Source organism: Cryobacterium sp. Y11 (assembly GCF_002929535.1).
GTDB lineage: Bacteria > Actinomycetota > Actinomycetes > Actinomycetales > Microbacteriaceae > Cryobacterium.
Genome location: NZ_PJJO01000051.1, coordinates 56,866 through 114,008 on the forward strand (window position 1 = coordinate 56,866; position 57,143 = coordinate 114,008).

General features: G+C 63.8%; 54 protein-coding genes, 1 tRNA gene and 1 riboswitch (2 of these 56 only partly in view). Of the genes, 35 read left to right on the forward strand and 20 right to left on the reverse strand.

The window, feature by feature from the left end; genetic code table 11:
* A protein-coding gene (locus tag CXY75_RS05355; RefSeq protein ID WP_104081800.1) for an ABC transporter substrate-binding protein crosses the window boundary here: on the reverse strand, positions 1-1,167 show its 5' portion. 492 nt of this gene lie to the left of the window's left edge; only the first 1,167 of its 1,659 coding nucleotides appear in the window; the start codon lies at positions 1,165-1,167; its stop codon lies beyond the left edge, outside the window.
* A 127-nt stretch (positions 1,168-1,294) separates the two neighbouring features.
* On the opposite strand from CXY75_RS05355, the gene CXY75_RS05360 reads away from it, so the two are divergent.
* The 5 genes from CXY75_RS05360 (at position 1,295) to ndk (ending at position 7,793) form a co-directional block, all read left to right on the forward strand.
* On the forward strand, positions 1,295-1,912 hold the full coding sequence (locus CXY75_RS05360) for a TetR family transcriptional regulator (protein WP_233201744.1): 618 nt from the start codon (positions 1,295-1,297) through the stop codon (positions 1,910-1,912).
* Positions 1,913-2,145: 233 nt separating this feature from the next.
* Positions 2,146-5,544, forward strand: coding sequence for an isoleucine--tRNA ligase (ileS, locus tag CXY75_RS05365; protein ID WP_104081878.1), 3,399 nt, complete (start codon positions 2,146-2,148; stop codon positions 5,542-5,544).
* Positions 5,545-5,629: 85 nt separating this feature from the next.
* Complete coding sequence (locus tag CXY75_RS05370) at positions 5,630-7,000, forward strand: folylpolyglutamate synthase/dihydrofolate synthase family protein (RefSeq protein WP_233201756.1); 1,371 nt, start codon at positions 5,630-5,632, stop codon at positions 6,998-7,000.
* Complete coding sequence (locus CXY75_RS05375) at positions 7,000-7,374, forward strand: DUF4233 domain-containing protein (protein ID WP_104081803.1); 375 nt, start codon at positions 7,000-7,002, stop codon at positions 7,372-7,374. Before CXY75_RS05370 ends, CXY75_RS05375 begins: the two co-directional genes overlap by 1 nt.
* Positions 7,371-7,793: a nucleoside-diphosphate kinase gene (ndk, locus tag CXY75_RS05380; RefSeq protein WP_104081804.1), complete on the forward strand. Its 423-nt coding sequence runs from the start codon at positions 7,371-7,373 to the stop codon at positions 7,791-7,793. Before CXY75_RS05375 ends, ndk begins: the two co-directional genes overlap by 4 nt.
* Positions 7,794-7,906: 113 nt before the next feature.
* Here ndk and CXY75_RS05385 read toward each other — a convergent pair whose 3' ends face one another.
* Entirely contained in the window at positions 7,907-8,506 is a 600-nt protein-coding gene (locus CXY75_RS05385) for a vitamin K epoxide reductase family protein (RefSeq protein WP_233201745.1), read from the reverse strand.
* A 317-nt stretch (positions 8,507-8,823) separates the two neighbouring features.
* Between CXY75_RS05385 and CXY75_RS05390 the strand changes: the two genes are divergently transcribed.
* The 4 genes from CXY75_RS05390 (at position 8,824) to CXY75_RS05405 (ending at position 14,881) form a co-directional block, all read left to right on the forward strand.
* Positions 8,824-11,562, forward strand: coding sequence for an Rne/Rng family ribonuclease (locus CXY75_RS05390; RefSeq protein ID WP_104081805.1), 2,739 nt, complete (start codon positions 8,824-8,826; stop codon positions 11,560-11,562).
* 20 nt (positions 11,563-11,582) lie between these two features.
* Positions 11,583-12,629 (forward strand): permease, encoded by a 1,047-nt coding sequence (locus tag CXY75_RS05395; protein WP_104081806.1) that lies wholly within the window; start codon positions 11,583-11,585, stop codon positions 12,627-12,629.
* Between the two features lie 64 nt (positions 12,630-12,693).
* Entirely contained in the window at positions 12,694-13,386 is a 693-nt protein-coding gene (locus CXY75_RS05400) for a TIGR03943 family protein (RefSeq protein ID WP_233201746.1), read from the forward strand.
* A complete protein-coding gene (locus CXY75_RS05405; protein WP_104081808.1) occupies positions 13,376-14,881 on the forward strand; it encodes a hypothetical protein in 1,506 nt (501 codons plus the stop codon). Before CXY75_RS05400 ends, CXY75_RS05405 begins: the two co-directional genes overlap by 11 nt.
* A 43-nt stretch (positions 14,882-14,924) precedes the next feature.
* Here the strand turns inward: CXY75_RS05405 and CXY75_RS05410 are convergent, their stop codons facing one another.
* Positions 14,925-15,197: a DUF4031 domain-containing protein gene (locus CXY75_RS05410; protein WP_104081809.1), complete on the reverse strand. Its 273-nt coding sequence runs from the start codon at positions 15,195-15,197 to the stop codon at positions 14,925-14,927.
* Between the two features lie 251 nt (positions 15,198-15,448).
* Here CXY75_RS05410 and rplU point away from each other — a divergent pair, with 251 nt between their 5' ends.
* The 19 genes from rplU to CXY75_RS05510 all read left to right on the forward strand — a co-directional run bounded on the left by rplU (position 15,449) and on the right by CXY75_RS05510 (position 33,057).
* Positions 15,449-15,757 carry a 50S ribosomal protein L21 gene (rplU, locus tag CXY75_RS05415; RefSeq protein ID WP_104081810.1) on the forward strand — a complete coding sequence of 103 codons (309 nt, stop codon included), beginning with the start codon at positions 15,449-15,451 and terminating at the stop codon, positions 15,755-15,757.
* 18 nt (positions 15,758-15,775) lie between these two features.
* Positions 15,776-16,033: a 50S ribosomal protein L27 gene (gene rpmA, locus CXY75_RS05420; RefSeq protein WP_104081811.1), complete on the forward strand. Its 258-nt coding sequence runs from the start codon at positions 15,776-15,778 to the stop codon at positions 16,031-16,033.
* Positions 16,034-16,221: 188 nt separating this feature from the next.
* The gene (gene obgE / locus CXY75_RS05425) at positions 16,222-17,910 is read left to right on the forward strand and encodes a GTPase ObgE (protein WP_104081812.1); all 1,689 of its coding nucleotides are present in this window, start codon (positions 16,222-16,224) and stop codon (positions 17,908-17,910) included.
* Positions 17,907-18,713: a glutamate 5-kinase gene (proB, locus tag CXY75_RS05430; protein WP_104081813.1), complete on the forward strand. Its 807-nt coding sequence runs from the start codon at positions 17,907-17,909 to the stop codon at positions 18,711-18,713. Before obgE ends, proB (CXY75_RS05430) begins: the two co-directional genes overlap by 4 nt.
* A gap of 128 nt (positions 18,714-18,841) precedes the next feature.
* Entirely contained in the window at positions 18,842-19,648 is an 807-nt protein-coding gene (gene proB, locus CXY75_RS05435) for a glutamate 5-kinase (protein ID WP_104081814.1), read from the forward strand.
* A gap of 47 nt (positions 19,649-19,695) precedes the next feature.
* The gene (locus CXY75_RS05440) at positions 19,696-20,964 is read left to right on the forward strand and encodes a glutamate-5-semialdehyde dehydrogenase (protein ID WP_104081815.1); all 1,269 of its coding nucleotides are present in this window, start codon (positions 19,696-19,698) and stop codon (positions 20,962-20,964) included.
* Positions 20,965-21,118: 154 nt separating this feature from the next.
* Positions 21,119-21,328, forward strand: a complete 210-nt coding sequence (locus CXY75_RS05445; protein ID WP_104081880.1) for a hypothetical protein — start codon at positions 21,119-21,121, stop codon at positions 21,326-21,328.
* Positions 21,329-21,343: 15 nt separating this feature from the next.
* The gene (gene nadD, locus CXY75_RS05450) at positions 21,344-21,937 is read left to right on the forward strand and encodes a nicotinate-nucleotide adenylyltransferase (protein WP_104081816.1); all 594 of its coding nucleotides are present in this window, start codon (positions 21,344-21,346) and stop codon (positions 21,935-21,937) included.
* Positions 21,934-23,106, forward strand: coding sequence for a hypothetical protein (locus tag CXY75_RS19755; protein WP_158251132.1), 1,173 nt, complete (start codon positions 21,934-21,936; stop codon positions 23,104-23,106). Before nadD ends, CXY75_RS19755 begins: the two co-directional genes overlap by 4 nt.
* 139 nt (positions 23,107-23,245) lie before the next feature.
* Positions 23,246-23,647 (forward strand): ribosome silencing factor, encoded by a 402-nt coding sequence (rsfS, locus tag CXY75_RS05465; protein WP_104081819.1) that lies wholly within the window; start codon positions 23,246-23,248, stop codon positions 23,645-23,647.
* A gap of 73 nt (positions 23,648-23,720) precedes the next feature.
* A tRNA-Ala gene (locus CXY75_RS05470) sits at positions 23,721-23,793 on the forward strand.
* 200 nt (positions 23,794-23,993) lie between these two features.
* Positions 23,994-24,437, forward strand: coding sequence for an Lsr2 family protein (locus CXY75_RS05475; RefSeq protein ID WP_233201747.1), 444 nt, complete (start codon positions 23,994-23,996; stop codon positions 24,435-24,437).
* Positions 24,438-24,449: 12 nt separating this feature from the next.
* Positions 24,450-24,842: a YchJ family protein gene (locus CXY75_RS05480; protein WP_104081820.1), complete on the forward strand. Its 393-nt coding sequence runs from the start codon at positions 24,450-24,452 to the stop codon at positions 24,840-24,842.
* Between the two features lie 44 nt (positions 24,843-24,886).
* Complete coding sequence (locus CXY75_RS05485) at positions 24,887-25,228, forward strand: TIGR02611 family protein (protein ID WP_104081821.1); 342 nt, start codon at positions 24,887-24,889, stop codon at positions 25,226-25,228.
* 185 nt (positions 25,229-25,413) lie between these two features.
* Entirely contained in the window at positions 25,414-27,597 is a 2,184-nt protein-coding gene (gene glgX / locus CXY75_RS05490) for a glycogen debranching protein GlgX (protein WP_104081822.1), read from the forward strand.
* 10 nt (positions 27,598-27,607) lie between these two features.
* Positions 27,608-29,971: a malto-oligosyltrehalose synthase gene (treY, locus tag CXY75_RS05495; protein WP_104081823.1), complete on the forward strand. Its 2,364-nt coding sequence runs from the start codon at positions 27,608-27,610 to the stop codon at positions 29,969-29,971.
* Positions 29,968-31,716 (forward strand): malto-oligosyltrehalose trehalohydrolase, encoded by a 1,749-nt coding sequence (gene treZ, locus CXY75_RS05500; RefSeq protein ID WP_104081824.1) that lies wholly within the window; start codon positions 29,968-29,970, stop codon positions 31,714-31,716. Before treY ends, treZ begins: the two co-directional genes overlap by 4 nt.
* An 80-nt stretch (positions 31,717-31,796) precedes the next feature.
* Entirely contained in the window at positions 31,797-32,342 is a 546-nt protein-coding gene (locus CXY75_RS05505; protein WP_104081825.1) for a hypothetical protein, read from the forward strand.
* A complete protein-coding gene (locus CXY75_RS05510; protein ID WP_104081826.1) occupies positions 32,320-33,057 on the forward strand; it encodes an enoyl-CoA hydratase/isomerase family protein in 738 nt (245 codons plus the stop codon). The genes CXY75_RS05505 and CXY75_RS05510 overlap by 23 nt, the downstream gene beginning before the upstream one ends.
* Before the next feature lie 548 nt (positions 33,058-33,605).
* Here CXY75_RS05510 and CXY75_RS05515 read toward each other — a convergent pair.
* Together CXY75_RS05515 and CXY75_RS05520 are read right to left on the reverse strand one after the other, a co-directional pair.
* On the reverse strand, positions 33,606-34,448 hold the full coding sequence (locus tag CXY75_RS05515; RefSeq protein ID WP_104081827.1) for an HNH endonuclease signature motif containing protein: 843 nt from the start codon (positions 34,446-34,448) through the stop codon (positions 33,606-33,608).
* Positions 34,399-34,764: a hypothetical protein gene (locus CXY75_RS05520; protein WP_104081828.1), complete on the reverse strand. Its 366-nt coding sequence runs from the start codon at positions 34,762-34,764 to the stop codon at positions 34,399-34,401. The genes CXY75_RS05515 and CXY75_RS05520 overlap by 50 nt, the downstream gene beginning before the upstream one ends.
* A gap of 397 nt (positions 34,765-35,161) precedes the next feature.
* On the opposite strand from CXY75_RS05520, the gene CXY75_RS05525 reads away from it, so the two are divergent.
* Positions 35,162-35,914 (forward strand): hypothetical protein, encoded by a 753-nt coding sequence (locus CXY75_RS05525; protein ID WP_104081829.1) that lies wholly within the window; start codon positions 35,162-35,164, stop codon positions 35,912-35,914.
* Between the two features lie 12 nt (positions 35,915-35,926).
* Here the strand turns inward: CXY75_RS05525 and CXY75_RS05530 are convergent, their stop codons facing one another.
* The gene (locus tag CXY75_RS05530) at positions 35,927-37,318 is read right to left on the reverse strand and encodes a DUF2079 domain-containing protein (RefSeq protein WP_104081830.1); all 1,392 of its coding nucleotides are present in this window, start codon (positions 37,316-37,318) and stop codon (positions 35,927-35,929) included.
* Positions 37,319-37,621: 303 nt separating this feature from the next.
* On the opposite strand from CXY75_RS05530, the gene CXY75_RS05535 reads away from it, so the two are divergent.
* A complete protein-coding gene (locus CXY75_RS05535) occupies positions 37,622-37,912 on the forward strand; it encodes a DUF2316 family protein (protein WP_104081831.1) in 291 nt (96 codons plus the stop codon).
* Between the two features lie 6 nt (positions 37,913-37,918).
* Here the strand turns inward: CXY75_RS05535 and moeB are convergent, their stop codons facing one another.
* From moeB to thiO, 4 genes are read right to left on the reverse strand one after another with little or no spacing between them, the layout of a single operon-like run.
* Positions 37,919-39,091, reverse strand: coding sequence for a molybdopterin-synthase adenylyltransferase MoeB (moeB, locus tag CXY75_RS05540; RefSeq protein ID WP_233201748.1), 1,173 nt, complete (start codon positions 39,089-39,091; stop codon positions 37,919-37,921).
* Positions 39,088-39,882: a thiazole synthase gene (locus CXY75_RS05545; RefSeq protein WP_304481708.1), complete on the reverse strand. Its 795-nt coding sequence runs from the start codon at positions 39,880-39,882 to the stop codon at positions 39,088-39,090. Before CXY75_RS05545 ends, moeB begins: the two co-directional genes overlap by 4 nt.
* Positions 39,875-40,144, reverse strand: coding sequence for a sulfur carrier protein ThiS (thiS, locus tag CXY75_RS05550; protein WP_104081833.1), 270 nt, complete (start codon positions 40,142-40,144; stop codon positions 39,875-39,877). Before thiS ends, CXY75_RS05545 begins: the two co-directional genes overlap by 8 nt.
* On the reverse strand, positions 40,141-41,394 hold the full coding sequence (gene thiO / locus CXY75_RS05555) for a glycine oxidase ThiO (protein ID WP_104081834.1): 1,254 nt from the start codon (positions 41,392-41,394) through the stop codon (positions 40,141-40,143). Before thiO ends, thiS begins: the two co-directional genes overlap by 4 nt.
* A 55-nt stretch (positions 41,395-41,449) precedes the next feature.
* Between thiO and thiE the strand changes: the two genes are divergently transcribed.
* Complete coding sequence (gene thiE, locus CXY75_RS05560; RefSeq protein ID WP_104081835.1) at positions 41,450-42,085, forward strand: thiamine phosphate synthase; 636 nt, start codon at positions 41,450-41,452, stop codon at positions 42,083-42,085.
* 43 nt (positions 42,086-42,128) lie between these two features.
* Here thiE and CXY75_RS05565 read toward each other — a convergent pair whose 3' ends face one another.
* The 6 genes from CXY75_RS05565 to CXY75_RS05590 all read right to left on the reverse strand — a co-directional run bounded on the left by CXY75_RS05565 (position 42,129) and on the right by CXY75_RS05590 (position 48,916).
* Positions 42,129-43,661, reverse strand: coding sequence for a bifunctional hydroxymethylpyrimidine kinase/phosphomethylpyrimidine kinase (locus CXY75_RS05565; RefSeq protein ID WP_158251133.1), 1,533 nt, complete (start codon positions 43,659-43,661; stop codon positions 42,129-42,131).
* Positions 43,644-43,743, reverse strand: a riboswitch (TPP riboswitch). Its footprint overlaps the gene before it by 18 nt.
* A gap of 52 nt (positions 43,744-43,795) precedes the next feature.
* Positions 43,796-45,325, reverse strand: coding sequence for a dihydrolipoamide acetyltransferase family protein (locus tag CXY75_RS05570; protein ID WP_104081836.1), 1,530 nt, complete (start codon positions 45,323-45,325; stop codon positions 43,796-43,798).
* Positions 45,325-46,344: an alpha-ketoacid dehydrogenase subunit beta gene (locus tag CXY75_RS05575; protein ID WP_104081837.1), complete on the reverse strand. Its 1,020-nt coding sequence runs from the start codon at positions 46,342-46,344 to the stop codon at positions 45,325-45,327. Before CXY75_RS05575 ends, CXY75_RS05570 begins: the two co-directional genes overlap by 1 nt.
* Positions 46,341-47,483 carry a pyruvate dehydrogenase (acetyl-transferring) E1 component subunit alpha gene (gene pdhA, locus CXY75_RS05580; protein WP_104081838.1) on the reverse strand — a complete coding sequence of 381 codons (1,143 nt, stop codon included), beginning with the start codon at positions 47,481-47,483 and terminating at the stop codon, positions 46,341-46,343. The genes CXY75_RS05575 and pdhA overlap by 4 nt, the downstream gene beginning before the upstream one ends.
* 109 nt (positions 47,484-47,592) lie before the next feature.
* Entirely contained in the window at positions 47,593-48,081 is a 489-nt protein-coding gene (locus CXY75_RS05585; RefSeq protein ID WP_104081839.1) for an Lrp/AsnC family transcriptional regulator, read from the reverse strand.
* A gap of 7 nt (positions 48,082-48,088) precedes the next feature.
* Positions 48,089-48,916, reverse strand: coding sequence for an oxygenase MpaB family protein (locus tag CXY75_RS05590; RefSeq protein WP_233201749.1), 828 nt, complete (start codon positions 48,914-48,916; stop codon positions 48,089-48,091).
* A gap of 196 nt (positions 48,917-49,112) precedes the next feature.
* On the opposite strand from CXY75_RS05590, the gene CXY75_RS05595 reads away from it, so the two are divergent.
* On the forward strand, positions 49,113-49,667 hold the full coding sequence (locus CXY75_RS05595; RefSeq protein ID WP_104081841.1) for a YceI family protein: 555 nt from the start codon (positions 49,113-49,115) through the stop codon (positions 49,665-49,667).
* Between the two features lie 357 nt (positions 49,668-50,024).
* On the forward strand, positions 50,025-51,062 hold the full coding sequence (locus tag CXY75_RS05600; RefSeq protein ID WP_104081842.1) for a nitronate monooxygenase: 1,038 nt from the start codon (positions 50,025-50,027) through the stop codon (positions 51,060-51,062).
* Here the strand turns inward: CXY75_RS05600 and CXY75_RS05605 are convergent.
* Positions 51,059-52,000, reverse strand: a complete 942-nt coding sequence (locus CXY75_RS05605) for an FUSC family protein (protein ID WP_369826679.1) — start codon at positions 51,998-52,000, stop codon at positions 51,059-51,061. The two genes, CXY75_RS05600 and CXY75_RS05605, sit on opposite strands and share 4 nt — an antisense overlap.
* A 282-nt stretch (positions 52,001-52,282) precedes the next feature.
* Entirely contained in the window at positions 52,283-53,254 is a 972-nt protein-coding gene (locus CXY75_RS05610; protein WP_255411761.1) for a LysR family transcriptional regulator, read from the reverse strand.
* A gap of 151 nt (positions 53,255-53,405) precedes the next feature.
* On the opposite strand from CXY75_RS05610, the gene CXY75_RS05615 reads away from it, so the two are divergent.
* A complete protein-coding gene (locus CXY75_RS05615; RefSeq protein WP_104081844.1) occupies positions 53,406-54,854 on the forward strand; it encodes an amino acid ABC transporter substrate-binding protein/permease in 1,449 nt (482 codons plus the stop codon).
* Complete coding sequence (locus tag CXY75_RS05620; RefSeq protein ID WP_104081845.1) at positions 54,851-55,579, forward strand: amino acid ABC transporter ATP-binding protein; 729 nt, start codon at positions 54,851-54,853, stop codon at positions 55,577-55,579. The genes CXY75_RS05615 and CXY75_RS05620 overlap by 4 nt, the downstream gene beginning before the upstream one ends.
* Before the next feature lie 64 nt (positions 55,580-55,643).
* On the opposite strand, the gene CXY75_RS05625 is transcribed toward CXY75_RS05620, so the two are convergent.
* Both CXY75_RS05625 and CXY75_RS05630 read right to left on the reverse strand, forming a co-directional pair.
* Positions 55,644-56,687 carry an aromatic acid exporter family protein gene (locus CXY75_RS05625; RefSeq protein WP_104081846.1) on the reverse strand — a complete coding sequence of 348 codons (1,044 nt, stop codon included), beginning with the start codon at positions 56,685-56,687 and terminating at the stop codon, positions 55,644-55,646.
* 59 nt (positions 56,688-56,746) lie between these two features.
* Positions 56,747-57,143: the 3' end of a tripartite tricarboxylate transporter permease gene (locus CXY75_RS05630; protein ID WP_104081847.1), read on the reverse strand. It continues 1,253 nt past the right edge of the window; only the last 397 of its 1,650 coding nucleotides appear in the window; its start codon lies off the right edge, out of view; the stop codon is at positions 56,747-56,749.

A 57,143-nucleotide genomic window follows, 5' to 3' on the forward strand; every position in this document is an offset into this window, starting at 1 on the left:
CACCGAGAGCCGCACGCCATCCTTGACGCGGTAGCCGTCGGCATCCGTTTCACCCCAGCCGGCCGCATCGAGCAGCTCTGCGGCGGCTGACGGATCGTAGCCGAACAGTGTGGGGTCTGAGACGGCGGTTGACTCAACGCTCGACAGCGCCGAGTACGACCGGGTTGCGGTGCCCTGGAACAGGCTCGACACGGCGTCGTCGACGTTCGCCGAGCGGATGAACGCTTCGCGTACGCGTACGTCGTTGAAGGGTGCCTTGCCCGAGTTCAGTTCAATTCGGTTCGAGGATCCGGGGCGGGGCGAGTCGAGGTGTTCGATGGAATCGCTCTGTGTGGCCTGCACGATGGTGTCGGGCTGGGCGTTGTCGATCACGTCGACCTGGCCGGCCTGCAGCGCTGCGTAGCGGGAGGCTGAATCGGGAATGAAGCGCCAGATGACCTGGTCGAGGTAGGCGGGGCCCGAGTGGTCGGCATCCGCTGGTGGGGAGACATAGTCGTCATTGCGCACGAGCGTGATCGCGCTCTGCTTGACCCAGCTGTCCACAATGAATGGGCCGGTACCCACCGGGGCGACGCAGTTCTCGTCCTGGCTGCGTTCGAGTGCGGCGGGGGATTCCATAGCCAGCCACACCTGCGACAGTGACTCCAACAGAGCGCTGTCCGGTTCGGTCATGATGAAGCGCACCACAGTGGGGGAGACAACTTCGGTGCTCGCGACCTTGCCGAGGGCTAGGTATCCGGTGGATGACAGCGTGGTCGGGTTCCGCAAATGGGCAATATTGGCCTGCACGGCCGCGGCGTCAAAGACGGTGCCGTCGGTAAATGAGACGTCTCCCCGTAGCGTGAAGTCCCAGGTCAGACCGTCGGGGCTTGGTGTCCAAGATTCGGCGAGCCACGGAATGATTTGGCCGGCAGAATTGCGGGAGACCAACGATTCCAGGTACTGCGCGGCGATCATGCCCTGCGGAAAGTTACCACCGACGTGCGGGTCGAGGCAGCTCGGTTCGGCGTCGCCAGATGCGTAGGTGAGGGTGCCGCCGGATACCGGGTCGCCGGTGTCGGCAATATTGGAGGTGTCATTGGCGGTGCAGCCGGTGAGGAAGAGGCCCGCGAGGGCCAGACCGGTGACGGCGCGAACGGCGCGGTGCGGATTAGACCAGGTGTGCATGCTGTGTGTCTCTTTTCCCGACGTGTAACCGACGAGTATGCAATTATTGGACTCGATCCAATAATGAATTGGACCAAAATCAATACTAGGTCCGATTTGCAACACTTTGACTCAACACGGGGGCACCTTGACCAATCAACCGACGACTCGGGCCGGCCGTCCGCGCGGATCCTCGCGAGCAATGCTGGAGGAAGCGGCGGCCGAGTTGTTTCTGGAACAGACCTACGCGGGTACGACGATCGAAGAGATCACTCGCCGGGCCGGAGTGAGCCGCAACACCTTCTTCAACTATTTCCCGGCCAAGAGCGATCTGCTCTGGGTTGATATCGATGCCGGGCTGGCCGGGCTGCCGCGGGCGCTGGACGCGTGCTCGCCCGACCTGCCAGTGACGGATGCCGTGCGCTCGGCCCTACTGAGCGTCGCGGCCGGGTTTGGACCCCGTAACGTGCCCTGGGCGCTCACTCAGGACGAGCTGATGGGCACGACGGGCGAGCTCGCAGCATCCGCTCTCTCGCGATTCATGGTCTACTCGGGCAAACTGGCGGACTTCGTCGGGAAGCGGGCGGAATTACCGAAAGACGCAGTACTTTGCCAGGGATTTACTTCGGCGGTCCTTGCCTCAGCAGCCGCAGCGGCCGGCGTCTGGGCGCGGGCCGGCGTGTCGCGCGGAATTTTGGCGCCCTTCGTGGATGCCACCATCACTCCCGTATGTGAGGGATATCGCACGGCACTGTGCTCGGGGTAGAATTGTCCTGAATGACAGTGACCCGGCCATCACCGGGAAGTCTTCGGAAGAACGGATGCTCACCCTCGGGTGAGTTTCTCAGTAGAACCGAACGAATCGGGCCCGTTACAGCCTGTGAATAAGCGGTCGCTCGGTGGTTACGGGCGGCAAGCGAGGTGGTACCGCGGCGATTTCTACAGAATCGTTCGTCCTCGTGGAGCAGGGCCCCAGCGACCCGTCCCGGTAGGAGAAGCATTTTGTACCCCAAGAATCGCAACACGACGCCCGGCGAGGCTATTGTTCCCTCCCCGAACTTTCCGGCGCTCGAAAACGAGGTGCTCGCCTTCTGGAAGGCTGACGACACCTTTCAAGCGTCCATCGACCAGCGGGACGGGGCCGAGGAATGGACCTTCTATGACGGCCCGCCCTTCGCCAACGGCTTGCCGCATTACGGCCACCTGCTCACCGGCTATGCCAAAGACCTGTTCCCCCGGTTTCAGACCATGCGCGGCAAGCAGGTGCACCGCCGCTTCGGCTGGGACACCCACGGCCTGCCAGCCGAGCTGGAAGCCGAGCGCAAGCTCGGCATCACCGACAAGAGCCAGATCGAAGAGATGGGCCTGGCCGCATTCAACGCGGTCGCCCGCGAGTCGGTGCTTGAGTACACCAAGGACTGGGAAGAATACGTCACCCGGCAGGCCCGCTGGGTCGACTTCGAGAACGATTATAAGACCCTCGACATCACCTTTATGGAGTCGGTGATCTGGGCCTTCAAACAGCTGCACACCAAGGGCCTCGCCTACGAGGGCTACCGGGTGCTGCCGTACTGCTGGCGCGACCAGACCCCGCTCTCCAACCACGAACTGCGCATGGACGACGACGTCTACAAGATGCGTCAGGATCAGACCGTCACGGTCACCTTTCCGCTCATCGGCGCCAAGGCTGAAGCACTCGGTCTCACCGCGGTGCGTGCACTCGCCTGGACCACGACCCCGTGGACGCTGCCGACGAACTTCGCGCTCGCCGTTGGCCCCGAGATCGTCTACGCGGTCGTTCCGGCCGGCCCGAACGGCACGCCAGACGCCGAGGTGCTGCGCGAAGGCGCTGGCTCGGCCGCGACAGTTTTCGGCGCCGAATACCTCATTGCGATCAACCTGGTCGGCAACTACGCGAAGGACCTCGGCTACGAAACCGCAGCCGAGGCATCCGCTGCCGTATCGCGCACCGTGCTGGGTCGCGACCTTGAGGGGATCAGCTACGACCGTCTGTTTGATTATTACGCCGACGAATCCATCTGGGGAACCCAGAACGCGTGGCGTATCCTCGTCGCCGACTACGTCACCACGAGCGACGGTACCGGCATCGTGCACCAGGCTCCCGCCTACGGCGAGGAAGACCAGAAAATCGGTGAGGCCGCCGGCATCCCCGTCATTCTCTCGCTCGATGACGGGGGAAAGTTTCTCAGCGACGTTCCCGAGGTCGCCGGCCAGCTCTGGAGCGACGCCAACAAGCCACTCACCGCGCTGCTCAAGGCCAACGGCCGGCTGATCCGCCAGGCCAGCTACGAACACTCCTACCCACACTGCTGGCGCTGCCGCAACCCGCTCATCTATAAGGCCGTCTCAAGCTGGTTCGTGCGCGTCACCGACTTTCGTCCACGCATGGTCGAGCTGAACCAGGAGGTGAACTGGGTTCCCGAGAACGTGAAAGACGGCCAGTTCGGCAAGTGGATCGGTAACGCCCGCGACTGGTCGATCAGCCGCAATCGATACTGGGGTTCGCCCATCCCGGTCTGGAAGAGCGACAACCCCGATTACCCCCGAACGGATGTCTACGGCTCGCTCGACGAGCTCGAAGCCGACTTCGGCGTGCGCCCCACCGACCTGCACCGTCCCTACATCGACGAACTCACCCGGCCGAACCCCGACGACCCCACCGGGCAGTCGACGATGCGTCGCATCACTGACGTGCTCGACGTCTGGTTTGACTCCGGCTCGATGCCGTTCGCCCAGGTGCACTACCCCTTCGAGAACCGGGAATGGTTTGAAGCGCACAACCCGGCCGACTTCATCGTGGAATATATTGGGCAGACCCGCGGCTGGTTCTACCTGCTGCACGTTCTCTCCACCGCCCTGTTCGACCGACCGGCATTCAAAAACGTGGTCAGCCACGGCATCGTGCTCGGCAACGACGGCCAGAAGATGAGCAAGTCGCTGCGCAACTACCCGGACGTCAACGAGGTCTTCGACCGCGACGGCGCCGACGCCATGCGCTGGTTCCTGATGAGCTCCCCGGTACTGCGCGGCGGCAACCTCGTCGTGACAGAGGAAGGCATTCGAGAAGGCACCCGCCAGGTCATGCTTCCACTCTGGAGCACGTACTACTTCTTCTCCCTGTACGCCAACGCGTCGGCTTCCACGAACGGCGCCTCTGGCTATGATGCCGTGTGGCGCACCGATTCCACCGACGTACTCGACCGCTACCTGCTCGCCAAGACGCGCGACCTCATCGTCGGCGTCACGAGCGACCTCGAAGCGCTCGACAGCACGATCGCCGCCGCCCGACTGCGCGACTTTGCCGACGTGCTCACCAACTGGTACGTTCGCCGTTCGCGCGACCGATTCTGGGGCGGCGCCGCTGCCGGTGCCACCTCGCACGAAGCCTTCGACACCCTGTATACCGTGCTCGAAACCGTGTGCCGGGTTACTGCTCCGCTGCTGCCGCTCGTTACAGAACGCATCTGGCAGGAACTGACCGGCGGTCGCAGCGTGCACCTCGAAGACTGGCCAGATGCCGCCCTGTTTCCCGCCGACGAAGAACTCGTCACCGCAATGGACCAGGTGCGCCTGATCAGCAGCACGGTGCTCTCGCTCCGTAAGCAGGCTGGCCTGCGGGTGCGCCTGCCGTTGACCAACCTCACCGTCGTCACTGACAACAGCGCGGCACTGGCACCGTTCGTTGGCATTCTCCGCGACGAGCTCAACGTGAAAACGGTCACCCTGATCGAGCTCGAAGACGGCAGCGCGGCAGCCTACGGCGTCACGAGCAAGCTCGTCGTCAACGCCCGGGCCGCTGGTCCCCGCCTCGGCAAGCAGGTGCAGCAGGTTATCAAGGCCGCACGCGCTGGCGACTGGAGCGAGACCGACGGCGTCGTCACGGCCGGCGGCATCGCCCTGGAGCCGAGCGAATTCGAGCTCACCCTCGAGGCGAACAACGACGGCGCCAACGATGCAGCGGCCCTGGCCTTGCTGCCCGGCGGAGGATTCGCGCTGCTCGCGACGACCACCACGCGCGAACTCGAGGCAGAGGGCTTCGCCCGCGACCTCATTCGCGCCGTGCAAGACACCCGCAAGTCGGCCGGTTTTCAGGTGAGCGACCGCATCCGTCTCGATCTGGTTTTTCAGAATGAAGCGGATGCCGACTCCTTCGACCTCGCCGTCGGGGTCAACGTCGCGGCCGAAACCCTCGCCACGACGTTTGGCACCCATCGCCCGTCGCAGGGCGAATTTTCTGCCGCACTGCCCTCCGAATGGCTCGCAGCGCGCGTTGGCGCGCCGGTCGAGCACTATGTCTGCTTTGAAGCCGACCACTATGTCAATCAGGGCGCCGTCATCGTGGCCGTCGCACGCGTGAATGGAGCCAACCTTGTCTGATATCGACAACCCCAACGACGACGCGCCCGTTGACGACGCTGCTGACTGGAAGAACATCACCGGTCGCGGCGATGATGACGAGCCGATGAACCAGCCGGCCCCGCTCGATGCTTTTCGGGAAGCCGGCGATGCCGTCTTCGCCGAACTATTGCTGCGGGTCGGGGAGGCCCAGCCGCAACCGCGACTGGCGCCGACCCGCCGCGTTCTGGATTATCTCGGCGACCCGCAGACCTCGTATCCGATCATTCACATAGCCGGGACCAACGGCAAGACCAGCACGAGCCGCATTGTCGAGAGCATTGTGCGCGCGTACGGTCTGCGCACCGGCCTGTTGACCAGCCCGCACCTGGTGCGGCTCAACGAGCGCATTGTCGTTGACGGCGAACCGATCAGTGATCAGATTCTCGCCGCCAACTGGGCCGACATTCAGCCCTACCTGCAGATCGTCGACACGGAGCTCGAAACCGCCGGCGAGGTACCGCTGACCTTTTTCGAGGCGCTCACCGTGCTCGCGTTCGCATGCTTTGCCGACGCACCGGTGGACGTTGCCGTGATCGAGGTCGGGATGGGCGGAGAGTGGGATTCCACCAACGTCGCCGACGGACAGGTGGCCGTGTTCACCCCGATTGCCCTCGATCACACGCTGCGCCTCGGCAACACCGTCGCCGAGATCGCCCGCACCAAAAGCGGCATCATCAAGCCGGCGGCATCCGTTGTTTCAGCGGCGCAGAGCCCGGATGTGCAGGCCGAACTCGATCGTGCAGCAGAACTGACCGAATCGAAACTGGTGCGTGAGAACGACGGTTTCGAGCTTGTCTCCAGCACCGTTGCCGTGGGTGGGCAGGTTATCTCGGTGCGCGGTCTCGCCGGTACATACAACGAACTGTTTCTGCCGCTCTACGGTACCCACCAGGCGCATAACGCGGCCCTGGCCATCGCGGCCGTCGAATCGTTTCTCGGTGCGGGGAGCCAGGCCCTGGTTGGCGACCTGCTCGCCGAAGGCCTCGCCACGGCGACGTCTCCCGGTCGACTGCAGCTCATCGGCATCGAACCGACCGTGCTCGTGGACGCCGCGCACAACCCGCACGGGGCAACGGCCCTCGCCGCAGCCCTCGAGGCCTACTTTGACTTCGACGAAATCGCCGTTGTCGTGGGAATTCTCGCCGACAAAGACGCTGCGGGCATCGTTGCCGCCCTCGCGCCCCAGGTCGACCGGTTCTACGTCACCGAGCCGCACTCCGAGCGGGCCACACGCATGGACGACCTCGCCGACAGCATCGCCGCGTGGACCAGCGACGAGGTCACCTTCCGCTTCGACGATCTGGCCGGTGCCCTCGAGAGCGCCCGCGAATGGGCCGGCGAGGCGCCCAAGCGCGCCGTGCTGGTCACTGGCTCGATCGTGCTCGTCGGCGAAGCGATCACCCTCGCTGCCGCCGGTGAGTGGATGGAGAAGTGATGAGGCCGCGCTCGGTCACACGCTCCCTCGCCACGATCCTGCTCGGGTTCGAAACGATCGTCGTCTTTCTGGGCGCAGTGGTCACCCTGGGCCTCGTGTCCGTTTCCACCGAACCGACATCGGTCTCGCCGCTCTTCGTGATCATCGGCGGTGTGCTGCTCTGCCTGGCTATGGTCGCCGTGATCGGCCTGCTCCGTTTCAGCTGGTCGTATCCGATCGGCTGGGCGCTTCAGGCGATCATTATTGCCACTGGGTTCGTCACCCCGGCCATGTTTTTCGTTGGCGCCCTGTTTGCCGCCATGTGGACATACTGCATGATCATGGGCTCACGACTAGATCACCCGCATCCAGATCAACCCAAGGAGATTATATGAACACCCAGGTCGAAGAAACCCTCGTTTTGGTCAAGCCTGATGGGGTTGCCCGCAACCTGACCGGTGAAATTTTACGCCGCATCGAGGCCAAGGGATATTCCCTGGTTGACGTGAAGCTGGTCGAACCCGACCGAACGCTCCTTGCCGCGCACTACGCAGAGCACGAGGGAAAGCCGTTCTACGAGCCACTGGTCGAATTTATGGAGAGCGGCCCGATCGTCGCGTTCCGCGTTGCCGGCAATCGGGTCATTGAGGGATTCCGTGCCATCGCCGGCACCACCGACCCGACCACAGCAGCGCCCGGTACCATCCGCGGTGACCTCGGTCGCGACTGGGGCGTGAAGGTTCAGCAGAACCTGGTGCACGGCTCCGATTCACCCGAATCCGCAGCCCGCGAGCTCGCGCTCTGGTTCAACTGACTGGTCGCATTTTCACCCTGCGCCGGTGCTGCGCCGCTACGCGGGAGGCCCAACTCCCGCGTAGCGGCGCAGCACCCGCGCGACTCGTGACGTGCGATGCGGCGCAGCAGACCTTACAGGCGGTTCAACACGTCCATGTTGACCTGGGCAACGATGAAGAACGCGATATAGCAAACAATGGTGATGACAAACATCCAGGAATAGGCCGCAGCGGCGATGCGGCGAACGGATGCCCCACCCGGCAAATACCCCACCTTAAAGTTGTACAGCGTGACGGCTAAAAAGACCGGAATGGTCACCGCCCAAGTCACCATGCACCAGGGGCACAACACATCGAGCACGAAGATGCTCTGGGCAATCAGCCAGATCACAAACACCATCGCGCCGAGCACGCCAACATTGAGGCCGACCCAAAACCAGCGCGCAAACCGGGCGCCAGCCAGAATAACCACGCCGATAGTAATCACAACGCTCCAGGCGGCGAGCCCGAGTAGCGAATTGGGAAAGCCCAAAATGGCTCCCTGTGGCGACGAGAGATTCGTCGCACAGCCGATCAACACACTGAAGTTGCAGCTCAGCTGCGCATTGGGATCTTCCAACAGATGAATCTTGTCGAGCGTGAGCGCTAATGCAGCGGAAAAAGCAATGATCCCCGCGATGATCAGGAAAAAAGCCAGTCCAGTTGGACGGTGATAACGCTCTGTCTGTGGCACGCCCCCGATTATGCCACGCGTGCGGCGTGGCTTTGTGCGAATACATGCGATAATCGTGGGTAGTCGTTGAGCCGCGCTCAAGCAGACGCCACAGAGTTTAATGAGTACAGAGCTTAATGGGCAACAGTCGCCCAGCACATGGGTCCCACGACCCGACGTATTCGCAACCAGAGCACCGGTCTCCGAGTACCACCAGAGATCAAAGCCGGTTGCAGAAGTAAAAGATTCGCGGTGTTTACACGCAGGTGAAAATATCGCACGAGAGAGTAACCGGTGGGTGGCGCGGTCGCCCACAGCGGTCAAGGAGCGCACCAGTGATGGTGGAAGACAACGAAAACAAAAAACGCAAGAGCCTATTTGGTACTCGTCGCGCCGCCCGGAAAACACCGGTGACGGTGCCGAGTGTTGCTGCGCCGAGCGTTGACCTGCCGACAGTTGAGGAGCCGGCTGCTGCTGAGGCAGTGGCGCCAGCACCCGACAAAGTGATCATCGCCGAGTACAACAACGTCACCGGAGCCCAGCAGATGATTGACGCAACGAACGATTCGAGTCAGAACAGCACCGCCGAGACTCCCATTCCGGCCCCGGTACGAACGTCGTTCTCCCTACTGTTCCAGGCGCCGGAGATTCTGCCGCTGCCGGCGCGCACGGGCATCCGTTCGTCGCAGCAGCACCAACACGAACTCGGTGACGACGATTTCGAGGAAGAGGCGACAAGCGTTCGTCGCCGCGCTCGTCGTCGCACCGGCGATGAGAACCGTTCGGGGACCGACGACCCAGCCAACACGGTCGTCAAGGTGCGTGCCCCGCGCGAACCCGAACTCATCACCGAACCTCAGCGCATCAAGGGCTCTACTCGGATCGAAGCCAAGAAACAGCGTCGCCGCGACGGCCGCGATGCCGGACGCCGCCGCCCCGTCATCACGGAGGCCGAATTTCTCGCCCGCCGGGAGTCCGTCGACCGTCTCATGGTCGTGCGCGCCAAGCACAACAAGATTCAGATCGGTGTGCTTGAAGACGGCGTGCTGGTCGAGCACTACGTTGCCAAGAATCAAGACGCGTCGCTCATTGGCAATGTGTACCTCGGCCGCGTGCAGAACGTGCTTCCGAGCATGGAAGCCGCGTTCGTTGACATCGGGCGTGGCCGCAACGCTGTGCTGTATTCCGGTGAGGTCGACTGGGACGCCGCCGCCGAGAACTCCGGCAGCAGCAACCAGGCTCGGCGCATCGAGCTCGCGCTCAAGCCCGGCGACAAGGTGCTCGTGCAGGTGACTAAGGATCCGATCGGTCACAAGGGCGCCCGGCTCACCAGCCAGGTCTCGTTGCCCGGCCGATACCTCGTGTACGTGCCGAACGGTTCGATGAACGGCATCAGTCGCAAGCTGCCAGACACCGAGCGGGTACGCCTGAAGAAGATCCTCAAGGAGGTTCTGCCAGACAACGTCGGCGTCATCGTGCGCACCGCCGCCGAGGGAGCCACCGACGAGCAACTCACCGTCGACGTCGACCGGCTGCGGCTGCAGTGGGCCAGCATCGCCGAGCAGGTCGAAACGGCCCAGGCCCCCGCCGAATTGCACAGCGAGCCTGACCTGCTGGTCAAGATCGTGCGCGACGTCTTCAACGAAGATTTCCAGCGGATGATCGTGGCCGGCCCCGACGTGCGCTCCACCATCGAGACCTATCTCAGCCAGGTTGCTCCCGACTTGCTCCAGCGCGTCGAAACCTACGAGGGCGAGGTCGATGCTTTCGACGAGTTCCGCATCTCCGAGCAGATTGAAAAGGCACTCGACCGCAAGGTTTGGCTGCCGTCCGGTGGATCCCTCGTGATCGACCGCACCGAAGCCATGACCGTCGTCGACGTCAACACCGGCAAGTTCGTTGGCAGCGGCGGAAACCTCGAAGAAACCGTCACCAAGAACAACCTCGAAGCTGCCGAAGAAATCGTGCGCCAGCTACGCCTGCGCGACATTGGCGGCATCATCGTCGTCGACTTCATCGACATGGTGCTCGAGAGCAACCGCGACCTCGTATCGCGTCGCTTGATCGAGTGCCTCAGCCGCGACCGCACCAAGCACCAGGTGGCCGAGGTCACCTCGCTCGGGCTCGTACAAATGACGCGCAAGAAGCTCGGCCTCGGACTGCTCGAATCGTTCAGCGAAAACTGCGAGGCCTGTGCCGGCCGTGGCATCGTGATTCACCACGACCCGGTGATCAAGCACCGCCAGACCGCCCAGCCGCCGCAGGAACGCCGCCCGCGCGCCAAGGGCGGCAACGGCGCCTCCACCAATAACGGTGGCGGCAACGGCCGCGAAAACTCGGGCCAACGGGACGGGTTGAACCGGGACGGCTTCACCGCCGGTTTCGATGCGCCTAAGACTGGTCAGGGCACGCACGGCATTACCGAGGACGCCAAGCACGCCCTCGCGCAGATTGCAGCGCGCACTATCACCCGCACCGGCTCGATCGCGATCGTCACGCCCGAAGCGGTTGCGGTTGCCGATGCGATCGATCAGGTCAGCGTCGATCAGGTCAGCACCGATCAGGTCAGCACCGAGCCAGTCAGTACCGAGCAGGTCGAGCCGGCCATCGCTGAGCGTTCTCGCGGTCGCCAGTCACGGTCACGCGGTGGGCGCAGCCAGCAGTCGCGGTCCGAACAGGCCAGGGCCCGTTTGGCCAGCACGGAACAAGCCAGCGCCGAAGCCAGCGCCGAACAACACGCGAAGGCAGAGCAGGCTCCCGTCACTGCTCCGGCCAACGACGCTCCGGCCATCACTCCCGCTGCCGACACTAACGACAGCTCGGAGTCCGTCGATATCCTCGACATTCCGCTGAAGAAGTCGACGCATAACACGCGGCGGCCGAGCAAGCAGATCACCGATCAGCTACTCGACTCCGTGCTCGACTCCCTTCCGGAACCGAAGCAGCCTGGCCAAGGCCGTGCACGCAGCCGTCGCGTGACGACCGCCGGCGGTGCCACCGGTCAGGCCATTCTGACCGCGGCTGGTTCGGCGACGTCCGCCGCCGCTGTTTCCAGCCAACAGCCGCTCGGCGAGTAGGCGCCGAAACAAGTTAGACGGTGACGCACCTCGGCAACCACGTCCCCCTCCCGCGGCGATGGCCTCTTGGCCTCACCGCGGGGGTAGCGGTAGTACTCACTGTTTTCGTAGCGCGGGCGCTATCGCCGGGCTTCGTCGACGCGCAGCTGAGCGGCTTTCAGCTGCCCGATCGGGTGCAGGACACCCTCACCCTCGCGATCAGCGTCATCATCGAGTCGGTGCCCTTCGTCTTCTTGGGCATTCTGCTCTCGGCGGTCGTGCAGGTCTGGTTGCCGCCCGGCGTTCTTGCTCGGCATCTGCCACATAACCCCATTCTGCGGCGTGCGTCGATTTCACTGCTCGGCATGTTCTTTCCAGTCTGCGAATGCGGCAATGTTCCGCTCGCTCGCGGATTCATGGTCGGCGGGTTCACCGTTTCCGAATCCATCACGTTCCTGCTCGCCGCGCCCATCCTGAACCCCATCACCATCATCACGACACACCAAGCCTTTGGCTGGGACGGTCATATTTTGGTGGCGAGATTGGTCGGCGGATTTCTCATCGCCAACGTCGTCGGCTGGCTATTCAGTAAGCATCCCGACCCGCAGAGCCTACTGACGACCCGGTTCGCCGCAGCGTGCGCTGTCGGTTCGACCAGCGGTCACGATCATGAGCATGCGCGCGAGAGCCGGTTCGGCCGCACCACCGAGATCTTCATTCGCGAAACGTCGGTCATCATGCCGGCCCTGTTCATCGGTTCCGCCGTAGCTGCCCTCACCCAGGTTTTCGTGCCGCGCTCGGTGTTGCTTGCCCTCGGCAGCAACCCTGTCTGGTCCGTTCTGGCCATGATGGCCCTCGCCTTTATCGTGGCGGTCTGCTCCAACGTCGATGCCTTTTTCGTGCTGTCCTTCGGTAGCACCTTTCTTCCCGGTGGCATCGTGGCCTTTCTCGTCTTCGGCGCCCTGATCGACGTGAAGATGCTGGCCCTCATGCGCACGACATTCACGAGCCGCACCCTCGTTCACATCACCGTGGTGGTCGGCCTGATGAGCGCGGCGCTCGGCTTGTTGGTGAACTATGCGGCGTAGTAGCGGATGGGCTCTTCGGTATTGGGCCGAACGTTGGCAGGGGGTCCTGCTCAGCCTCGTGGTCGTGGTGGCCACTCTCTGGCTCGGCCTGAGCGGCCAGCTCGGGCTGTACATCCACCCGCGTTACTTCGTATTCACGATGGCTATGGCTGTTGTTGGGCTCGTGCTGGTGAGCGCCGGTTTCGCCCGCCGCCGTCACTTCGAGGTCGATCGCACCGGCCGAGTCGAAACGACTCTGACCGGTGTGGGCGTCGTTGTGCTGCTCATCATGGGCGTCGCCATGGTCGTGGTCCCGCCAACCACGCTGACCAGCGCCACCGCGACCCAGCGCGAGGTGAACTCGGGCGGACTCGGCACCGACGATGATGCCGAGCAGGCGGCGGCACTCATCGGCACCGGCGACTTCGAACAACTGAGCGTGCGGGAGTGGGTCTCCCTGCTCGCCCAATCCTCCGATCCAGCCTTTTACTCGGACAAGACCGCCCAGGTCTCCGGCTTCGTCACCCCCGATACCGGGGATCCGGAGAACGTGTTCTACGTAGCCCGCTTCGTTGTGACCTGTTGCGCCGTCGACGCCCAGCCGATCGGTGTCCCGGTCTATCTGCCTGGGTGGCAGACTGAGTACGAGGTCGATGACTGGGTACAGGTCACCGGTCGTTTTAACGTGAACGAGAGTGCTTCAGCCAGTGATGCCCTCGCGATCACACCGGTAGAAATTCTGCCCGTCGACCAACCGAATGATCCCTATGTCTACTGATTCGACGTCGCCCGATTTAACGTCGCCTGATGTCACGTCAGCCGGGCGGCTGCGCCCGTTTCGCCGTGCGCTGTGGCTGCTCGTGGGCGGACTGATGGTGGCATGCCTTGCACTCGTCGCCGTCAACCTGATCAGTGGTCCCCGGCTCGTTTCGGTCGACGTCGACACCACGGCCGTGGTCTCCGCCGCCAACCAGCGGCTGGTGCTCGAGGCCAACCGCCAGCTGGTCGATGTGACCAGGGACCAGGTGAGCATCGCACCGTCCACGAACTTCCAGCTCACGACGAGCGGCAACTCCGTCGTGATCTCCTTCCCGCAGCCACTGGCCTACAACACGGACTACGCGGTCTCCGTGCGGGGCGTCACCGGGGCAGCGGTCGAGCGTCAATCCACTCTCAGTACAAAATTCAGCACCGCCGAACCGTCGCTCTACTACCTCAGCCGGGCGGTACCGGCGACCGGCGCCGATAGTCGGGGCGCCGACCGAATCCTGCGCACGACGGTCGGCTCGACCGAAACCACGGTTGCTTTTGAGTTCGCGAACATTCAGGAGTTCGTGCCGATGGGCAGCGAGCTGGCGGTCGTTGCGGCCCGCTCCGACCTCGGCAGTGTCGATCTGGCATCCGCTCTGTACCGCGTCGGCGCCGACGGCGCCGCCGAAGAGCTCAACCTGCCCGGTACCGGACTCGTGCAGGACCTGCAGGCCGCTCCAGGCCAGTCGCTGCTCGGCTTTCGGTTCACCAGCGCAGCGGATGCCCCCGGCCCGCACTACGAGAATGTGCTGTTCACCCTCGATCTACGTACCAACGCTTCCACTGCGGTGCCCGGCCTGTCTGGGAACCCCCTCAGCGTCACGACCTGGGGATTCATGACCGGCCGGGCCGATATCGTCGCGCAACAATACGACTCGACCCTGCTCCTGATCAATCCGCTGGATCAGTCCGGCGGTAACCCGCTCGAAAACGAACCAGAGTTCCAGCCGCCGGTTCCGCTCGGACAGTTCGCCAACCTCACCGCATTCGCTCCCGACGGGGTGCGCATCATCGCCGCCGACCGTAACGGGCAGTACGTGCTTGACCTGTCGCAGGGGACCGAGTCGGCGATCGTGCCGCAAAGCGTGGAAGGCACAACCCGGTACACGGCGCAGCTGCGCTTTTTGGCCGGGGGAGACGGGGAAACGGATGCCGACAGATACGTGCAGCGCATTGCCGAGTTCGCTCCGGAGACCGGTTCCGTGCGCCAGTTCCTGTCCCTCGTGGCTGGCGGTGAGGCGCGTACCGTCTACGCGCCGGCATCCGCTTCGGAAACCATCGTCGGCTTCGAGCTGTCACCGAATGACCAGTACCTCGCCGTGCAGATCGTGCCCAACCGCAACACCGAGCTCTCGGACGGATACCCGGTGAATGCTCAGGCAGTGGATGCGACGACCGTGTTTGTGAACATCGCCACCGGCGAGGTGCGCCGCAGCGTGCTCGGCTTCGACGCCACCTGGTAGCGGGCGGCTTTCACCTGCGCCGCTGCTCAAGCCTGTGCCGCTGCTAGAGCCCGCGGCGCTGCCGAGCGGTCACCCGCAGGCCGCTGGAGCGCAACCGCTCGATCATCTCGCGAAAGCTCACCGGCACCGCCCCGGCGGCCACAAGCTCGCCGTAGCTGGCCTCTGGAACGTCGTAGTGGTCGAGGTCGAAGCCGCGGCGGGGAATACCGGCCCGAGCCGCAAAATCGTGCAATTCATCAAGATTTGAGTCGCTCACGAGGTGTGCCCACACCGTTCCGTGCGCTGGCCAGCTAGGCTGATCGATAAGTACTGCCATTATCAAAGTCTACGAGCCGCATTGTGTTTCACCGGTGGTTCCGACACGCCGCCCCGTTGGTTTGACCACGGGTAGCGGATCAGGTAAAGTCAACCCTTGGTGCGCGTTAGGCAATTTCAACGCAGATACCAAGGTTTTCTGAGTGTGCTGGGCCAACCGGTTCGTGCACGGCAGTCAATTTACAGCAGTCAATTCACACTGGTGAATTTTCAGATTCGGAGCCTTGGGCTCCCCAGAGATTGGTACGTAAAGTGGTTTACGCAGTTGTGCGCGCCGGAGGGCGGCAGGAGAAGGTAGAGGTCGGTACCATCGTGACGATGGACCGAATCAAGGCTGACAAGGACGGCAACGTCGAGCTGGCCGCCGTGCTTCTCGTCGACGGCGACAAGATCACCTCTGACTCTACGTCGCTGGCCAAGATCAAGGTCACCGCCGAGGTTTTGAACAACCTTCGTGGTCCGAAGATCGTCATCCAGAAGTTCAAGAACAAGACCGGGTACAAGAAGCGTCAGGGGCACCGTCAGGAGCTCACTCGCGTTCAGGTTACCGGCATCGCCTAGGCCTGAGGAGATAGACAGATGGCACACAAAAAAGGTGCGAGTTCCACTCGCAACGGTCGTGACTCGAACGCTCAGCGCCTCGGCGTAAAGCGCTTTGGTGGTCAGGTTGTCGGAGCTGGCGAGATCATCGTTCGCCAGCGCGGCACGCACTTCCACCCCGGCGTCAACGTTGGCCGTGGCGGCGACGACACGCTCTTCGCCCTCGCAGCCGGCTCGGTGCAGTTCGGCGCCAAGGGTGGCCGCAAGGTCATCAACATTTTGGTGGCAGCGGAATAGTTCGACAGCACAGTACTTTTTAGACAAGTACTGAGCACAGCGTCAGGGCGGGCTTCGGTCCGCCCTGACGTGTTTATCCACGCATCATTCTTTGTTTGACGTTGTGTTCGCACGACGTCGTAGCACTGCAGTCGTTTCATCGCACCGTGTTTTGAAGCACTTTTTGCGCCACCTGAAAGGGGCACTCCATGGCCACATTCGTTGACCACGTGACGCTGCATTTACGAGCGGGCAATGGAGGAAACGGATGCGTTTCGGTCAAGCGCGAAAAGTTCAAACCCCTGGCCGGCCCCGATGGCGGTAACGGCGGCGGCGGCGGAGACCTCGTGCTCGTGGCCGACCCGAGCACGACCACCCTGCTCGGTTACCATCGTTCGCCCCACCGCAGCTCCGACAACGGTGGACCAGGCATGGGGGACCACCGCAATGGTCATAACGGTGACATGCGCGAGCTCATGGTACCTATCGGTACCGTCGTCAAAGACCTCGAGGGCAACCAGCTCCTCGATATGAACGAACCCGGCCTGCGCCTCATCGTCGCGCCCGGCGGCCAGGGCGGACTTGGTAACGCTGCCCTCGCCTCGACCAAGCGCAAGGCCCCCGGCTTTGCGCTGCTCGGCACGCTTGGCTGGGAAGGCGACGTCTACCTTGAGCTCAAGACCGTAGCGGATGTCGCGCTCGTCGGGTACCCATCTGCTGGCAAGTCCAGCCTCATTGCCGCCATGAGTGCGGCGCGGCCCAAGATTGCCGACTACCCCTTCACCACGCTGCACCCCAACCTCGGAGTCGTCGAATCGGGTGAGTCGCGCTACACCATCGCCGACGTGCCCGGATTGATCGAGGGCGCGAGTGAGGGCAAGGGCCTCGGCCTGGAGTTCCTCCGCCACGTTGAGCGCTGCACCGCCCTGCTGCACGTGCTCGACTGTGCCACCCTTGAGCCGGGCCGCGACCCGATCAGCGACCTCGATGTCATCCTCGGCGAACTCGACGCCTACCCGGTGCCAGAGGGACAGAAGCCGCTGTTGCAGCGTTCTCAGCTCATTGCCCTGAACAAGATCGACGTGCCGGAGGGCCGCGAACTGGCCTCCTTCGTCAAGGCCGACCTCGAAGCCCGCGGCTACCGCGTGTTCGAGATCTCCAGCGTCACCCACGAGGGCCTCAAGCAGCTCAACTACGCCCTCGCCGAGGTCGTCGAACAGGGCCGCGTCGAGGCCGCAGCAGCCGAAGCGAAGAAGCCGCGCATCATCATCCGCCCGAAGGCCGTCGATGAGGGTGGCTTCGTCATTAAGGTCGAGGGTGGCACCTTCGGCAACATTTACCGCATCCTCGGCACTAAGCCGGAGCGCTGGATTCAGCAGACCGACTTCACCAACGACGAGGCCGTCGGCTTCCTCGCCGACCGGCTCGCCAAACTTGGCATCGAGAACGAACTGTACAAGTCGGGCGCCATCGCCGGCTCGACGGTCATCATCGGCTCCGGCCACGGTGTCGTCTTCGACTGGGAGCCAACGCTCACCTCTACCGCCGAGCTCATTACAGCGCCGCGCGGAACGGACTCACGCCTCGACGAACCCAAGCGCCGCACCAGCAACGAACGCCGCGAGGAATACTTTGGCCGCATGGACGCAAAGTCCTCTGCGCGTGCCGAACTCATTCGGGAGCGCGAAGCCGGCATGTGGCAGACCGGCGAAGAAGAGTACAACGATGACGTGCGCCTCGCGAACGTCGCTGTGGCCGCTGACGGCAGTGTCACTCCGGCGAGCACCGAGCCGGCCGAGGCGGTAGCGCCTGATGTTGACACGGGAGATGCTGACACAGCGGATGCTGACACAGCAGTCGACGACGGCACTGACGCACCGGGAGGCGCCAAGCAGTGAGTGGCTTAGCCAGAGAAAACGTTGCTGGCGCTAAACGCGTCGTAGTGAAGGTCGGGTCGTCGTCGATCAGCGGTGACAACTCCGACCAGATCACCCCGCTTGTCGATGCCCTGGCCGAGGCCTATGGTCGCGGCACCGAGGTGGTGCTCATCTCCTCGGGCGCTGTCGCCACCGGCATGCCGTTTCTCAACCTCGACGAACGCCCCAGCGACGTTGCGACCCAGCAGGCTGCCGCTGCCGTCGGGCAGAACGTGCTGATCTTTCGCTACCAGGAAAGCCTTGACCGCTACGGCATCGCGGCCGGAACTGTGCTGCTGACCGAGGGCGATGCCCTGAAGGAACCGCACCGCAGCAACACCCGTCGCGCGCTGGAACGCCTGCTCGACCTGCGCATCCTGCCCGTTGTCAACGAGAACGACACCGTGGCCGTCTATGGCCTGCGGTTCGGGAGCAATGACCGCCTGGCCGCCCTCGTGGCGACGCTCATTCACGCTGACCTGTTGATCATGTTGAGCGACGTGGACGCCCTCTATACCAAGCCCCCGCACCTGCCCGGCGCTGAAAAACTCGACTTTATCGCAGCGGATGACGCGCTCGACGGATTCGAATTCAGTTCGAGTGGAGCGACCGGCGTTGGTACGGGGGGAGCGAGCACAAAGGTGGTGGCTGCCCGCCTCGCCACGAATGCAGGAACTGCCGTGCTGGTGACGTCGACCGAGCTGGCCGCGGCCGCCCTGCGCGGTGAGCACGTGGGAACGTGGTTCGAGCCCAGCAAGAGCGACGAGCGTCGCGCGCTCCTGTGATTCGTGGCCTGCCTGAGCTGCGCTAAGCTGCCGAAGGCGCGTGCTGCGCGCTGTGGGTTGTCGCCGGAGGGCCAGTTACATGTGGGGGTGCACGTCGTGACCTGGATCAGCGCGGGGAAGGCGAGTCGATGAGGGCTCACACCCCGGGCGTGGTTCGTTCGGCGGCGCGTATTGTCGTCAAGGTCGGTTCGTCGTCAATCAGCGGCGAGAATGCCGGGCAGATCGCCGCACTTGTCGATGCCCTCGCCGAGGCACACGGCCGCGGCACCGAGGTCGTTCTGGTGTCATCCGGTGCGATCGCCATCGGAATGCCGTACCTGCAATTGCAGGAACGGCCTACCGATCTGGCTACCCAGCAGGCGGCGGCATCAGTTGGCCAGAATCTCTTGATTTTTCGCTACCAGGACAGCCTCGACCGATACGACATCGTCGCCGGTCAGGTGTTACTCACCGCGAGCGATCTCGACAACGCCACCCACCGCGGTAACGCTCAGAGGGCGATGGAACGCCTGATGGCACTGCGTATCCTACCGATCGTGAACGAGAACGACACCGTCGCCACGCATGAGATTCGATTCGGTGACAACGATCGGCTCGCAGCCCTCGTGGCCATTTTGATAAACGCCGACCTGCTCGTGCTGCTCAGTGACGTCGATGCGCTCTACACTCGCCCGCCGCACCTGCCGGGTGCCGAGCGCATTTCGCATGTCGCATCGGGCGATCCTTTGGTCGGCATGCAATTCGGCGCGACCAAGGTCAATGGGGTTGGCACGGGGGGAGCGAGCACTAAGATCACGGCCGCTCGGATCGCCGCTCAGGCCGGCACCGCTGTGCTCGTCACCGCCACCGGACTCGTTGCAGAAGCGTTGCGGGGTGAACCGGTCGGCACCTGGTTCGAACCCTCGAGTGCGCCGTCGGCCCTTCGCCTTCCCTGAGCCACTCACAGAGTCTCCCCGTGCTGCCTTGCGGTAAACTCGAGGGTATGTTGCAGTCATTGAACGATGTAGCCCAGCTCACGCCGACCCTGGAAGCCGCTCGCACGGCCTCCCTGTCGCTCGCTTCGGCGCCGACGGAAGTGAAGAACACAGCCCTCACGCTGACCGCCCAATCCCTGCGCGACCACGTGGACGTGATCGTTGCCGCCAATCAGCTCGACCTCGACGCCGGTGCCAGCAACGGCCTCAGTGCCGGCCTGCTCGACCGGCTCAAGCTCGATGCGTCCCGCATCGTGGCCCTCGCCGATTCGGTCGATCAGATCGCTCTACTGACCGACCCGGTGGGCCAGATCGTGCGCGGGAGTAGCCTGCCGAACGGCATCAAGATTAGCCAGGTTCGCGTGCCCTTCGGCGTCATCGGCGTTATTTACGAGGCGCGGCCCAACGTTACCGTTGACCTGGCCGCGCTCGCGCTGAAGAGCGGCAACGCGGTCGTGCTTCGCGGCGGTTCGGCCGCCGAGAACAGCAACCGAGTGCTCGTTGATCTGGTGCAGTCGGCCATCGCCGTCGCCGGGCTCAACCCAGACTCGGTGCAGACCATTGACCCCTTCGGTCGGGCCGGCGCGACCGAGCTCATGAAGGCCCGCGGCTACATCGACGTGCTCATTCCGCGCGGAAGCGCCAACTTGATTCAGACCGTGGTGACCGAATCGACGGTGCCAGTCATTGAGACCGGAGCCGGCGTTGTACACGTCTTCCTCGACGAGACGGCCGCCAAACAGTGGGCCATCGATATTGTGCACAACTCCAAGACTCACCGTCCGAGCGTGTGCAATGCACTCGAAACGCTGCTCGTGCACCGTACTGCGGCCGAACGGCTGCTTCCCGAGGTGCTTGGCAAGCTTGCAGAATCCGGTGTCACCATCCACGCGGATGCCCGGACCCGCGCCATCTACCCCAACGCCGTTCCGGCAACCGACGAGGATTGGGCAACGGAACACATGAGCCTGGATATTTCCGTGGCCATCGTGGATTCCCTCGATGAGGCGATCGCGCACATCCGTCGTTATTCGACCGGTCACACCGAGTCGATCATCACGAATGATCTACAGAACGCCGAGCGCTTCTTGAACGAAGTGGATTCGGCCGCGGTGATGGTCAATACGTCCACCAGGTTTACCGACGGCGGCGAGTTCGGGTTCGGTGCAGAGGTCGGTATTTCGACCCAGAAGCTACATGCTCGTGGCCCGATGGGTTTGCCGGAGCTGACCAGTACAAAATGGATCGTGCGCGGTAACGGACAGGTGCGCAGCTAGGTTGACGGCTGGCGTCAGCTCAGTTCCGTGCTCACTCCCGCTAGAATAGGTGCAACGGCGTGAGTCGCCGCACCCGTGCGCCGATCTGAACAGCCTGAGCTGATCTGAATGCTTGAGCAGCGTGCTGATGCAGTTGCGCCTGAATGGAGAACCGATGTCTTTTGTGAGTATCGCCCTGACCGAGGTCGAGCACATTGCCCTGCCCCTGCCCATCATTGTCTACCCGATGGTCGCCGCCGTGCTATTTCTTGCCCTCGGTGTCGTGCTGTGGAGCTTTCGCGATGTTTCCAACCGCCACAGCCCGAAGGCTGACGCCTACGCCGCCGCGCATGGCGGACACAGTTCCAGCACCGGTGGCCACTAGAAACCTGATTACACCGTGACAGTTCGTCGTCCGCGCATCGGCGTGATGGGCGGTACCTTCGACCCTATCCACCACGGACACCTCGTCGCCGCGAGCGAGGTCGCCCAGAGTTTCGACCTCGACGAGGTCGTCTTCGTCCCTACTGGGCAGCCCTGGCAGAAAAGTGGCGTGACCCATGGTGAACACCGGTACCTCATGACCGTCATTGCCACCGCGTCGAATCCGCGATTTACCACCAGTCGCGTCGATATCGACCGGGTCGGGCCGACCTATACGATTGACACCCTCCGGGACCTGCACGAGGAACGACCAGACGCTGAACTGTTCTTCATCACCGGAGCGGACGCGATCACGCAGATCCTCGGCTGGAAGGACGTGCGCGAGTTATGGCAACTGGCCCATTTTGTCGCTGTGAGTCGCCCGGGGCATGAGCTGAGCGTTTCGGGTTTACCCAACCAGGACGTAAGCTTGTTGGAAGTTCCGGCACTGGCCATTTCGTCCACTGATTGCCGGGCTCGGGTCAATCGGGGATTCCCGGTCTGGTATCTGGTCCCCGACGGGGTTGTCCAGTACATCTCAAAGCATCACCTGTATCGGAGTGTGGCATGACGTTGGGAGACCCTCAGCCGCTCAGCCGACGTCAAGCGCGTGAGCTCGCTCGCGGCGAAAACGCTACTCAGAACACGAATCCGCCAGTCGACGCGCCGGCTCTGACTCCCGCGGCGCTCCGCCCGTCCGCCCTCACGTCATCGCCCGGCACCGTTTCGTCACGGCGATCAACTAGGCATACCCCTGGTGAACCCGCTAAACGGGGTGAGCCCGCTGCGCCGATACTAGCTGAGCCCGCTGAACAGGTCGCAGCTACGGCATCCGCTGCCCCGAGTGACCCTGACGCCGGTTCTGGCGATCTGGCTGAACCTACCCTGAGCCGTCGCGAGTTGCGCGCCCTGCGCGCCCGTCAGGAGGCCAGCGGGGCGGATGCTGCGGTCGCTGCACCGGTTGAGCCCGCGCTGATCAATACCGAGCCGATCCAACCGGAACTGATCCAACCGGAACTGATCGAGGCTGAGCTCATCGAAACCAAACCGGCCAGGCCGGGCGGGTTCGTTCTGATCGAGCCCGAGCGGATGTATGCCGAGCGGATACAGCCGGCACCAGTCGTTCCCCTCGCTGCCCCGAAGCGTCAAACGCCGCTGGCTCAGACGCCGCAGACTCAGGCGCCGCAGACTCAGGCGCCGCAGGCCCAAGTGGCGCGGCCGGCCGAACAGCGCGCGGCGTGGACACCGCCGGTCGGTCATTGGTCGCTCGAGCAGGGCGGGCAGTCCCACGAGCATGCTCCATCCCAGTCCCTTGACGAGCTGATCAACCGTGGCGTCGGCGCTGGCGGTATCCCCACGACCACGAATGCCCTCATTTTGCCGTCGATTCCCAATCAGGGCCCGAGCGTGAGCCCGATTTCGAACACCGGTGAGATTATGATCACCGGATCATTCGACCTGCCGCGAAGCCTCGGTTCCACCGGAGCTCACCCGAACCTGTTCGATCCCTCGGAGCTTGACCACGTGATGGACCAGCTGGACGCCGAACAACTCGGCGGTGACTCGGCGCCGGTGAGTGCCAGCCGCGCGGTGAGCACGCACGCCTCCACCCGAGGAATGCTGACCCCGCCAAAGAAACAGCGTGCAACTCTACCCATGGTGCTCGTGATCACCACCGCCGTGCTCGCGGTCAGCGTCTTGGCCTTGTTCGTCACCGGCTATTTGCTGGGCATTTTCTAATGTCGATTAATCAATCGTGCCAGCTCTCAACTTTCCTGAGTCTCTCTGACTCATCGCCGGTTCCTCTCGACACCGTCGTTCCCCTCATCATCGCCAACAGCGCATTCACGCGCAGCGGCACAATCTCAAGGATTCATTCATGACCACTTCTCCTCACGCCCTCGAGCTGCTCAAGATCGCCGTTGCCGCGGCCGACTCCAAGGGCGGAGAAGATCTCGTCGCCCTCGACGTTTCCAACCCCCTTCCCCTCGCTGATATTTTCTTCATCGTCACCGGACGCTCGGAGCGCAACGTCGTTGCCATCGCCGGTGAGATCGAGGACAAGCTGATCGAGGCCGGCTATAAGCCGTTGCGTCGTGAGGGGCGCGCGGCAGGCCGCTGGGTGCTCGTTGACTTCGGAGACCTCGTCGTGCACGTCTTCCACGAGGAAGAGCGCCAGTACTACTCCCTGGAACGTTTGTGGAAGGATTGCCCGGTAATCCCGACCGGGATTCCCGCCAAGGTGACGTCAGAAGTGGCCGTAGACGAGGTCGCGGAGTAGCTTCGGTTTCGCAGATCACATTCTGTGTTGTAAGCTAACAAAGTTGTTTCGAAGAAATTCGAAACAACAATCTGGGTCCGTGGCGCAGCTGGTAGCGCACCTGCATGGCATGCAGGGGGTCAGGGGTTCGAATCCCCTCGGATCCACCCGAATAGATCAGTAATAATAAAAAGCCCCGATAATGTCGGGGTTTTTTTTATACTCATTTTGATCTGATGCATATCTCCGGAGCAGCGCAGCGAACAGTGGCGACTGTGAATCAGCTGTCCGAAAAAGAAACACCGCGTGGCGGGTATCGTAAATGGTATTCAGCAGTCATAATTCTTTAGTGGTTAGCCCACGGCGCATGAATGCAATTGCGCGAATTGAATTGATGAGACGCGGCTGCACTTACCAGATGTTTTCTTTCGACAACATATTTGACAACTCATTGGAGAAGCACATCATGAAGCAGACCACGGTTCAAGTAGTGGACGACCTCGACGGCAGCGTAATTGCGAATGGTTCAGGGGCTTCTGTCGCCTTCGCATTGGAGGGTGAATCCTACGAAATAGATCTGTCCGACACTAATCTTTCCGAGCTCCGAGCCGTATTGCAGCCGTACCTAAGCGTCGCACGACGGGTGGGATATGTTCCGGCTCAGCCACGCGGAGCGGGTGCAGCAAAGTCTGACCGCGCCGCATTGCAGGCAATCCGGGAATGGGCAGCCGCCAACGGCGTGCAGGTATCTGATCGCGGCCGCATTGCCGCAACCGTGCGCGAGGCTTACGCCAACGCCCACTCTAACTAAGACACGACCCCATTGACGTCGGAATTTCAGAATGATCGGTGTCCCTGCCTCAGCGGGGACACATATTCCGAATGTTGTGGTCGTTTTCATAGCGGCGCGGCCGTTGCCTCGACGGCCGAATGGCTCATGCGATCGCGATACAGCGCCTTTGCGATGGGCGACGCACCGTATCTGTTGAGCACCTGGCATCCGCTCGTGAGGCCGAGAACCCTTCAGATCGACGTGGGTATTTCGTGGCGGCGACTCGATATCGTGCGTACCGAGCGTGGGGGAATGCTTGATAGTGAGGGCACCGTAGAATTCATTGCGCACTATCGACGCGATCGCGTAACCAGGCAACAACACGAAGTTAGCCACTTTCTGAAACTCGACCGGTGTTGGTATTACGAGGGAGCCCTGTCGTAGAGCTGCGGAGCTTCTACCCAGACACACGGTTTAGGTTGAGTTATATGCCTCCTCAACTGTCCCGTGATACGGCAAGGGGGAGCGACCTCCGACATCAGGTTCGTCTGGCCCTGCACAGGGCCCATACCTGGGTGGAGGGCCATCCGCGCCTGCGCTGGGTCTATCGCCTCGGTGTCGGCCTGCTCGGCACAGTGATCATCGTGGTTGGCGTGATTCTGATTCCCCTGCCGGGACCGGGCTGGCTCATCGTCTTTCTAGGCCTTGCCGTGCTCGGCACCGAATTTCCCGCCGCTCATCGGCTGGGCCTGTTTCTTAAGCGCCTGGTCACGCGGGCGTGGGCCTGGTGGCGGGCACGCCGCGACCGTCGGGTAGCCAGCTCGGGGTAGGCTCACGGCAGGCGAGGAGAATGTCGGCGGATGCCTGTGGCGTGTTCCCCCAGTGAGATTCGGTCTACATCGCGTGCACGTTGTCTGTCATTCTCGACATTCGAGCACACCGCATCCCATCGTCTGTTTTCTTCACACCGACTGTCATCTGTACACCGTGTCCCTTTTTCACTTCGAGGAGTCTCATGGAAACCTGGCCGGGAAGTGCCTACCCCCTCGGTGCAACGTTTGACGGGAGCGGTACCAATTTCGCCCTGTTCAGCGAAGCCGCAGGGCGCGTTGAACTCTGTCTCTTTGACGACGACGGAGTGGAGACCCGCGTCGAGGTGCGCGAATCATCCGCTTATATCTGGCACGCCTATCTGCCGCTGGTGCAACCGGGACAGCGCTACGGCTACCGGGTTTACGGCGACTACAACCCCGCCACGGGGAGCCGGCTCAACCCCAGCAAGCTGCTGCTCGATCCGTACGCCAAGGCCACCACCGGGGTCATCGACTGGGATCCTTCCCTGTTCTCCTACGACTTCGACGACCCCGACTCGCCGAACAACGATGATTCCGCGTCGCACATGATGCTAGGTGTGGTCGTGAACCCGTTCTTTGACTGGACCGGTGACCGAGCGATGCGCACTCCGTACAGCGAGTCCCTCATCTACGAGGCGCACGTCAAGGGCTTGACCGAGCTGCAAGAGGCGGTGCCCGCGAGCCAGCGGGGGACCTACGCTGGCCTGGCGCATCCCTCGGTGATCGACCATCTCCAGAAACTGGGTGTGACGGCTATCGAACTGATGCCGGTGCACCAGTTCGTAAACGACGGCACCTTAATCGAGCAGGGGCTCAACAACTACTGGGGCTACAACACGATCGGTTTCTTCGCGCCGCACAACGCGTATTCGTCGACCGGTGACCTCGGGCAGCAGGTGCAGGAGTTCAAGGGAATGGTGCGCAGCCTGCACGCCGCCGGCATTGAGGTGATCCTCGACGTGGTCTACAACCACACCGCTGAGGGCAACCACATGGGGCCGACCCTGTCGTTCAAGGGCATCGACAACGAGGCCTATTACCGGCTGATGGACGACGATAAGCGCTACTACATGGACTACACCGGAACCGGCAATACCCTCAACGTACGGCATCCGCACGTTTTGCAACTCATCATGGACTCCCTGCGGTACTGGGTGCTCGAGATGCACGTTGACGGGTTTCGGTTCGATTTGGCGAGCGCATTGGCGCGTGACCTGTACGAGGTCGACAAGCTATCGACCTTCTTTGAGCTCGTGCAGCAAGACCCCATCGTGTCGCAGGTCAAGCTCATTGCCGAGCCGTGGGATGTTGGGCCCGGCGGCTACCAGGTAGGCAATTTCCCCTCGCAATGGTCGGAGTGGAACGGAAAATACCGCGATACCGTGCGCGACTTCTGGCGCGGTGAGCCGTCGACCCTGGGTGAATTCGCCTCCCGCGTGGCTGGTTCCGCCGACCTCTATGAGCACTCAGGGCGGCGGCCCATGGCCTCGATTAACTTCGTTACCGCTCACGACGGATTCACCCTCGCCGACCTGGTGTCGTACAACGAGAAGCACAACAACGCCAACGGTGAAGACAACAACGATGGTGCATCTCATAACCGCTCGTGGAATTCCGGCGTTGAGGGGCCGACGGACGATCCCCAAATTCGTGGGCTGCGTGCCAGACAGGCCAGAAACTTCATCGCGACCCTGCTGCTCTCGCAGGGAGTGCCGATGCTGTTGCATGGCGATGAGCTCGGCCGCACCCAGCACGGCAATAACAACACCTACGCCCAGGACTCGGAGTTGAGTTGGGTGCACTGGGACGAGGCGGACCTTCCACTGATCGAGTTCACGGCCGCCGTGTCGCGACTGCGCCGGGAACACCCGACCTTTAGGCGCAGCCGGTTCTTCGATGGTCGCCCAGGCACACGTGTGGCGGGGGAGTCGCTGCCCGATATCGTCTGGCTCAACACCGACGGCGAGCCCATGGCTGCGGAAGACTGGGACGAGAACCTGGCTCGAACGGTCGCCAAATTTCTCAACGGAAATGGTATCCGGGAACGCGATGTACGAGGTCAGGAGGTCGTCGACGTCAATTTTCTGCTTCTGTTCAACGCGGATCCCCAGGATGTCGACTTCGTGCTGCCGCCCGACGAGTACGCCCCGGCCTGGGAAATCGTCGTCGACACGGCCGGGGAAGGCGCCGATTCCGTCGCTCGACCGGCTGGCGACATCCAAACGGTAGCGGGTCGGTCACTCGTCGTGCTGCGCGCTTATCACGAACCCGACGTGGCTCCGGATCACTCCGTTGCGGCCTCGCTCGCCGCCACCGGGCTGATCACGCCGCCGGGCCTCGGCTAAGGCGCGTGCAATGACCGAGCACAGCACGCCGCTCTCCACCTACCGGCTCCAGATCACGCCCGGTTTCACCCTCGATGCCGCCGCCGGGGTGATTGACTACCTGGGGACGCTTGGCGCCGATTGGGTGTACCTGTCGCCGCTCTTGATGGCCGAACAGGGGTCCGATCATGGGTACGACGTTGTTGATCACTCACGAGTTGACCCGGCCCGCGGTGGCCCTGCTGGCTTGGCCAGGCTGGCCGCGCAGGCACATGAGGCCGCACTGGGCGTGCTCGTTGACATTGTGCCCAACCATATGGGTGTCGCCAGCCCCGCGCAGAATACCTGGTGGTGGGACCTGCTTCAGAACGGCCGACAGTCGCGTTACGCCGAGGCGTTCGACGTCGACTGGGCATATGGCAACGGCAAGATTCGTATTCCGGTGCTCGGTGACGATGCGGGGGCCGGCAGCACCGAGCTCGACCGTCTCGAGGTCGTCGACGGCGAGCTGCGCTATGTGTCCATGCGGTATCCGCTGGCCCCCGGAACTGCCGACGACGGTGCGACCCCGGTCGTCGTACACGATCGGCAGCACTACGAGCTCATCAACTGGCGCCGGGCGGATTACGACCTGAACTACCGCCGATTCTTCGCCGTGAACACCCTGGCGGGCATCCGGGTCGAGGTTCCCTGGGTGTTCGACGAGTCGCATCGTGAGATCGTGCGCTGGGTTCGCGACGGTCTGGTGCAGGGTCTGCGGGTGGACCACCCCGACGGCCTGGCTGATCCCGGCGGGTACCTTGAGGCGCTGCGCCGCGCCACCGACGGCGCGTACGTGCTCGTGGAGAAGATTCTCGAGGGACGCGAACGGCTGCCAGCCAGCTGGGCGACCGCCGGCACCACCGGCTACGACGCCCTCGCCGACGTTGACCGGGTGCTCGTTGACCCGGCGGGTCAAGCGGCCCTCGACGATCTCGAGGCACGACTCCACGGTGATGGCGCTGCCGAGTGGGCCGACCTGGTCTACGGCAATAAACGGCAGGTTGCCGATGGCATCCTGCGCTCCGAGGTGCTGCGCATTGCCAGGCTGGCATCCGGTGCTGAACCAGCGACCATGCAGACCGCCGATGCACTCGCCGAGCTGCTCGCCTGGTTTCCGGTCTACCGCTCCTACCTGCCCCTCGGCGCTGGCCGGCTACACGAGGCTGCACGTCGCGCCGCCGAGTATCGCCCCGAACTGTCGGCCGAGGTCGACCGGTTGCTGCCCCTGCTGGCCGACTCGGGGCATCCGGCCGCCGTGCGGTTTCAGCAGACCTCGGGCATGATCATGGCCAAGGGAGTCGAAGACCGTTCGTACTACCAGTTCAGCCGACTCACCTCGCTCAACGAGGTGGGCGCTGACCCCGACGAGTTCGCCGTCTCGGTTGCCGAGTTTCATGACCGCCAGAGCGTGCGTCAGGCCGGGTTTCCGCACTCGATGACGACCCTGTCAACGCATGACACGAAACGCGGCGAAGACGTGCGCGCGCGCATCTCGGTTCTCGCCGAGGTTCCCGCCGAGTGGGAGCGGGCGCTTGCGCAGCTGCGGGCGCTGCATCCGCTCGGCGACGGCCCTTTCGAAAACCTGCTCTGGCAGGCGATCGTTGGCGCCTGGCCGGCTAGCAGGGAGCGGCTCGCGGACTACGCGCGGAAGGCCGCTCGCGAGGCCGGCACGTCGACCACCTGGACCGAACCGAACGACGGGTTTGAAGCGGCCCTCGGCGACCTCGTCACGGCGGCTTTCGACGATGCGGCCACTTGCAACCTATTGAGCGATCTGCACGATCGGCTACGGCAGCCAGGCTGGAGCAATTCGCTCACGCAGAAACTGCTGCAAGTGACCATGCCCGGAGTTCCCGACGTGTATCAGGGCAGCGAACTGTGGCAAACCTCGCTCGTCGACCCAGACAACCGCCGCCCGGTCGACTATGCGGTGCGCCGCGAGCTGCTGACGCGCATTGATAGCGGATGGCTCCCTCCGGTCGACGAGACCGGCGCGGCCAAGCTGCTGGTCACCGCGCACGCCCTCCGGCTGCGCCGCGACCGGCCAGACCTGTTTGGCCGGTACCTGGTGGTGCCAGCTCTGGGAACGGCCGCCGACCACGTCGTCGCCTTCGATCGTGGAGGAGCGATCACCGTGGCCACGCGACTGCCGATCGGGTTGCACGAGGCCGGTGGCTGGGGCGATACGACACTAGTCGTGGCTGGCCGCACGTTCGTGGACGTACTGACCCGGCAGCGTTTCGACGGTCCGAGCCTGCGCCTCGCCGACGTGTTGGCCCGCTACCCGGTTGCGCTGCTGGTCGCCGTCGACGACAGTAACCGCGTTCCCACTCCGACAGGACGACACGCATGAACGAGCAAAGCTTTGAGGTCTGGGCACCCGACGCGCAGGCCGTTCAGCTGGCGCTCGGCAGCCGACGGCTGGAACTCGCCAAGAGAGACGATGGCTGGTGGGAACTGACCCACAAATCTTTCGCCGCAGTCGACGTCGATTACGGCTATGTGATCGACGGACGCGGGCCGTTTCCAGACCCCCGGTCGCGGCGCCAACCTGCCGGGGTGCACGCTCTCTCGCGCACCTTTGACGCCACCGCCCACGTCTGGGCGGACTCCGAGTGGACCGGCAGGCAGCTCGCCGGCGCCATCATCTATGAACTCCACGTCGGAACTTTCACGCCGGAGGGCACCCTGGAGGCCGCAGCGCGCCGGCTCGACCACCTCGTATCAATCGGCGTCGACTTTGTGGAGCTGCTGCCGGTGAACGCCTTTAACGGTACGCACAATTGGGGGTACGACGGTGTGCTCTGGTTTGCCGTGCACGAGAGCTACGGCGGTCCGGCCGCCTATCAGGCCTTCGTCGACGCCTGTCACCAGCGCGGCATTGGCGTTATTCAGGACGTTGTCTACAACCACCTGGGACCGAGCGGCAACTACCTGCCGCAGTTTGGCCCCTACCTGAGCGAATCCGCCGGCAACACCTGGGGCGCATCGCTCAACCTCGACGGGCCGCATTCCGACCCGGTGCGCCGGTATATTCTCGACAACGCTCTGATGTGGCTGGGCGACTATCACGTCGACGGCCTGCGGCTCGACGCGGTGCACGCCCTGCACGATTCAAGCGCCACCCACCTGCTCGAGCAATTGAGCGTGCAGGTCGCGGCGCTGAGCGCCGAGATTCGACGGCCGCTGACCCTGATCGCCGAGTCTGACCTAAACGATCCCCGCCTCGTGACCCCGCGCGATGCCAACGGCTACGGCCTCGACGCGCAGTGGAGCGACGACTTTCATCACGCCGTACACGTGGCCCTCACCGGCGAAACCTCGGGGTACTACGCCGATTTCGAACCGCTCGGCGCCCTCGCCAAGGTACTCACGCACGGGTTCTTCCATGACGGAACATATTCGAGCTTTCGGGCGCGCACTCACGGCCGCCGAATCGACCGCGAGCGGATGCCAACCTGGCGCCTGGTTGTCGCCTCCCAGAACCACGACCAGATCGGCAACCGCGCCATCGGTGACCGGCTGAGCGCGCAGCTCGACACCGGTCAGTTGGCGATTGCCGCAGCGCTGACCCTGCTCGGTCCGTACACGCCGATGCTGTTCATGGGGGAGGAATGGGGTGCGACAACGCCCTGGCAGTTCTTCACTTCGCATCCCGAACGGGAACTGGGCGTGGCAACGGCCCGCGGTCGCATCAATGAATTTGCCCGCATGGGCTGGAACCCGGCAGTGGTGCCCGACCCGCAAGACGTGCTGACCTTCGAACGATCCAAGCTCAATTGGAACGAAGCCAACAAGCCAGAGCCCGCGCGTCTGCTTGGTTTCTATCGCGAACTCGCAGCCCTCCGTCGGTCACACCCGGACTTCACCGACCCCAGATTCGATCAGATCACCGTGGCGTTTGACGCAGGGGAGGGCTGGCTGCAACTGCACCGCGGGCGCTCGAAAATCCTCATCAATCTCGGCGCCAACTCGGCCAGCATTCCGGCTGGCGGCGGCGAGGTCGTGCTGTCCTTCGCGGGTGTTGGCGATGCGGTGCAGGGCCGATCGCCCCACGCCCTGCAGCTGGCGCCGCACTCCGTGGTCGTGCTGGCTTGAGCTGTTCCACCGATGCAGCTGGTCTGGCAAGATGGGGCTCTGCTGACTCCAATCGCAGCACACTCGATGAGGGACCACGCATGGGATCGTTTCTGGCGCCGATAACGGCCGCCGCGCTCGAGCGGCTATTGACGCTACACACGGATGCCGGCGGCTCGCCCTTGGACCGGCTGCGCGCCATCCGCTCGCTACAGACCGCCCTCGATCACGATCCGGCCACGCTGGAAGCCGTTCGCGGCGCTCTCGCCGCCGAAACGTCGTGGGAACAGATTGCCGATGCGACCGGGCTGAAAGCGCCGGCAGCAAAATGGCGGTGGGGCGGCACCGACGACGAGATCAGCGCCCGACTCGAAGCTGGCCGTAAACGATCGGCACGGCCGAGCAGTGTGCCCACCGACCTCCCCGGTTTGTCCGTCGCCGAGGCGGCAACCGAGCGCGGCGTGAGCGCCCAGGCCATCTACCTGCAGGTGCGGCGCGGCACCCTGGTCAGTCGCACGGTGACCTTGCCCGACGGACGAAGCTATAAGCGTGTCTTTCCGGCCGGAACGACCGACGCTGATTCCACCCCGACCTCACCCCCGACCTCAACGGAGACGTCCCACAATGCCAACGACCCTCACGATTGAACGCCGCGCCGACCGAGTGCACGTCCAGCTCGACCGGCCCGACGTGCGCAACGCCATCGACCAGACCATGATCGATGAGCTGCACGCGATTTGCGCCGAGCTTGAGCTGCAGCCGCGCATCCTGATTATCAGCGGAGCCAACGGTGTCTTCGCCTCGGGCGCCGACATCGCCCAGCTGCGCGAACGCCGCCGCGATGATGCACTGCTCGGCATCAATTCTGCACTGTTCTCGCGTATCGCGAAGTTGCCGATGCCCGTGATCGCCGCGATCGACGGCTGGGCGCTCGGCGGTGGAGCCGAATTGGCCTATGCGGCGGACTTCCGCATCGCCTCCACGAGTGCCCGGCTCGGCAATCCAGAGACGGCACTGGGCATTCTGCCCGCCGCCGGCGCGCTGTGGCGGCTCGCCGAGCTCGTCGGCGAGCCGGTGGCCAAGGAGATCATCTTGGCCGGACGCATCCTCAGCGCCACCGAATGCCTCGCCGTGCACCTGGTCACCGAGGTGCATGACCCCGACGACCTGCTCGCCGCCGCGCACGCCTTGGCCGACCGCATCGCCGCGCAGGACCCGCTGGCGACCCGTCTGGCCAAGGAGGTTTTTCATGCTCCCCGCGCTGCGCATCCGCTCGTCGATAACGTGGCCCAGTCGATCCTGTTCGAGTCTGAGGCTAAGTTCACCAGAATGGATGCCTTTCTCGCCCGTCGCAAGCGCTAGCGCTTGATAAGTTTCAACGTTCGTCCCGGGTTTACGTTCACTCTGTGGCGTTGAAAAGAAAGCTCGTCCAGCCCCGTTGACGCGCTCTGCCGTCAGGCAACGAGCCCGGTCTCGGGTCGTCCCCGCGCTGTTGGTCGAGCTTGCCCCGACCGCCATCCCGTGACGCGTCGTGGTCTGCCGTGCCAGCCCGCGGGGTGCCGGGTGGCGAACGTCTAGTTTCGGTAGTCGTCGTTACGGTGACCGGGTTGCGGGTCGTCCCCCTGCCGTTGGTCGAGCTCGTCGAGACCGCCATCCCGTGATGCGCCTGGGTCTGCCGTGCCAGCCCCGGGGGTAGTTGACGTCGGCTGGTTGAGTGCGAGTGGTGCCTGCATGAGCGGGTTCTTGCTGGGCAGGGCGATGAGAGTTTGTGCGGAGTCGATCTCGATCGGCGGTTGTAGCCGTTACTCTCCGTCTTGGAGAAGGATTTTCCAGTGTCGGTTGTGGAGCAGCATGTGGTGGTGGCTACAGAGTAGTATGGCGTGGTCGATGTTGGAAAGTCCCTGGTCAGACTAGCTGTCGATGTGGTGTGATTCTGTCCACGCTGGTGGTTGTTCACAGCCCGGCCAGCAGCATCCGCCGTCGCGGGCGGCGAGGGCGCGGCGTTGTTCGCGGTTGAAGAGTCGTTGGTCTCGTCCGACGTTGAGGGGTTGCCCGGTATGGGAGAAGAGGATGCCGAGGTAGCCGGTGTCGCAGAGGTGCCGGTCGATTGATTGCGCTGATATTGGTGCGGGGTTGCCTTCGATGTAGCCGAAAACGGGGTGGGTGATTGAGGGTTCTTGGCTGGGTGTAGTCGGAGTGCTCAGCCGAGGTTCTCTCATCCGGCTTGCTTCGCCGCCCGTTGCGCCGCCCGTTGCGCTGCCCGCCCGTGTGTCAGTCGGCGTCTCATCGGTGTTCTGGGCGACGGTGCGCGGGTCGTCCTTGACGCTTTGCGCCCACTTCGTGCGTTCTGGGTCAACGAATCGCACGCCGCCGCGTCTCGGACTGGTGAGTGCGTCGTAGGTTGCGATCCACATTTCGCCTTGTTCGGGTGCCATCACGGCGTGCATGATCGGTGCCTGCCACGGCACCACGACTGCCAGCGGCGCCACCGGGGCGCTCGGCAGCACCGGGGCGACGGGCACGGCGGGGCCCGGTATGGCGGCTGGCAGTGGCAGATTGGGGTGCAATCGGGTCCACGCTGCCGCTCGCTCCGCCTCACGGGCGGCCCAGCGGGCAGCTTCTCGCTCCGCATCTCGCGCGGCTTCCGCTATCGCCTCGGCTGCGGCGTCGACGGCGGTCTGCGTGGCCCGCTCCGCTTCGCGGTCAGCTTCGGCGACGCGACGCGACGCGACGCTCCGCGGATTCAGTTTCATTCATCAGCACCCCGACAGCGAGCAGCCGCCCGGCCTCAACCCGGCTGAGACCGGTGGCCTGCTGCACCATCAAAGTCGGGTTGCCAAACCCGTGCCGCGCCGCCAGGCCCGATTGGCCGAGCTTCGGTCGAGACCGCTTTGCAATCGTGCCCGCCAGCAGCGCCGCCACGGTGTTGCTCAGGCGCAGCAGATCTGCGATCGGACCACGAGCGGCGAGAACCTGCGCATCACTCAGGCTGTTGAACTCGGCATTGGATCCACCGAGCGCGGCAACAGCGGCCGCCGCCCGGGTGAGTTCCAACGCCAGGTTGTCCATATTTCAACCCAACACCCGACCACCGACATTCCCGAGGAAAAATCACGCATACAAGCACTAAATCACCGAAAACCAGCAAAGAATACTCAAAGAAATGTTTTGAGGGCAGTTGAACCGCGGGTGTTGACCGCGCTGGACACTCCCGCACCGGCGTTTAGCACCACAAGCGCGATCGCCCAAGTCGCTAACGGTACTGACTCACTGACACCGTCGGCACTGGCCTGCCTATGGCGAATTCAGGCACTCCGGGCGAAAGCGGGCGGGGCGCCGCACTGGTCCGGCCACACCTATCTGAAATCGACTCGTCTTGCTGAATTCGCCACGGGGCCGGTGAGTGATTGAATGGGAGGAGTGCGCTGGCGGGCTTCGTGCCTACCGCCTGTGATCGGGGGAACGGATGACATTGGTGAACAGTTCGGCGCCAACACGCCCACGTGACGTCGCTGCTGCGGCGACGCTCTGGCTCCCACTGCTGGCGGTTGTCGTCACCTGGCTGCTATGGATCGATCGCCTTCCCGATGTGCTGCCGCGGCAATGGGGCCGCGACGGCGCCGTGAGCTCGACGATACCGACCGAAGCTATGGCCGCGATCGCGGTCGTGGTGAGTGTCGGTGCTGCAATTCTCGCCACCTCCTGGTTGCGCGAACGCGGTGCGCCCAATCGGCGACCCGTATATCTCGGACTCGGCTTTGCTGCCGGGCTGTCGTCGTGCCTGTGGCTGAGCACGGCCGGTATCACGATTGCCGCCGGCGATGCGGAACCCGAGATGGGTGCCTGGGTGCTTTTCACCGTCGCTGCCTGCGGCTATGGAGTGCTTCCGTTTCTTCTGGCGCACAAGTGGCTCGACCCGGCTTCACCGGAACCCGTCGAAGTGCGGGCCGGCACGACCGACGCCGATCTGCCCGTCACCTGGACCAAGCTGGTGACGAGCCCGGTTGTGGCCGTTGTCGGCGGGGCCGTCCTGCTGGGCGGGGTCGTCGGCGTAATCGCCGCGCTGCGCGATGACGGTCTGAACTCCCCGGCCGCCGCCACCGTTATGACGGCGGTGGTCGTCGGTGTGATCCTGCTGGTGACAGTGGGCTTTGTGCAGGTTCGGGTGAGCGTCGACCGACGCGGGCTGCGGGATGAGGGGTACGGGATGCGGGTGTAAGCGGCGGGCCGGTTAGCCGGTTGGGTCAGCGCGGGCGACCTCGTAGCCGCCAGCCGAGTAGATCGTTGTGAACCTGGCTCCGGGATGCAGAGCCTCGGCCACGACCTGCGCCGAACTCCATTCGCTGGGCAGGCCGCCGGCTAGAAGATCGATCACGAGATAGTCCGGCAGGGGATTCTGGTTGCCGAGCCAGTAGACATCCGTTCGCTCGACCAGATAGTTCATGAGCCCAATATCGGATTCGACCACGGCACCGTCTGGCACTCCAGAGAGGGCGGCAGTCGCGGCCGCGGTGCGATCCGTCGAAAAATTGGCCGAGACATCCGTCAATTTAAACAGTGGCAGCGTCGTGGCGAGCACGAGACCGGCGACAATCGAAACGGATGCCGCCTGCCGCCCATAGGCGCGCAGCCAGCCCCGACGGCTGGCACGCACGAGCACGATACCGTCAAGCGCCGCCGCGAACACGATCGGCATGAGCACGGCGCTGTACTGCCAGGTGGGGCCCCAATAGCCTGAATTGTCGGATAGAAACCGCCAGGCGAGCGTCGGCAGCAGCACGAGGGCGAGCGGCGACCGCACCGCAATCAGTCCACCGGCCACGAGCAGCAGCGCCACGGTTACCCCCTTCTGCGGCTGCAACAACGCCGCTGGGTCGCCCAGAATCCCCATCAGGTCGATGCTGCTTGAATACGCCCACGCCCCGTTCGGGTTGAGCAGCGGCAAAATCACAAGGCTCGCGAGGGCAAACCAGCCAAGGCCCCAGACGGCGAGCCAAATTCCCCGCGGATGCCGGCTGCGCGCTGCCAGCACGATACCCAGGGCGGCCACGGTGAGGCCGAGGTCCTCCTTCACGAACACCAGCGGCATCGCCCAGAGGAGGCAGGCCATCCACTTGCGCAGCAAAAAAGCGGTCAATGACAGCGCGAGTAGCGGCACGGCGAACGCGATCTCGTGAAACTGCGCTTCCATCGCGCTCTGCAGCCCCCAGCTGAACGCGAAAGCGAGCCCGAACAGCGTGCCGGTCACCGGATCGAGCAGCCGAATCGCGCCGTAGGTCAACGCTGCCGCGGCCAGGCCGAACAGTGCATTTTGTACCACCAGCAGCGTGAACGCGTGCGGAAAGGCCGCAAAAATTGGTCCGAGCATCATTAAAAGCGGATGAAAGTGGTCACCGAGCAGATTGAATCCCTCGCCCTTGATCGTGACGATCGGCGTTTCGAGCAAGGCATATTGTCTGGCCAGCTGGGTGAAGATGCCCAGGTCCCAGGAGGGAGCGGCGACGCTGCGCCATTGCAGCGCCGAGAATAGGGTGTATAACGCGGTGGTGAAAAGTCCAACGCCGACCGGCAGTGCGACTGGCCGAAAAACTGGACGCACAGCCCCCGCGCTAAATCCCCTCATCCGATTACGCTAACGCATCAGTCAGTGCCCGATTCGACCGGCACGTCTGGTCGGGAGAAGACGCGCGCCAGGTGGCAGCGCCACCTGGCGTTGCCCAGTGCGATACAGATCCCGGGCCCGGCCCTGTCTAATCACTGCCCCGGGCGCAAAATGCGTTCCAATGCTTCTCGGCGATTATCGACCTGCGACGGGGTGAACGATCAATCAGATGCCGGCGCACGGCCGCAGCGTGAATTGGCCGAACCACGGGACAGGCGCATGCTGTTGATATGACACCACGTCGCTCCGATACGGATTCATCTCATGTCGCTTAACCGTCGCCAGGTCGCCGCGACCCGCAATGAGCTGGGCACCAACCTCGCGCTCTCCGGTCAATCCATGGCCGATATCGCCACGACACTCGGGCGGAGTGAGTCAGAGGTGCGGGCGGCGCTTGACGTCGACGGGCAGCCGCGCGATGACGACCACCTCTCCGCTGGCCGGAAAGCCGACCGCGCGTATCGAGTGCGGTACGGGCCCGGTCACCCGGAATGCGACCATGCCCCGTTCGGCGCGCACGCACAACGCATTGACGTGTTAGCGCTGGCCAGATAATTTCGTTCAGGTCGGCAGCAGCGGCGCGATCTCCCTCACCCACGCGTCGATACCGCCATCGACCTGCCACACCCGGTCGTAGCCACGGCGATGCAGCTCGGCCAAAACGGCAGCCGAGCGGGCACCCGCCTTGCAGTGCAGCACAATATCGCGCTCCCGCGAGAGAGACGACAATGCTTCTCCCGAGAGGATGCCGCCCTGCGGAATGAGCAGCGCCCCGGCAATATGCACGATGTCGTATTCCCCGGGTTCCCGCACGTCGATGAGGTCGAAGTCACGCTCGCCGCGGTTCCGGCTCTCGAGCATGGCGGCGAGTTCGTGCACGGAGATCGCTTCGTCATCCGGATTCGATGTGGATGATGTGTCGCAGAAGACGTCGTAATCGATCAACTCGGTCACCGGTGTGTTCGCGGGGTCGCGCGCGATAGCGAGCTCGCGCCACGACGCGTCAAAGGCGTTAAAGAGCACGACCCGGCCCAGAAGCGTGCGGCCGACTCCGGTGATCAATTTGACGGCTTCGGCGACCATCGTCCCGCCGATCGTTCCGCAGAGCATCCCGAACACTCCGCCCTCTGCGCAGTTGGGCACGGACCCCGCCGGTGGAGCCTCCGGATACAGGTCGCGGTAGGTGGGCCCGTGCTCATTCCAGAACACGCTGACCTGCCCGTCAAAGCGCAGGATGGATCCCCAGACGCAGGGCTTGCCGAGCATCGCGGCGGCATCACTGACCAGATAGCGAGTGGCGAAATTGTCGGCACCGTCAACGATCAGGTCGTAGTGGGCGAATAACTCCAGCGCGTTCGCCGAGTCCAGCCACACATCGTGTCGGTGAACCGACACGAGTGGGTTGAGCTCGGCTACCGCTGCGGCTGCGGACTCAAGTTTCAAGCGACCCAGGTCTTTGACGCCGTGGATAATCTGCCGCTGCAGGTTGCTGAGGTCTACGGTGTCAGTGTCGATAATTCCCAGGGTGCCCACCCCAGCTGCCGCCAGGTAGAGCAGTACCGGCGAACCGAGACCGCCGGCGCCAATCACCAGCACCCGCGCATTCTTCAGTCGCCGTTGGCCGAGAACACCCATTTCGGGAATAAGGATATGGCGTGAGTACCGCTCGAGTTCGGCGGCAGTGAGCTCATCGCCGGGTTCGACGAGCGGTGCCAACAGCATCAGGTCATTCATAGGTCGGCGCGATCGTTCATCGTCGATGATGCCAAGGCGAGTTCACGCCGCGGAATCCGGCCAGCCTGGGCGGCCAGTCGACCCGCAATCACCGCATGCTTGAAGGCTTGGGCCATGAGGGCCGGGTTCTGCGCGCGCGTCACCGCTGTGGCCAGGAGTACGGCATCGCAGCCCAGCTCCATCGCGAGCGCAGCGTCGGAGGCGGTACCGATGCCAGCATCCAGCACCACGGGAATGCCGGCACGAGAAACGATCAACTCGATATTGTGCGGATTGAGGATGCCCAGCCCGGTGCCGATCGGAGCTCCGAGTGGCATCACAGCGACGGCACCGAGATGCTCCAGGCGAAGGGCCAGCACCGGATCGTCATTCGTGTAGGCGAAAACCTTGAAGCCGCGCCCGACGAGCTGTTCGGTAGCCTCCACGAGTTCGACCGCATCGGGCAAAAGCGTTTGTTCATCGGCGATCACCTCCAGCTTGATCCAGTCGGTCTCGAGGGCCTCCCGAGCCAGCTCTGCGGTCAGGACCGCCTCGCGCGCGGTAAAGCATCCGGCGGTATTGGGTAATACCCGAATGGAGCGATCGACGAGAAGATCGAACAGCGATCCGGTCGTCACCACGCTGTGACGCCGCATGGCGACGGTGGTGAGCTCGGTACCGGAGGCGTGAAGGGCCGCGCCAAGGCCATCGAGGCTGGGCGCGCCACCGGTGCCCATGATCAAGCGCGAATTCAGCGGCACGCCGTCAATCACCAGAGCGTCACTGTTGGCGGAGTACACGACGTCAGCCACCCTGAACTGCGGTGACAATTTCAATGTCATCGTCGGCCAACAAAACGGTGGACGACCATTGGCTGCGCGGCACGACCACGGCGTTACGCGCGACGGCAACTCCGAGCCGTTGTTCGTCGGTCGCCCGGCCATCCGCGCCGATCTGCCGACCAGTGATCTCGGCGACCAGTTCGGTCACGGTGCTGCCGCGCCGTACACGTCGTTCTTTGCCGTTGATGGTGATCGCGGTGGCGCTTATATCGGTGAGTGTGGATTCGGTCATGAGCTGACAACTCCTTGGAGGGAAACGGATGCTGACGGGCGGGTTGCAGAGAAACGGTCGGGCCGAAAGCGCTCCCAGCGCTGATCGGCACTGCCTTCGATCAGCTGAAGACAGTAGTGGGCAGCCACCGGGGTGAGCAGTACGCCGTGGCGGAAAAATCCGGTGGCGACAATAAGTCCGGGAACGTCGTCGCCCTCCGGTGCCCCACCAATTCGCGATACCCGGCCGAGCAGCGGCGCGTTATCGGGCGTTCCTGGACGAGCACGAGCGGTCACCTCGATCAGCTCGAGCTCACTCACTGCCGGCACCAGCACCTGGGCGTCACGCAAAAGTTGATAGACGCCACCAGCCGACACCGCAGTGGAGCCGTCTTCGCGTTGGGTGGCTCCGATCACCACCGTTCCGTCCGATCGTGGAACCAGATAGACCGGCACACCGTGCACCAGTCCGCGGATCGTGCAGGTGAGCAACGGCCGCAGGTGCTCCGGCACCCGAAGCCGCAGAATATCCCCGTAAACCGGGCGAAGCGGCAGGGTCAGGTGCTCGGGCAACCCGCTGAGCCCGGCCGCCGCGAGGCCAGTGGCCACAACGACTTCGGCGGCACTGACCGTGCCGCCATCAGCCAGGGCGACACCGGTGACGCGAGATGAGGCATCCGCGCAATCGTCGTGCACTAACCCGGTGGCCTTCACCCGGATCAGGGCGTCGTGGCCCCACCCGCCGTTTTCCGCCAGCGCGGCAAGCATGAGTTGGATGCGCGCGCTGAGCCGGCGTGGGTCGACCTGATGATCCTGCTCCACCATGAAAGCCCCAGAAACGTGCGGGCTCAGCAGCGGTTCGTAGACACGCGCCTCGCGAATGGTCAGCGGGTCAACGATCAGCCCGCTGGCCAGCTGTACTCCGCGCAGGTCGGCCAACGCGTGCCGGTCGGCCGAATCCGCGCCAACACTCATGGTGTGAGTTCTCTGATACCCGGTTAGGTAATGATCGGGTCCGAGGGAATCGATGAACGCCGGATACAGCCCCGAGGAGGCGAGCATGAGCTCGAGCAACGCCTCTTCCTGGTAGTGCAGTTCGCTTACCGCCGCGAGCATTCCGGCCGCAGCATACGTTGCACCGCTGGCGGGCTCCGGGTCGATGACGACCACCGTGCGGCCCGAATGCGCAACGGCCCAGGCAATGCCGAGTCCGATGATGCCCCCGCCGATCACGGCGACGTCGACCGTGCGGTTTACACCTCGTTCACTCATGGTGCTCACCGTTTTGTGGCGTGGACGCTTCACATTGGCCCCTAGTGTTGGTCGCATGGACCAGATAAACGCCCGGCTGTATCTCTGCACCGATGCCCGGAAGGATCGTGGCGATTTCGCTGAATTCGTGGCAGCGGCGTTCGCTGGCGGGGTCGACATCATTCAGCTTCGCGACAAGAACATCGACGCCGCTGAGGAACTCGACTATCTCGAAATTCTGCGCTCGGTTGCGAACCAGCACGCACGACTCTGGGCCGTCAACGACCGGGCGGATATTGCCAGCCTGGCGAATGCTCCGGTATTTCATGTGGGCCAGAGCGATCTGCCGGTGACCTCCGCTCGCACCCTGCTCGGCCCGGCCGCCCTGATCGGCCTGTCCACACACACCACCAACCAAGTGGATGCCGCCCTGACCGCGAACGATCTCAACTATTTTTGCGTCGGCCCGGTGTGGGCCACACCGACAAAACCCGGTCGGGCGGCAGTTGGAACTGATCTGCTGCGCTATGCGGCCGCCCGCAGCGCCGCCATCGACAGCGAGCTGCCGTGGTTTGCCATCGGCGGCATCGACCTGGGCACTATCGACCAGGTCGTCGACGCTGGCGCGACGCGAGTGGTTGTGGTGCGTGCGATCACCGACGCCACCGACCCGACGGATGCCGCGCAGCGGCTTCTGGCCCGCCTGCCGTAGCTTCGCTAGTGCCGCACACCGTACGGAGTTGGGCGTGGTCATCTCAGGCCAGCACAAACTGCCGAGGGGCGTCGAAGAAGTCAAGCTCGAACCGGGACGAGATGGCAAACGCCTGGCGCATCGCCGAACGTTGCGCATCAGAGGCCGTTGACGCGCAGTCGTCAATGAGCGCGATGACTTCCCTCGTGGCCGCGGCGAATTCGTCATCGGCATAGGTCTGCAGCCAGGCGGAATATGGATGCACCGCTGTCTCGGTGCGGGCCAGAAAATTGGTGTGCAGCCGCTCACCGACATCCGCATAGAGCCAATAACAGGGCAGCAGCGCCGCGAGAAGCACCGGATAGTTTGCGTCCTCAGCGAGTCCGAGCAAGTGATCGAGGTAGCCAGTCGTTACCGGGCTGGCCTCGGAAGACACCTCCCGTTGCTCCAGCCAGTTTCTGTGTAACTCCAACTCAACGTCGCGGCAGCGTCGTGCCGAATCGGCTAGAAACCGTTGTGCGTACGTCGTCGGCGCGATCTCACTAGCGCGGGCAAGAACGCGCGCGTAGGTGGCCAGATAGAGCGCGTCCTGCGCGAGGTAATACGAAAAATCTCGTTCATCCAGGGAGCCGGTACCGAGATCCGTGATGAACGGCAGATTGAAGATCTGTGTGCGTATCAGCTCGACGTCGCGCCAGAGTGTCGCACTGAATTTCGCCGAAGCAGCGGGTGCGGCCGACGCGCCTGCGAACAGCCGATGAAAGTGATGGATCGGGCCATGGCCTTGACCCACTTCGAGGTCGTCGGCATGGGTCAGGGCATCCTGCAGCCAGTCCTTGACCTCGGCCAGAGACGCCGCCCAGTCCCCGGTTCGTGCCTGGACCGTGGCCATTGCCGAGGAGAGCGAGCATCCGGTGCCGTGGGTGTTTTTGGTGGCAATGCGCGGCGAAGCACACTCGACAACGCTCTGTGCCAGCAGCCCGTGGGTATTGACCAGGGCATCAGGGCAGTTCGTTTCGTCGAAGTGACCTCCCTTGACCAACACGGTGACGCCGGTGCGGGCTGACAGTCGTTTGCCCTGTTCGACGGCCTCAGCCCAATTTGCTGCTGTGGGTTCTGCGAGCAGAACGGCCAGCTCGGGAACGTTGGGTGTGACGAGATCGGCGAGGGGGATCAGATCTCGCAGCGCCTGCTCAGCTTGAGGGTCGAGCAGCCGGTGACCACTCGTTGCCACCATCACCGGGTCGAGCACGACGAGCGGAGGACGGTGAGCGTCGAGCCAGGAACGCACCTCGTGAATCACGTCGATATCAGCGAGCATGCCGATCTTCACGGCATCGATGGTCACGTCATCGCTCACGGCGTCCAATTGCTGGCGCAGAAAAGCGACCGGCGGGGTGTGCACCGAGCGCACCCCTTGTGTGTTCTGCGCGACCAGAGCTGTGACCACCGCCATGCCGTACCCGCCGTTGGCTGCGATGCTTTTCAAATCGGCGTGGATGCCGGCACCGCCGGTCGGGTCGGTGCCGGCGATACTGAGAATCCGAGGCGTGGACCTCAGCGTAGTATTCGAGTTCTGAGCAGTCATCAGTGACATCCCTCCGCTAGTGCTAACTAGACAGGTTCAACGGGTATTAATCTCAGCTCGCGCATTGTGCGGAGCACCCCGTGTCACTGAGCAGCCTATACGCCAACAGACATCACTGAGTTACCACTGCCAGATCTGCTCTCTTAGAGATCGGCGACGAGGCTCACTGGGTTTTCGATGCACCGGGCAATGTAGGTGAGAAACCCCGCTGCTGTTCCACCGTCGCAGACCCGATGGTCGAACACCATCGAGAGCTCAACGACGGTGCGCACCGCGAGTGCATGATTGACCACCCACGGCCGTTCGATCATGCGTCCGATGCCGAGAATGGCCGCCTCCGGGTGATTGATGATCGCAGCGGAGCCGTCAACGCCGAGGGAGCCGAAGTTGTTGAGGGTGAAGGTTCCACCGGTCAGCGCGCTCGGAGCAAAGGTGCCCTCCGGCGATTGCGCCACCAGAGCGGCGATGGAATCGCGCAACTGCCGGGTGCTCATGGCGTGGGCGCCGTGGATCACGGGAACCATGAGCCCGCGTGAGGTCTGCGCAGCGATGCCGAGGTTCACGGCTCCGTGCTGCAGAATTTCCTGGCTTGCGGTATCGACCGAGGAATTCAGTACCGGATACTGCCGCAACCCGGCCACGACGAACCGAGCAATGAGCGCCGTCACGCTGAACCGCTCGCCGGTCGCCGCTCGCAGCTGATCGCGGGCCGCGAACAGGGCGGTCGCATCCACGTCGAGCCAGATCGTTGCCTCGGGAATCTCCCGCCGCGACGTGGCCAGTCGCTGCGCCACAACTTTGCGCAGCCCGGAGATCGGAATGCGAATGTCCGCGCTCTCGTCGGCCGGCGATACGCCGACCGCTGCTGCACCGACCCCTGCTGCACCGATCGCTGCTGCACCGACGACTGCTGGGGTGGCTGCCGGCGTCACGACGGCAGTGTCGGGTGCTCCGGGCGCGGTCAGCGCGCGCAGATACTCTTCAACATCGCTGCGCAGAACAAGACTGTCCCGACCCGATCCCTGCAGCGTGCTCGCATCGAATCCGTTCTCACGGGCCAGCCGGCGAACGATTGGCGACACCACGGGGGAGCGATGGGTCGGGTCGGCGGTGTTGGTCGAAACCGCGACCGTCGAAACGGATGCCACCGGTTCGGCCGGTCGCGTAGCGGCCACCGTCGGTGTCGCTGCGGGCCGAGCCGGGGCATCCGCTGTTATGACGCGGGGCATGCTCGCGGCGCCCGTGCCACCGAACCGCCCGGCGGCCACCTTCCGCGCCGGCCGGGTGCTCTCGGTGGTGCCATAGCCCACGAGGACCGCGCCGGAACCTTCGGCGGTGGCGCTGGCGGCGATGCTGGCGGTGTCCGGCGCTGAAACAGCCGCATCAGCCGAGCCAGCCGAACCCGTAGGAGCGGCGCTCGCCGCAACATCCGCTGTACTGTCAACGACGGTCAGCAACACCTGGCCGGCGTGAATGACCTGGCCCGGCTCGCCAAACAGGCTGGCCACAACGCCGCCATATGGCGACGGCAGCTCCACGATCGACTTGGCCGATTCAACTTCGACCACGGCCTGATCGATAACTATCGTGTCGCCGGGAGCGACCAGCCAGGCCACAATCTCGGCCTCGGTGAGTCCCTCGCCGAGGTCTGGCAGCAGAAATTCGCGGCTCATCAGCTCCACTCCCAGGTCGACAGCGCGGCAAGAATACGGTCGGGGGTGGGCAAGAAATACTCCTCGAGCTTGGGGGACGGGTAGGGAATGTCGAAGCCGGTGATGCGCAGAATGGGCGCGGCCAGGTAGAAGAAATTGCGCTCGGTCAGGCGCGCGGCCACCTCGGCGCCGTAGCCGCCGAACTGCGCGGCCTCATGCACGATGGCGGCCCGGCCGGTCTTTCGAACCGATGCCCCCACCGTCTCGTCATCAAATGGCGACAGTGTGCGCAGGTCGATGACCTCGATCGAGAGCCCCTCCGCCGTGGCCTGCTCGGCCGTGGCGAGAGCGGTTTTTACGGTCGGCCCATAGGCGATGAGCGTGACGTCGGTGCCCTCCCGCAGCACGACGGCCCGGTTCAGCGGCTCGGTCTGCACCGGCAGGGCGAGGGACGCCTTGCTCCAGTAACGACTCTTCGGCTCCATGAAAATAACCGGGTCGTCGCTTCGAATGGCGTCGCGGAGCATGGAGTAGGCGTCGGCCGGATTCGACGGGCTCACCACGGTCAGCCCCGGTGTCGCCGTCCAGTACGCCTCTGACGAGTCGGAGTGGTGCTCGACGCCGCCGATATCGCCGGCATAGGGTATGCGAATCACGATTGGCAGCGAGATCTTGCCGCGTGTGCGGTTGCGCATCTTGGCAACGTGCGACACGATCTGCTGAAATGCCGGGTAGCTGAACGCGTCAAACTGCATCTCAACGACCGGGCGCAGGCCGTACATAGCCATGCCGATCGCGGTTCCCACGATGCCGGCCTCGGCCAGCGGTGAGTCGCTCACCCGGGTCTCGCCAAATTCGGCATAAAGCCCGTCGGTCACCCGAAAGACGCCGCCGAGCGGGCCGACGTCTTCGCCGAACAAGACGACGGTCGGGTCGTCGACCATCGCGTCGCGAATGGCCGCATTGAGCGCGGCGGCCATGGTGAGGTTTTCCGGCGCGCGCACCGCAGTACCGCTCTCGAGGGTTTGCTGGGGGCTCATCGGTTGCTCTCTTTGCTCATCGAACCGGATGCCGCGGCATCGCCCTCGAGTTCGGTCGCCAGAAAGGCGCGCTGCTCGGCCAGGGCGGTACGCGGGGTGGCGTACACGTGCTCGAACAGCTCAAGCGGATCGACCACCGCCTGCTCGGTCATACATTCGCGGGTCGTTGCCGCGAGCGCCTCGGCAGCCGCAGCGATGTCGGCGCGTTCCGCGTCCGACAAGGCACCCTGCGACACCAGATACTTCTCCAGCCGTTCGATCGGATCGCGACCACGCCAGACATCGACGTCGGCGGTCTTACGGTAGCGGGTAGGGTCATCCGAGTTGGTGTGCGCCTCCATGCGGTAGGTGAGCCCCTCGATCAGGGTCGGGCCGCCACCGCTGCGAGCGCGGTCCACGGCCGCAGACACCACGGCGTACATGGCCGCAACGTCGTTGCCGTCAACGTAGTAGCCGGGCATGCCGTAGCCGATCGCTTTATCGGCGATGGTGCGGCAGGCCATCTGCTTGTCGAGCGGCACGCTGATGGCAAACTGATTGTTCTGCACGACGAAGACCACGGGAGCCTGCCAGACCGCGGCGAAGTTGAAGGCCTCGTGGGCGTCGCCCTCGCTCGTGGCGCCATCACCCAGCAGCGTCAGGGCAACGGTGTCGTCGCGCTTGAGCTTGGCAGCGGTAGCGAGGCCGACGGCGTGCAGCGCCTGGGTGGCGAGCGGAGTGGCCTGCGGCGCGATCCGATGCTGCTGATAGTCATAGCCGCTATGCCAGTCGCCGCGGAAGGAGGCGAGAATGTCCGTCGGTTCGACGCCGCGGGTGAGCAACGCGATGCTGTCGCGGTAGGTCGGAAACAGCCAGTCCTGGGGGGAGAGTGCGGCGACGGCGGCGATCTCGCAGGCCTCCTGGCCGAGCGCCGAGGGGTAGGTGGCCAGGCGCCCCTGCCGGGTGAGGGCGGTGACCTGAACGTCGAATCGACGGGCGACGACCATCTGGCGGTAGAGGCCGAGCAGCGTCTGGACGGGTGGAAGGGCGAACCCGCCGTTCTCACTGTCGGCAACCGCGTGACCGGTGTCGTCGATCAAACGAAGGGGTGGGGGTACCAGCACGGCTGAACGCGGCGTGCTCTCGACATTGAGGTTCATGAGCCAATGGTGCGCTCTTTTCGCGGCCGCGCGCTGGCTTTTTCGCAGTTGTGAACGATTGGCCGACAACACCGCGGATGGCGACCACTTGGTTGTTTCTGGTCGGGTTTTAGTGCCAGGCGTCCGGGGTCGCTCCGGGCGCATGCCCGATGATCTCGTCGAGAATAAGGTGGGAGCGAGTCGAGATCACCCCGGGCATGGTGTGGATATCGCGCAGAATTGCCATACTGAGCTGCTCATGGTCTGGAGCGCTCACGGTGAGAATAATGTCGATGTCCCCGCTCACCGCCTGCGCCTTCTCCACGAAAGGGAGCTGGGCCAGTTGAGCCGCGATCTCGCCCCAGGCCACGTCGCCGATTTTCACGATGACCAGCGCCGAGACGTTGAGTCCGAGGGCCTTTCGCGCGGTCTGCACGCCGAAGCCGGTGATCACGCCGTGGCTGACGAGCTTCTGCACCCGGGTGTGTGCGGCGGTACGGGAAATATGCACGATCACGGCCAGCTGACGCATCGAGAGTCGCCCGTCACGGCTGAGCTCGGCGATGATCTGGCGATCAACGCCGTCGAGTCCGGGGTGGGGGGGTTGGGGCTGCGTCATCGGACTCTCACACTACCGGCGGTGTGGCCGACGTGCGCCGGTTCGAGGCCTGCCGCGCTGACGTGCGGAGCAGGCGCAGGTAGTGATTCTTAGGCCAATGGCGCAGCACCTTCGGCAGGCGGGGATACACGAAACGGATGCCGCCGATCACGCGATCAAAGCGTCGCTGGCGCCGCGGCGACCACGGGAGCTCGAAGAGCTCTCGTACTTCGGGGGGAAGTAGCCCGGCCGTCATGAGTCGGGCCAGTGGCAGGGCTGCGCGATACCAGGGCGGAGCCGCGCGCGAGTGCAACAGTTCGTGCGCGACGGCGCGGGTGGCGGCATCCGTTGTGAGAAGTGGCAGCTGCTCGTTCCAGTAGCGGCGGAAGGCGGCGCGATCGGCCGGCCACAGTTGCGGCGGCACCTGCAGGGAGGTGCCGAGTCGGGAATATTCGCGGTACACCGCATCGGCCGTCGCGTCGTCGAGGGCGCCATAGAGCAGGCCGTGCAGGTGGGTGGCCGATTCGTAGAGGGTCGCGGCGACCCACAGTTGCAGTTCGGGGGTGAACGCGTTGTATATGGGCCCGGTTCCGGAGGAATGCACGGGAATATGCGCGTGGTTGACCCGCGCCGTCACCATGGCGACCAGGTCGGCCGTACCAAACACGATGGCGTAGACGTAGCTGAGAGTGCCATTCAGGCGATCGAGCGGCCGATTGGCGAAGTGACTGTGGTTGGCGACGCCATGGCCTATGGCCGGATTGGCGAGCTGGAGCAGGATGGCACGGCCCCCGGCGGCGATCAGGATTCCCTCGCCGGCGACCCCTCGCATGCTCTGCGACCGTCGTGCACTCACAGATGCCTCCCAATAAATGCACAGAACCCCGTGACAGGGTGAGCCTATTCGGTCGCCCTGAGTTAAGGCCACCGTGCGGGCGCCCAAAAAAATAGGACATGAATATTTGTCTTTTGGGGAATACCGCCCACTTCTATGCGCTTGCATGTATCCGAGGGCGACAACTTCTGGGCCCACACACTTGAGGAGAATTTTTATGACCGCCGTAACAACCATCCCGGGACACAAGGCCGGAACCTGGACCATCGACAAGGCGCACAGCTCGGTCAGCTTCAGTATTCGCCACATCGTGATCAGCAAGGTCAAGGGCACCTTTGACGATTTCGACGCCACCTTCGTGACGGGCGAGAACCCCCTCGACACCGTTGTGACCGCGTCGGCCAAGATCGTTTCGATCAACACCAACGAGCCCAACCGTGACGGACACCTCCGCACCGGCGACTTCTTCGACGCTGAGACGTACCCCACCATCGACTTCGTGTCGACCGGTGTGCGCGAGGTCACGGGCGACTACCTCGTTGACGGAAACATCACCATCAAGGGTGTCACCAAGCCCGTCACCTTCGACTTCGACTTTGGCGGCTTCGGCGGCGACCCCTACGGCAACTACAAGTTCGGCGCGACAGCCCAGACCGTAATCAACCGCGAAGACTTCGGCCTCACCTACAACGCTGCCCTCGAAACCGGCGGCATGCTGCTCGGCGACAAGGTCACCATCACGCTCGAACTTCAGGCCTCGCTCAACGCGTAACCCGTAGTTTGTTTGGCCAGGGCTCCACTTCGGTGGGGCCCTGCTTCGTTTAATCGGAAATGGTGAGCATCCAATCGGTCAAGCATCGGCGCAGCTCGGCGCCATCGAGCTGTCGGGCGGCTCGGTGCGGCACGAGGGGAGTGGTCATCTTCTCCGCTTGTCGCTCGTTCCCTATCGATACTGCACAGCAACTCTTGCGCGAGCGGATACCACCACTCGTCCCAGGTCCACCGCGAACTGTGCCAAGGTGCAAGGGGGCCCGTGCGCGACGTGCCGACCACCGACAGTAATTGGAAACTTGTTCCATTTGATAGATCGACGATCTAACTAAACCAACCTGATCGACCGAGGAGCCCGATGTTTTCACTGTCTGACCTGGATATTCCTATCATTGCGGCACCAATGGCTGGCGGGTCCTCAACGCCGAACCTCGCGGTCGCCGTTAGTAACGCGGGTGGCCTCGGCTTTCTGGCTGGCGGCTATAAGACCCCGCAGGCACTGGCCGACCAGATCATCGATGTGCAGCAGCGCACCACGAGGCCATTCGGCGTCAACCTGTTCATTCCGCAGCCGGCACTGAACGACCGCGCCGCCGTCTTGGCCTACCGCGACGTGCTCGCAAGCGAAAACCCCGCCGCCACATTCGGGGAAATTGACCAGACCGACGATGACTGGTTCGCCGACAAGGTGGCCATCGTTATCGCGCAGAAGGTTCCGGTTGTTTCCTTCACTTTCGGCCTGCCCCCACGAGACGCAGTAGAGCGGATGCACGCGGCCGGCTCCTACTCGATCGCGACCGTCACCTCGGTGCCCGAAGCCCTGCAGGCGGTCGACCGTGGCGTTGACGCCGTCTGCGTGCAGGGGCCGGAGGCCGGCGGGCACCGGGCGACCTTCACCACGCGGGGCGAACCGGGCGCCGTGGCTTTGGGGGAGTTGTTGATCGCAATTCGCGAGGTGGTGACGCTGCCGCTGATTGCGGCGGGCGGCATCCACTCGGGCGGGCAGATTGCCTCGCTTCTCGCTGCCGGAGCCGCGGCCGTGCACCTGGGCACGGCCTTTCTCCGCACCGACGAGTCGGGCGCGAACCCGGCTCACCAAAACGCCCTGGTCGATGCGCGATTTACCGATACCGTCGTTACCCGAGTCTTCTCTGGTCGTCCGGCGCGCGCGCTGAGTAATACCTTCATCACCGCGCACGATGCGAGCGTGCCCCACGAATATCCGCAGGTGCATCACCTCACCAAGACCCTGCGAGCGGATGCCGCCCGCCGCGGTGACCCTGACGGGCTCGCCCTCTGGGCCGGCACTGGTTTTCGTGCCGCAGCCGCTGGCCCGGCCCAGTCCGTTCTTGAGTCGCTCTGGGCCGACGCTACGGCCGCGGTCGTTGACCGTTAGGCGGGCCCACGCAATGACTCGTGGCGACGATCGCGGATGAGCAGAACGACGATGATTCCAACCACGGCACCGAGAAGGGTTTCCCATCCACGGTCAGTGAGCAGGGCTATCGGGTCGATCGGGCTGGCAAGTTGGGTCATGAGCAGTATGACGGGCGTGAAGAAGGTGAGGGCGAGACCGTAGTGGCGCACCATGAAGAGTTCAGTGGGAAACTGCAAGACCATGACGAGGATGACCAGCACGGTCGTACTCGGATGAAGGAGAAGAATACCCGCCGTGAGGCCGAGGCCGGCAAAGGTGCCGAATATGCGATGGACGCCACGCTGCACCCGGCTGGGAAGGTCGCCACCGGCGAGGGGAACAGCCGCAGCGGCCATGGCCCAATAGGCGTGGCCGATCCCCAATACAAGGCCAAGAACGCCAGCGGCTGCGACTGCGACGACATAACGGGTGGCGTGCGCGCCCGCCTTCGTGAGCCATGGTCCGGAGAGGGATTCGCGAGAGCGTCTCGCCGTTGAGTCCCAGGCGCGGCCTCGAAACCAGCCGGCAAACCCGACGAGGAGGGAAAAGAGTGCGGATGTCGCGCAGATCAACGCCGCAGCCCAGAGCGGAATGACCGTGGGGATCGACGCGCAGGCTCCCAGCGCAAAAATACCAAAGAAGGGCCCGGCAGGTCTGAGCTGTATTTTGTCGGCCACGAGTGAACCCGCTCCGGCCAGAAGGGCCTCGATGGCGACCAGCGCCCAGACCTCGATCTGGGTGATGGACAGCGCCACCCCGATGGTCACCCCGGTCAGCAGCACCGCCGCAGCCTGGGCCTGGTGCACCAGCCGCAACTGGTGGGGTTCACCACGGCCATACATGCCCGTGAAAGCGCCGAAGACGGCATAAATGCTCAGCTCCGGGTGGCCGGAGATCAGTAGAGCCAGAACTGGCACAGTGACCCCGAGGCCCACGCGCAGGGCCGGCCAATGATCATTGACCGCCGGTCCAACCCTAACGAGCGCGCGAATGTAGGACAGCGTCGGGCGCACGGGGTGTCACGGCCTTTCACTCAGAACAAGGGCGGCGCGGCGTCGAAGACGGAACCCGATTACCTGGTCATCATCGGGTCCATCACGTGGCTGGTTCCGCGCTCGACTGCAGCGCTTATCCCAGTCTGTACCCCGGTGCCCGGCCCGTCCAAGACCAGAATTCGACCAGCCGATAACCGCACATTATCAATCGGTCGCCGGTGTCGCGGGTGATACCGCCGGAAGCCCCCGATCGAACAGCTCACCCAGCGAAAGCCGCGCCGCAACGGCCGCGAACGCCCGTGCGGTGACCGAACCAGGCGACGCCGCGCTGATCGCCGCAGCGACGCGCGCGGTCGCGACCGGATCGACGAGTGGCACAATGCGGGTGCGCGATGACGGCGTAATAGTTTGCACCCACGAATGTGGCACGATGCTGGCCCAGTGGCCCGTCTTCATGTGCGCATGGAGAGACGCGATCGAATCCGTTTCGACCTGCGGTTCCATCCGAATCTGGTTGTGCGCAAAAGCATTGTCGATCACTTGTCTGCTGCGCATCTGCGGCGTCAAGACAGCGAGGGGGAGCGCAGATGCCTCGAGCCAGGTCATCGTCGCCGGAATGTCGGGAACAAGTTCGTCGGAGGCGATGAGAACGTAACGTTCCTCATACAAGGGCACAAAAAGAAGTCGTGGATCTTCACCGTCATCGAGGTAGGTGACGCCTGCATCCAATTCAAAATCGCGCAGTCGGCGCGCGATGTCGACCGCGGACAGGCCCGACGTGATCTGTACCTTGGCTAACGGATGCGCAGCACAGAACGCAGCAACCGCCAGCGCGACGGTTGTGGAGGCACTTGGCACAACGCCCAACCGCAACACGCCGGTCACCCCGGATTGGACGGCCTGAACCTCCGCCTTGAACGCGTCATGCTCCGCCAAAATTCGTTTGGCCCAAATCACCAACCGTTCGCCCTCCGGCGTCAGCCCTTCAAAGGCATGGTCACGGTTGATCAGAGAAACATTGAGTTCCTGTTCCAGCCTGTTGATTGCCGCGGAGAGGGCAGGCTGGGAAACATGGCACGCGGCAGCCGCCCGAGCGAAATGCCGTTCCCGGGCGACAGCGACAAAATATTCGAGCTGGCGAAAACGCACGGGCCGTCCTTCCTTCGTGATAATCATTGCGGCGTGCCCCCACGGTAGGCTCTTTCTACAGGGTATGCAGCATCCGCTCCCCGGTAGATCAGCGTCGATCGGCGCGAAACACTCCACTGGCCGCTAGGTGCGATCAGCTCGCACAACAAGAAATGGTTCTCCTTTGCGCACAATAACTATGTTCCGGGCGGGAAAGCTCGCGGTCGCCGTCACGGCGCTGCTAGCCCTCGCCGGAGGCTTCGTCGGCGTCAGCGCCGCCGTCGCCAGCCAGCCACAGGCCGCAGTCACCGGCGAAACCTACGTCATCGGCACCGACACGACCTTCGCGCCCTTTGAGTATCGCGAAGACGGCGAACTGACCGGCATCGACATGGATCTGATTCGCGACATCGCCGCGAACCAGGGCTTCACGGTCGAGATCAAGTCACTCGGCTTCGACGCTGCGCTGCAAGCGTTGCAGTCTAACCAGGTCGACGGCGTGATTGCCGGCATGTCGATCACCGACGAGCGCGAGCTCATCTTTGATTTCTCCGACCCCTACTTCGATTCCGGCGTGCAGATGGCCGTCGCCGAGGACAACACCGAGATCACTCAATACTCCGACCTGGCCGGTGAAACCGTCGTCGCCAAGCGGGGGAGCGAGGGCGAGACCTTCGCCAACTCGATCAAGGACGAGTACGGCTTCACCGTCAAAGCCCTGGCCGACTCGGCCACGATGTATGACGACGTCAAGGCCGGCAACTCCGTCGCGGTGTTCGACGACTATCCAGTGCTGGCCTACGGTATCAACCAGAACAACGGGCTCAAGTCCGTCACCGAGAAGGAACAGGGCAGCTCCTACGGCTTCGCCGTCAACAAGGGGCAGAACCCTGAACTGCTCGCCGCCTTCAACACCGGCCTGGCCGAGCTGAAGAGCAACGGCGAGTACCAGACCATTCTTGACACCTACCTGGAGCAGCCAGCGCCCGCCGTGGCATCCGGTTTCTTCGGTCTGCTCAGCGACAGCATGCCGGCGCTGATGAAGGGTCTCGGGCTGACCCTGCTCGCGACCGGCCTGTCGATTCTGATCGCTCTCGTGCTCGGCGTGCTGTTCGGGTTCTTCACTGTCTCCGCGAGCCGCGTGCTGCGCGGCATAGCGAGCGTCTACGTGAGCATTTTCCGCGGCACACCGCTGCTGGTGCAGGCGTTCTTCTTTTACTTTGGTCTGCCACAGCTCACCGGGCAGTCGATCGACGTCCTGACGGCCGGTGTGCTCACGCTGAGCCTGAACGCCGGTGCCTACATGACCGAGATCGTGCGCGGCGGCATCCAGTCGGTCGACCCTGGCCAGACCGAAGCCGGTCGCAGCCTGGGCCTCGGCTACGTCACAACCATGCGCCGGGTCGTGCTGCCGCAGGCCGTGAAGATCATGACGCCCTCGTTCATCAACCAGTTCGTGATGACCCTGAAAGACACCTCGCTGCTCGCCGTGATCGGCTTCGCCGAACTCACCTATCAGGGCCAGCAGATCTACGCGGCGAACTTTCGCACCGGTGAGACGCTGCTGATCGTGGCGGCGCTGTACTTCATCGTCATCAACTTGCTCACCATGCTCTCCAACAAGCTCGACAAGAGGTTCAACAAATGAGCAAGATTAGTGTCCAGGGCCTCCGCAAGTCGTTCGGCTCCAACGCGGTGCTCAAGGGCCTCGACGTCGAGATCGCCGAGGGCGAGGTCGTCTGCGTCATCGGCCCATCTGGTTCGGGCAAGTCCACCTTTCTCCGCTGCCTGAACAAGCTCGACGAGCTCAGCGCCGGCACGGTCATTGTCGACGGCTTCAACCTCAACGACAAGACGGTCGACCTCAACGAGGTACGCCAGCACATTGGCATGGTCTTCCAGCACTTCAACCTGTTTCCGCACATGACGGTGCTGCAAAACATCATGCTGGCACCGACGGAGTTGAAGAAGCAATCGAAAGCGGATGCCCGCGCCACCGCCCTCAAGCTGCTTGAGCGCGTGGGCCTGTCCGACAAAGCGGATGCCCGCCCAGCGCAGCTCTCCGGTGGCCAGAAACAGCGCGTTGCCATCGCCCGCTCCCTCGCGGTGAACCCCGACATCATGCTGTTCGACGAGGCCACGAGCGCCCTCGACCCGGAAATGGTCGGCGAAGTGCTGCAGGTCATTCGGGACCTCGCTGCCGAGGGCATGACCATGGTCGTCGTTACTCACGAAATGGGTTTCGCCCGCGAGGTCGCTGACCGGGTCATTTTCATGGCCGACGGCGTCATCGTCGAGGAGGGCACTCCGGCCGAACTGTTCGGCAACCCGCAGCAGGAACGCACCCAGGACTTCCTCTCCAAGGTGCTCTAAACCGCGTCAGCTGAGAACGGATGCTCCGCGCGAGACCCGCGCGGAGCATCCGTTCTTTTGCCGATCAGGCGCGATCGCCGACGATCTCCTCGCGCACCCGACGCAGGTCTTCCATCAGCGAGCCGATCAGAATCCAGTGGTCGGGGTGCGGCGTCACGATGCGCAGCGGCGCTGTCAGGGCGAGCGCCTCGGGTTCGAGCGGCTCTGCCGCGGCGGTCGGGTCCCCTTCCGCTCGGGCAAGCAGACGGAGGTCGTGTGCCGCCCGCACAAGCTCTCCGGAGAAGGCCTGAACGGTCGGTTCGAACTGTAGTGACGAATCATAGTGATCGTGCAGCGCCCGGGTCATGCCAATGGCTCGGGTAACGAGCGTCGGCAGCCGCCCGATTCTTTCATGGTCGGCATCGAGCCCGCGGCGTAGTTTGGCCTTGCGCGGGTTGAGCATCAGGCTTTCCTCCGCCAGCGCAATCGCCTTTTCAGCCGACACCAGCATGGGGCGTAGCAGCCGGGCCTTGATCATGAGCTCCATCAGGTCGACCGAGCTCTGTGGGGTGCATAGCGCCGCGGCGATGCGGTCAAAGGTGTCGGCCACTTCACGGGTGAGTAACCCGACCGCGTCACGCGCTGGCGCAGTGAGCACAGGCGGAACGATAACGGCATTGACGATGAGCGCGATTACGGCGCCGATCATCGTCTCAAAGATGCGATCGAGTGCGTACCCGGGCGTCGTAGTACCGAGCGCGAGCACGAGCATCGCGCTGATGGGAATCTGACTTGCCGAGGACGGAGACAGTCGGAGCGCCCAGGCGACCAGGATGCTCACCACGATCGTGCCGAGCACGACCCAACTGGACTCGCCCAGAAAGAAACCGATCGTGGAGGCAATGATGACGCCGCCGATGACGCCAGCAGTTCGCTCGATCGCGCGACCCAGGGTCTGGTTCACGCTCGGCTGCACCACAAGCAGGGCGGCGATCGCGGCGAAGATCGGCAGATCGTTCGGCAGCAGCAGCTGAGACACCGTCCAGGCGAGCGCCACGGCGACGGCCACCTTCACTACCTGCAGCACGGGTAAGCGGGTGGAGGTGCGCAGAGCTGCGGTTAGTTTCACTGGTCAAGGCTAACCCGCACCGGGACGTTCAGAGGGTTCGTCGCTTATCGAACCGAAGGCTATTTTCCGCGGCGCTCAGTCTGGGGGCGCACCACCCGAATCACCCGAGCACTTCCGTCCGAGGTCTGGGTTCCAAAAGCGTCGAACTCCACGGTCGACTCGGTGTCTTCGCTGTACCCATCGGAGTCGCCGCCCGCCTGGAGGCCGCCCGTCGGGCCGCCACGACCGAACCGTCGACGCACCGCCTTGATCACCGGTGGAACGACGAGGAAAAGCACGATCACGGTGTACGCCACGACGGCTACCGGCTCACTGAGCAGCGCTGCTGGATCGCCGGCACTGATCTGCAGCGCGCGGCGCAGCTGGCGTTCCATCTCCGGGCCGAGGATGGCACCGACAATGATCGGCAGCACCGGAAATCCGAAGCGCCTGGCCATGTAGCCCAGAGCGCCGAGC

Bases quoted from the DNA above. Each gene is read 5' to 3' on its own strand.
- CXY75_RS05510 (WP_104081826.1), top strand. From the start codon at position 32,320: ATGCCAACGACCCTCACGATTGAACGCCGCGCCGACCGAGTGCACGTC.
- thiO (WP_104081834.1), bottom strand. From the start codon at position 41,394: ATGAGTGAACGAGGTGTAAACCGCACGGTCGACGTCGCCGTGATCGGC.
- CXY75_RS05375 (WP_104081803.1), top strand. From the start codon at position 7,000: ATGAGGCCGCGCTCGGTCACACGCTCCCTCGCCACGATCCTGCTCGGG.
- CXY75_RS05565 (WP_158251133.1), bottom strand. From the start codon at position 43,661: ATGTCACTGATGACTGCTCAGAACTCGAATACTACGCTGAGGTCCACG.
- moeB (WP_233201748.1), bottom strand. From the start codon at position 39,091: ATGAATGACCTGATGCTGTTGGCACCGCTCGTCGAACCCGGCGATGAG.
- CXY75_RS19755 (WP_158251132.1), top strand. From the start codon at position 21,934: ATGACGTTGGGAGACCCTCAGCCGCTCAGCCGACGTCAAGCGCGTGAG.
- thiE (WP_104081835.1), top strand. From the start codon at position 41,450: ATGGACCAGATAAACGCCCGGCTGTATCTCTGCACCGATGCCCGGAAG.
- CXY75_RS05520 (WP_104081828.1), bottom strand. From the start codon at position 34,764: ATGGACAACCTGGCGTTGGAACTCACCCGGGCGGCGGCCGCTGTTGCC.
- rsfS (WP_104081819.1), top strand. From the start codon at position 23,246: ATGACCACTTCTCCTCACGCCCTCGAGCTGCTCAAGATCGCCGTTGCC.
- CXY75_RS05615 (WP_104081844.1), top strand. From the start codon at position 53,406: ATGTTCCGGGCGGGAAAGCTCGCGGTCGCCGTCACGGCGCTGCTAGCC.
- ndk (WP_104081804.1), top strand. From the start codon at position 7,371: ATGAACACCCAGGTCGAAGAAACCCTCGTTTTGGTCAAGCCTGATGGG.
- CXY75_RS05445 (WP_104081880.1), top strand. From the start codon at position 21,119: ATGTCTTTTGTGAGTATCGCCCTGACCGAGGTCGAGCACATTGCCCTG.
- CXY75_RS05440 (WP_104081815.1), top strand. From the start codon at position 19,696: ATGTTGCAGTCATTGAACGATGTAGCCCAGCTCACGCCGACCCTGGAA.
- CXY75_RS05530 (WP_104081830.1), bottom strand. From the start codon at position 37,318: ATGAGGGGATTTAGCGCGGGGGCTGTGCGTCCAGTTTTTCGGCCAGTC.
- CXY75_RS05525 (WP_104081829.1), top strand. From the start codon at position 35,162: ATGACATTGGTGAACAGTTCGGCGCCAACACGCCCACGTGACGTCGCT.
- CXY75_RS05585 (WP_104081839.1), bottom strand. From the start codon at position 48,081: ATGACGCAGCCCCAACCCCCCCACCCCGGACTCGACGGCGTTGATCGC.
- CXY75_RS05370 (WP_233201756.1), top strand. From the start codon at position 5,630: ATGAACCAGCCGGCCCCGCTCGATGCTTTTCGGGAAGCCGGCGATGCC.
- pdhA (WP_104081838.1), bottom strand. From the start codon at position 47,483: ATGAACCTCAATGTCGAGAGCACGCCGCGTTCAGCCGTGCTGGTACCC.
- CXY75_RS05505 (WP_104081825.1), top strand. From the start codon at position 31,797: ATGGGATCGTTTCTGGCGCCGATAACGGCCGCCGCGCTCGAGCGGCTA.
- CXY75_RS05515 (WP_104081827.1), bottom strand. From the start codon at position 34,448: ATGAAACTGAATCCGCGGAGCGTCGCGTCGCGTCGCGTCGCCGAAGCT.
- CXY75_RS05475 (WP_233201747.1), top strand. From the start codon at position 23,994: ATGAATGCAATTGCGCGAATTGAATTGATGAGACGCGGCTGCACTTAC.
- CXY75_RS05535 (WP_104081831.1), top strand. From the start codon at position 37,622: ATGTCGCTTAACCGTCGCCAGGTCGCCGCGACCCGCAATGAGCTGGGC.
- CXY75_RS05575 (WP_104081837.1), bottom strand. From the start codon at position 46,344: ATGAGCCCCCAGCAAACCCTCGAGAGCGGTACTGCGGTGCGCGCGCCG.
- CXY75_RS05610 (WP_255411761.1), bottom strand. From the start codon at position 53,254: ATGATTATCACGAAGGAAGGACGGCCCGTGCGTTTTCGCCAGCTCGAA.
- CXY75_RS05485 (WP_104081821.1), top strand. From the start codon at position 24,887: ATGCCTCCTCAACTGTCCCGTGATACGGCAAGGGGGAGCGACCTCCGA.
- obgE (WP_104081812.1), top strand. From the start codon at position 16,222: ATGGCCACATTCGTTGACCACGTGACGCTGCATTTACGAGCGGGCAAT.
- CXY75_RS05570 (WP_104081836.1), bottom strand. From the start codon at position 45,325: ATGAGCCGCGAATTTCTGCTGCCAGACCTCGGCGAGGGACTCACCGAG.
- rpmA (WP_104081811.1), top strand. From the start codon at position 15,776: ATGGCACACAAAAAAGGTGCGAGTTCCACTCGCAACGGTCGTGACTCG.
- treY (WP_104081823.1), top strand. From the start codon at position 27,608: ATGACCGAGCACAGCACGCCGCTCTCCACCTACCGGCTCCAGATCACG.
- proB (WP_104081814.1), top strand. From the start codon at position 18,842: ATGAGGGCTCACACCCCGGGCGTGGTTCGTTCGGCGGCGCGTATTGTC.
- CXY75_RS05595 (WP_104081841.1), top strand. From the start codon at position 49,113: ATGACCGCCGTAACAACCATCCCGGGACACAAGGCCGGAACCTGGACC.
- CXY75_RS05405 (WP_104081808.1), top strand. From the start codon at position 13,376: ATGTCTACTGATTCGACGTCGCCCGATTTAACGTCGCCTGATGTCACG.
- CXY75_RS05410 (WP_104081809.1), bottom strand. From the start codon at position 15,197: ATGGCAGTACTTATCGATCAGCCTAGCTGGCCAGCGCACGGAACGGTG.
- CXY75_RS05390 (WP_104081805.1), top strand. From the start codon at position 8,824: ATGGTGGAAGACAACGAAAACAAAAAACGCAAGAGCCTATTTGGTACT.
- thiS (WP_104081833.1), bottom strand. From the start codon at position 40,144: ATGACCGAATCCACACTCACCGATATAAGCGCCACCGCGATCACCATC.
- glgX (WP_104081822.1), top strand. From the start codon at position 25,414: ATGGAAACCTGGCCGGGAAGTGCCTACCCCCTCGGTGCAACGTTTGAC.
- CXY75_RS05620 (WP_104081845.1), top strand. From the start codon at position 54,851: ATGAGCAAGATTAGTGTCCAGGGCCTCCGCAAGTCGTTCGGCTCCAAC.
- CXY75_RS05600 (WP_104081842.1), top strand. From the start codon at position 50,025: ATGTTTTCACTGTCTGACCTGGATATTCCTATCATTGCGGCACCAATG.
- treZ (WP_104081824.1), top strand. From the start codon at position 29,968: ATGAACGAGCAAAGCTTTGAGGTCTGGGCACCCGACGCGCAGGCCGTT.